The sequence below is a fragment of the Achromobacter sp. LC458 genome, assembly GCF_001005835.2.
Taxonomy (GTDB): Bacteria; Pseudomonadota; Gammaproteobacteria; order Burkholderiales; family Burkholderiaceae_B; genus Achromobacter; species Achromobacter spanius_B.
On record NZ_LBHW02000005.1, the window covers coordinates 168,415 to 225,065 of the forward strand.

Sequence of the window (56,651 nt, forward strand, 5' to 3'; positions counted from 1 at the left end):
GGCCGCGTCTGCCGAAGCGAGCCTGGCGGAGTGCGCCGGCGAATCTGGCGGCCATGCCGCCTTCTGGCAGGCTGTCGAGTGGGTCTATGCCCACACGCGCAGCGACGGCCAGGGCTTGCCCGAGGACCTGCGGTACCCCGACCTTACGCCAGCCATCGAGCAGTGTCTGGCGAGCGAACGGCCCGAGGCGCCGATCCGCACCCAGACGGCGGAAGCCACGAGCAGCGGCGTGACCGCCACGCCGTCGCTGCGGCTGCACGATCGCGAAACCGGCAAGGCGATCCTACTGCAGGGTCCGATCGAGGGCGATGCCTTGCTGTCGGCCATGGACATGCTCGCGGCCGGCGATCCCGCCGCCACACCTACTACATCGGAAATGCCTGCCGACGTCGTCGGCGACATGCCCAGGTAGCCCCGGTCTTCAAGGCTACGGCGCAGTCCACTGCGCTGACCGAAACCCGTTCGCCTCGCATCCTGGCCGCGAACGATCACCGCTGCCGCGGTGATGGATGCACCTTGTTCGTTCCCCAGGAGGGCTTGCCCTCCCAGGGCGCGCGCCCTCCGATCTCACCGTCTGGAGGTTCGCCATGTCTTTCGTCGTCAATGACTCCTGCCTGGAGTCGCTTTCCGCCATCGCTGCCCAACACGAGGACTGGATCATCCAGCAAGCCATTGCACTGCTGGAGAAGCGGGTTTTCAAAGCGGGTGCGAAACTCCTCGACCCCACGGCCGTGCGCGACTACCTGCGCGTGAAGCTGGTCGCCGAGCCCAATGAGATATTCGCCGCGGTGTTCCTGGACAGCATGCACCAGGTGCTGGCCTACGAGCCGTTGTTCAGGGGCACGATCAACTCGACTTCGGTCTATCCGCGTGTCGTCGTGCAGCGTGTGCTGGAGTTGAAGGCCGCCGCGGTGGTCTTCGCGCACCAGCACCCCTCGGGCATTTCCGAGCCGTCGAGCGCGGATCGCATGCTGACCCAGCAACTGCAGGCCGCGCTGGCGCTCATCGATGTGCGGGTACTGGACCACATCATCGTCGGCCAGGGTGCCCCGTTCTCCTTTGCGGAGTCCGGCCTGCTGTAAGGGTTGCACTGCTTCGTTGATCAGCGCGGAGGCTTCGGCCTCCGCTTTTTTCTTTGCGGCGACGCAAGCAGGTATGCGGGGTGGCCGCGATGCGCATTGTTTGTTGGGGCCGCCTGGGGTTCGGCGTTTGACTATGGCCCTGATCAACTTCCGGGGCACATGACATGCCAGCAGCTTTTACCCGGTTCGCACCAGGCTGGCGAACCCTTGGCCTGGCCGTGGCGCTGCCGACGTCTCTGGCGGTGTTCAGCCCGGCCACCTTCGCCGCCGACGTGGTGGTCGTCACCGACAGCCGCCACCCGGTCAAGACCATGGGCGGCGAGCGACTGATCGAGTTGGGCGAAACGCCCCGGATCGAGGCCGAGCTTTCCGCGAATCTTCCAGCCGACCCTGAGCGGGCAGCAGCCATCGTCCGGCAACGCCTGAAGCAAGGCGGCACCGATCTTCAGCGCCGCATCGGCACCGCCTACCAGGGCGTCACCGACGCATGGAGTTTGGGTGTCACGACCATCCCGGCCGTCGTGGTGGATCAACGCTTTGTGGTCTATGGCGAGCCGGACGTGGCCCGGGCCGTCGCGCGCATCGAGCAACACCGGAGGACGCAGCCGTGACCCATCGCCCATTCGACCTGCTGCGCCGCCTGCGCGTCGCCGTGGCCTCGCTGCTGCTGATCAGCGCCACGGGCAGCTACGCCTTGAACACCGCCACCATCGTGTCCTCCGTCATGTCGCCGGACTGCCTGGAGTACCGGGTGGTGGGCATCTGCTACTGGCTCTACTGCACCTGGACGGGCTGCACGGTGCGCACATCCACCAAGGTCCGGCACTACGTGCCCGATGCGGTCGTCTCCAGCTACAGCAACACCGGAGAGAACCCCTGGGTCGAGGTGCAGGCGATGAGCACGCCCAACCCATCCGCACAGGCAGGTGGGGATGGGACCACGAACGAAGACCACGAAAACAACCTCGCCAAATTCAAGAACAGCGATGTTATCGGCCATCCCGGCGGCGAGGTGTTCAACCAGTTCGCCTCGTCCTCCGGCTACTTCTGCCAAGGCGCGGGCACGGCCTTCATGCCGTATCTGCTCAGCACCCTGGACACGCTGGCCTGGCGCTACAACGTGCCCGAGATGGCCTACCCGGAGGCGTTGATTCCGGGCATGCGTGAGGTCGGTGCGCGCACCACGATGAACCTCTGGGGCAATGTCTATCCACGCGGTGGCTTCCTGCACCAGACCGACGACCACAAATCCGGGGCGGTGGTGGCCCAGCGCGCGGGCGATGTCGTCACGCGCCGCGGGCAGTTGCACGTGTACCAGCCACTGCTCGCCAACGCCCGTGACGGCTACTGGCCGGCCGGGGCGCTGGTCGAAGGCGATACCTCCACCGGGAAGTGGCAGGAGCTGACCCCTCGTCTGTCGAACACCTGCGTGGTCTTCCCCCACAGCGGCACGCTGACCCAGGCCCAGCAAGGCGACTACGCCTGGGCGCTGTGGCGGCCGTATGCCTGCTGCGAACGCCGCGGGCAGGTGTTCCTGGGCAGCGTCGATTTCCTCTGAGGTGCCACGATGAAGCGTCCTGAACCGATGAACCTTTCCGCCAAGGCGTGCTACTTGCTGCGCCCGACGGCGCTGGCCGGCACGCTCGCTCTGGTCTGCGGCCTGGCGTGGGCGCAGGTCGGATACCAGAACAGCGGCCCCGTCATTGGCGATGACGTCATGTACTCGATCGGAGGCGGCAGCGCGGTGTCCATGGGCCGCGCGGCTGGCATGCGCTCCATCGGGGTCGGCTTGGGGTGGAACAGCAACCTGATCTGCGGCGACATGAGCATCCAGACCACGCTGCGCAACCAGCTCAACGGCATCACGAACGGCTTCCAGCAGATCATGAGCAACGTGATCCAGAGCGCCACCAGCGCGGTGGCGTCCCTGCCGGCGCTGATCATTCAGCGCGCCGATCCCGGCCTGTACAACCTGCTGACCAACGGCGTGCTGCAGGCGCGGCTGGACTTCGACCGCTCCAAGCTGACGTGCCGCGCGATGGCCGAGAAGATGGCCGAGACGGCGGGCGGCCAGCTTGGCTGGAGCCAGATGGCCGAAGGCATGGCCCTGCGTGACGCGGTTGGCAGCAACGATGCCGTTTCGGCCGTCGAGCAGGCTGAGACGCGCCGCGGCAACGACGGCGTTCCCTGGGTGGGCGGCAGCAATGCCGGTGGCGCAGGCCAGTCCGCCATTCGGGTGGTCGGCGACGTCACCCGCGCGGGCTACAACCTGGTCAACGGGCGCGGCGTGACGGACACATCCTCCATCGCGCCCGCCAGTTGCGCGAGCCTGTCCTGCCAGACCTGGACGTCGCCGCAGCAGGCGACCGAATGGGCCACCCGGGTCCTCGGGGAACAGGTGCAGCGCACGTGCGATTCCTGCACCAAGACCGAGACGGTGCCCGGCGTGGGGCTGACGCCGCTGATCCAGGAGGAGTACGAAGCCAAACTGGAAGTCTTGCAGGAACTGGTTTCCGGCGTGCGCAACACCACCTTCGAGAACTTGCGCGAGGCCGGCAGCACGTCGCTGCCGATCACGCGCGGCGTCATCGAGGCGCTGCGCGACGAGCCGGACCAGGACCTGCTGGCGCGGCGCCTTGCGTCCGAGGTGGCGCTGTCGTCGGTGCTGGAGAAGGCCTTGTTGCTCCAGCGCACGCTGCTCACGGGAAAGAAGGAGCCCAACGTGGCGGCCAACGAGTTGGCGGTCGAGGCTGTGAACCACGAGAGCGACACGCTCGACCGGGAGATCCGCAACCTGAAAACGGAGCTGGAGCTGCGCCGCGAGCTGGCGAACAACTCGCCGATGGCGATCATCCAGCGCCATGGTACGCGCGCGGCCGGCTCGCGCGGCATCTACGAGGGCGATCCGGTGCCCGACCGCCTCGACCAGTTGCAGAAGGGCAATCCGGGAGTCCGGCCATGAGCGCAATGCGCATGACCTGGCGCCCCTTGCGCTGGCTGTTCAGCCGGCGCGCGGCGAAAGCACTGCTGTGGGCGGTGGTGATCGTCGCCGCTGCGGTGGGGGCCAACGTCGCCGGCATCTACCTGGTCGGGAGCGTGGCCGGCTGGGAGCGGTGGCTCGCGGCCGCATCGGGCTACTTCTTCGTGTGGCGGTTGTGCCTGTACGGGGCGACGGCCTATGGCTGGGTCTGGATGCGGCGCCGGCTGCTGGTACGTGAGGACGACGCCCAGGCGCGGCGCCGCCTGGTGCGCACCGAGGTCGCGGGCGTCGTCGCCATCGTGGCGCTGGAAGCCAGCCTGCTGATGCAGGCCGGTTGAGGGGAGATGGCGCGATGACGCTTTTCACGACCGACTACCTGGAGTACTACCTGACGCTGGTGTCCTGGATCGTCAACAACGGCATCTGGGCGGTGCTGGTATCCAGCGGGGTATTCGCGCTGCCTTTCGTCGCCATCATCGTGCAGGAGTGGTTGAAGGCCCGTGCGGAAGGTGCCGACGAGGGCAATAAAGGCGTGCTGAGCGCCGCCCGCATCGAGAACCGGGTCTTCGTCGCCATCGTGGTGGTGATGTTCGCCGGCATTCCGTTCATCGACGTGGACCTGAACACCATCCAGTACGACAGCTCGCGCTCGGCCCAGTGCCAGGTCAGCGTGCCGCAGCCCACGGATACCGGCTGGTCGCAGTCCTTCAGCACCATCAACAACCAGTCGGCGAAGGTGCCCGTCTGGTGGGCGTTCATGCATGCACTCTCGCGCGCCGTCACGAGCGCCTCGGTGGCGGCGATCCCGTGTGGCACGGACCTGCGGCAGATGCGCATGGAGATCGACGCCACGCGCATCGATGACCCGGTGCTGGCTCAGGAAGTAGCGGATTTCTCGCGGGATTGCTATGGGCCTGCACGGGCCAAATTGTTCATGCAGCGCCCTCAGCTCGATGAGCAGCAGATGCACGACGTGACCTGGATCGGATCGCGGTTCTTCACCGACACGAACGGCTACTACGACACGTACCGTTCCAGCACGCCGCGCGATGACTGGCCCTATGACAGCAACCGCGACGCCGGGCTGGCTCAGGTATCCAGTGGCGGTGGCTACCCGACCTGCAGGCAATGGTGGGCCGATGGCGGTAATGGCCTGCGGGCACGCTTGCTGGGACAGGTGGACCCGAGCCTGCTCAATCGCCTGGCGGGCTGGGCCGGGTTCCTGAGCCGAGCCGAGGTGGACGACTCGGTAATCCGCACGATCGCGTCACCGCGGCAGCAGAAATTGAACCAGGGCAGCGTCTATACCGACTACGGCGGCCAGATCGACAAGACCCTGCCGAACATTGTGACGCGGGCCACGGGCGATGTTGGGATGGCAGTCGGCGCGATTGCCGCGTTTCCAGCCATGGACGTCGCGAGGCAGGCCCTGCCCATGGTGCTTGCATTGCTCAAGATGGCACTGGTTATCTGCATCCCGCTCGTGCTGGTCGTGGGCACCTATGACCTGAAGACGGTGGTCACGGTCAGCGTCGTGCAGTTCGCGCTGTTCTTCACGGACTTCTGGTTTCAGCTTGCACGCTGGATTGACAGCACCATCCTCGACGCGCTCTATGGCTGGGGGTTCGGCTGGAACCGGCCGCACACCAATTTCGACCCGTTGGTAGGACTGAACAACGCCTTCGGTGACATGCTCCTAATGTTCGTCACGGGCACGATGTTTCTGGTCCTGCCGACGTTTTGGGTCGCTGCCTTGGGGTGGGTCGGAGTTAAGGCTGGGGTGATTGCTCAGAACCTTGCTGTCGGCTCCAAGGAAGCGCGTGATAGCGCCGGGTCAGGTGTAAACAAGGTAGCCGGCAAGGTTCTGTGACGGACAGTCCAAACCTCAGTCATCGAACGGATCGTTCGGGTCGTGAGGGTCGAGCCGCTGGCCATTGGAAGAATACAGGCCAAAGCCCGCCTCGCCATTGCGCAGTTCATCCTGTTGCGCCCAGCGGTCATCATCCCTAGCCGAATTGCCAGCCAACCATGCCGCCGCAACGCCCAGCAGTAGCAACACCGCCAGCCAGAAGGTGGTGTACAGCAGCACCCCGAGCGCAACCAGCTTGACCACCCACACGAACGCGGTGGCACCGGCCGCCGGCATCCCCTTGGACACCAACCAACTCGATGCCCGGCGTTCGCCGCGCACGTAGGCACGCCATCCGCGACCCAAGGTGCGGCCGAGGCGTTCTGCGGTGCTGATGCGTGTCGTGGTGTTCATGGTCGTCTCCTGCTACTGAGGGATGCCTATTCCAGTTTGCTCCAATCCTGCTTGCTTGCCTGTATCAGCGCGTGCCAGTCGTCTGGTGGGTTCCCGCGTCCGAGCATCTTCTCGAACACGACATACGGGTCCGATTTGCTACCCGAAGACCGCAGGGTCTGTTCATCGTTGACCCAGGCGTACACAATGACCTTCGCCTTCGAGTCGTACCGGAAGAACAGCCGGAACCGCCGTCCGATCTTGGCCCTTCGCCAGTGGCGGTGGGCAGGTCCCAAGGTGTTGCCCTGGCGGTACTCGTCGCGTGCCGGATCGCCTGGCACCACATCCAACATCAACTGGCTCAGGGCCCGGAAGAGCTTGACGTTGGCATTGGACTCGAAGCCCGCCGGGTCATTCTCCTGCGCGCGCCTCGCGGCCGCATGCAGTTTCTGCAACTGCTCGATCACGCAGTCGTGGAAGAGCAGCGTCCAGCCATGCCGTTGCATCAGAGTTCCACTTTCCCGTCGATCTCCTCGTCCAGGTTCACACCGTGGCCAGCATGCTCCAGCATGGCGCGCGCCAGATCCTCGGGCAGGCCCCGGACGTTCCGGCCAGCTTCGATGTCGCGGGCCAGCAGGCTCAGAAACGCGCCAATGGCGGGGTCCTCGTGCTCGGCATCAACACGGGTGACGACGACTTCGCTGCCCCGCAGATCGAACGCGAGCTTGCCGCCGGCATCGACGCCGAGCGCCTGCCGGATGGGCTTGGGCAGCGTGATCTGGCCTTTAGAGGTCAGCGTGGCGACTTCGTGGATGGCAGGCATGGCGACTCTCCTGATTGCGATACCTGCATGGTAAGGAAATTTCCTTACTTTGTCAATCTGAGGCCTCACAGCGTTCTCCCGAGTCCAAGAATCGGCCCATCGTAGGGCGTGAACAGCCAGCCTTCCTGTATCAATACGGCCCTTCCGCAACCCGCATTGGCGGTGGACGGTCAGCACCCGTCGCCCTATACCCAAAGGCTGTAAAGGGTCGAAATGGCGAGGGAATGGGTTGCAAGGGGAATGGCCCTACCTCGAAAAGGCAAAAAGGCACCCCGCTCGGCCCGCGACAGGACATCCGCATGCTCTCTCTGTTCCAGCGAAAACGGCCCGCGGTCGCTACCGCTCCGACGCCACCTCCCGCATCCGACCTCCCGAAAGGGTTGATGCGGCCCGAGTCGGCCGCATCGCTGCTGGCCACCCCGCGCCGGCAGAAACTGCTGGAGCACATCTGGCAGCGCACGTCGCTCTCACGTAAGCAGTTCGCCACCTTGTACCGGGCGCCACTGGAACGCTACGCCGAGCTGGTCCAGGCTTTCCCGGCTTCCGAGGCGCATCACCACGCTTACCCCGGCGGCATGCTGGATCACGGGTTGGAGATCGTCGCCTATGCGCTCAAGCTGCGGCAGTCCCATCTGCTGCCCATTGGCGCCAGTCCCGAAGACCAGGCGGCGCAGTCTGAAGCCTGGACTGCCGCAGTCGCTTATGCCGCGCTGCTGCACGACATCGGCAAGATCGCCGTCGATCTGCACGTCGAACTGTCCGACGGCTCGCTGTGGCACCCCTGGCACGGCCCGCTGCACCAGCCATACCGCTTCCGCTACCGCGACGATCGAGAATATCGGCTCCACAGCGCTGCGACAGGTTTGCTCTACCGCCAACTCCTCGACCGTGATGCCCTGGACTGGCTCAGTGGCTATCCCGACCTGTGGGGACCGCTGCTCTACGTCCTGGCCGGCCAGTACGAGCACGCCGGCGTGCTGGGCGAACTTGTCGTACAGGCCGACCGCGCTTCCGTGGCCCAAGAGTTGGGAGGCGATCCCGCGCGCGCTATGGCCGCCCCCAAGCACGCGCTGCAACGCAAGCTGCTGGACGGGTTGCGCTACCTGCTCAAGGAAGAGTTGAAGCTGAACCAGCCCGAAGCCTCCGATGGCTGGCTCACCGAGGACGCCTTGTGGCTGGTGAGCAAGACGGTTTCGGACAAGCTACGTGCGCACCTGCTGTCAGAGGGCATCGATGGCATCCCTACGAACAACACTGCGGTGTTCAACGTGCTTCAGGACCACGGCATATTGCAGCCGACGTCGGACGGGAAGGCGGTCTGGCGCGCGACCGTGACCAGTGCGACCGGCTGGTCCCACTCATTTACCCTGCTGCGTCTCGCTCCCGCGCTGATTTGGGAGTCTGGAGAGCGGCCAGCGCCCTTCGCAGGGGCAGTGGCAATCGACGGGACACCGGCAGACAACAATGCCGATGCCTTGGTGCCCTCGCCGGCAATGACGGCAAAGCCAGCCACCGACGATCAAAAGTCTCTTCCATGGGAGGGCGTCGACGCCGCAACTCCGGTTCACCCGCCTGCCGCACACGCCGCACCCGATGTCATGGAGGACCTGCTGGCGATGGTAGGAATCGGCGATTTGCTTGTTCCCCAACAGGACGCGGAAGCCGTCTCGGGCGACGCACCCGCCGCTGGCTTTCAAACGCCACCGTCAACCTCGATGGCGCCCGTGCCGTCATCAGCGCCGGTGCCCACGTCCTCGCCGGCGCAGCCATCGGGCGAGCACTTCATGGCGTGGCTGAAACAGGGTATCGCTACCCGCCGGCTGGTCATCAACGACGCGAAGGCGCTCGTGCATACGGTGGGCGACACGGCCTACCTGGTCAGCCCCGGGGTATTCCAACGCTACGCACAAGAACACCCCCAGGTCGGGACTCTGGCCAAGCAGGAGAACCAGCAGGATTGGCAATGGGTACAAAAGCGCTTCGAGCGCCTGCAACTGCATCGCAAAAAGCCCAGGGGCCTGAACATCTGGACGTGCGATGTCACAGGCCCCAGGAAGTCCCGCCGCCTGTATGGCTATCTATTGCACGATGTTCGGCTCCTGTTCGCAGAGCCACCACCGAACAATCCTTACTTGTCACTTCTCGCGTAACCGGCGGCTCAAGAGCCGTCCAAAAATGCGACGCGGCGGACCAATCCGCAACGGCGCGAATCAGAACGTCGATATCGCTTGACCTCAAGTTTTGAGGCTTTGTAATGCCGCCGAGGTCGGTTTGCGCGCGCGTTCTGCGACGAGACGAGAAGCCGACAACCAACGGGATTCGATCTCTGCCGCATCTGTCGTTCATGGTCTTGCGCTGCCAAGAAAGCAGCGTCAGGGGACAGCGTGCAGCGCGATCGCGCTCGCTTTATTCGCTTTACGACCTGACCACGGAACCTGCTCAGATGACGACTTCCAGCTCCGATCCTCGCGGCGTGCGCCTGCTTTGGATACTGATCTCCCTCAGCGCGATGGCGCTCGCAGGTTGTAAAGAGAACGCCGGAGCTGGCGCCGGAGGCCATCCACCGCCGCCGCAAGTCAGCGTCGCGCAGGTCGAGATCAAGCCCATCACGTAATGGGACGAATACAACGGACGCATCGAAGCCATCGAGAGCGTCGAGCTGCGCCCACGGGTGTCTGGCTACGTCGAGCGGGTCGCCTATCGCGAAGGAGACGAGGTCAAGAAGGGCGATGTGCTCTTCATGATCGATGCCCGAAGCTACCGCGCGGAACTGGCCCGGGCCCAGGCGCAATTGACCCGGGCGCGCAGCGAAGCCGGCCGCAGCAGAAGCGAGGCGCAACGTGCCAAGGTGCTGGTCGAGCAGCAGGCTGTCTCCACCGAGGCCTGGGAGCAGCGCCGCGCCGCTGACGAGTCCGCGCAGGCTGAGGTGCAGGCCGCGCAGGCTGCGGTGGAGACGGCGCAGTTGAACCTGGAGAGGACCCAAGTGCGCTCGCCCATCAACGGGCGCGCCAGCCGTGCCCGCTTTACCGCAGGCAACCTGGTGGCCGCCAGCGATGCAGCCAGTGTGCTAACCACCATCGTGTTCCAGGACAGGGTCTATACCTACTTTGAGGCCGATGAGAAGGCGTTCCTGCGCTACTCGCGCATGGCGCGCAAGGGAGAGCGCCCCAGCGAGCGAGGCGGCCAGCTGCCGGTCCAGATCGCCCTGGCGGACAAGGCGGACTTCTCTCACACCGGCACGGTGGACTTCCTCGACAACCAGGTGGACCGGGGCAGCGGCACGATCGCCGTGCGCGCGGTGCTGGACAACAAGGATCGCGTTTTCACGCCGGGCCTCTATACCCGCGTGCGACTGGTCGGCAGCGGCGAATTCTCGGCCGTGTTGATCGACGACAAGGCGGTGCTGACCGACCACGACCGTAACTACGTCTACATCGTAGACAAGGATGGACTGGCGCAGCGACGTGATGTGAAACTGGGTGGCAGTTCCCATTGGCTGCGCATCGTGCGAGGGGGGCTGGCGGCGGGCGACCGCGTGATCGTCAACGGCGCGCAGAAGGTGTTCTTGCCGGGCATGCCTGTGCAGGCCACGGCGGTGCCCATGGTGGCTGCTGCGGCGCCCGCGTCCGCCACCAAATGAAGCACCACGCCGGAGCGCGCCACCGATCGGACGTATCACACAACGAGCGGCGCGGCGCGCTTCCCCCTGGACTCCTTTCAAGGTATTAGCCCATGGACCTCTCCAAGTTCTTCATGGACAGGCCGATCTTCGCGGCTGTGCTGTCGATCGTCATCTTCGTCTCGGGCCTGCTCGCGATCCCGGCGCTGCCGATCAGCGAATATCCCAAGGTCGTGGTGCGCGCCGTGTATCCGGGCGCCAACCCCAAGGTGATTGCCGAGACCGTGGCGACACCCCTGGAGGAGCAGATCAACGGCGTCGAAGGCATGATGTACATCAAGTCTGTCGCCGGCTCCGACGGCGTGCTGGTGACCACGGTCACCTTCCGTTCTGGCATCAACGCCGATGACGCGACGGTGCGGGTACAAAACCGCGTCGCCCAGGCTCAGGCCCGGCTGCCCGCGATGTGGTGCGCCAGGGCATCACCGTCCAAAAGCAGTCCCCCGCCTTCCTGATGGTGGTGCACCTGACATCGCCCGATAAGCAGTACGACACGCTGTACCTTCGCAACTACGCCCGGCTGCACGTCAAGGACAGTTGCACATCGAGCCGCGCAAGACCGACAACGAGTAGTCCTGTCCCAAGCAGTCGGGCGTCCCGGCGTGCCGCCGTCGCGCTGTCGTGCTGCGCATTGAGCCTCGCTGCGCGAGTCTCGCCCCTGTCGGGCTTCCATCGCTGGCGCCTCCGGCCCGGCTCGCTGATCCGTGCCTGCGCGCTCCGCTTGCCGAAAACCGGCGTGCGTGGGTGGCGTGAGGGGGCGGTCTTGCTGTGTCCCTTCGCCGACGACCACGCCGCGCAGGAAGCCACGTTCTATGGTGCGCCGGAATGGCAGCGCAGCCCGTCCAAGCTGCGCGAGCGCCTGACCGAGCGCGAAATCGACGCCACGCACGCACTGGTGCGCTTCGTCGGGCTGGACACCTACCGGCAGGCAGGCGGCGGCATCCGGCGTGACCTGTTCGCGGAAGACGATGCCGGAACCTACCTCACCGATACCGCAGTGCTGGAAACGCTCGTGCGCGACAAGCTGCAACGCTGGCCTAGGACGTGCGCGCCGAGGGCTGGGCATGGGTGGAGGCCGTGCCGCATCTGGCCTACGAGGAACGGCAGGCGTTCCAGAACGCCCCGCACCACCGCCGCGAGCCGACCAGCCGCGAGGCCCGCCGCATCGCCTCCCTGGAAACCGCCTCGAAAAGATCGACGCCGAACTGGAAGAAGCCTGCGACGCCGAGGACGAGGCCAAGGCCGAGAAGCTGGAACAGCGGCGCGATCAGGTGGTCGGAGAACTGCAAGACGCGGAGAATGCCTTGCAAGGCTACGCCCCCGAAGTGCGCGAGGTGGCCGGTGCCATCGTCACCATCGACCGCAACGGCGAGGCTGTTATTCATCGCGGCCTGCTGCGCGAAGCCGAGGCCAAGGCGCTGCGCACGCTGGAAAAGCTGCGGCGCGGCTTCGGCAGCACCGAAGGCGAAGCCGCCAACGAGGAGCACGAGGACGCCGACGACCCGCCCAAGGCCGCGAGCCTGTCCGACCAGCTGGCGCAGCGGTTGAGCGCCCACCGCACGGCGGCGCTGCAAATCGAAGTGGCCCGGCATCCGCACGTCGCGCTGGCCGCGCTGGTGCATGGCATGGTGCAGAAGGTTTTGCAGGACAGCTACCACGGCCACGACCTGCCGCTGGGCGTGAGCCTGAAAGTGCAAGACCGGCTGGAAGGCATGGCCCCGGACTGGCCGGAGTCGCCCGCCGCTGTGGCGCTGCGCGAACTGCAACAGGTAGCCGGGGAAGCCTTGCCGGAGGACAGCGCCGAACTGTTCGCCGCGCTGCTGGCGAAGTCGCAAGACGAACTGGTGCGGCTGCTGGCCGTGTGCGTGGCTTCCACGGTGGACGTGGTGACGCCCCGTGCCACGCCGCACCAGCCCGGCGCAGAACTGGCGCAGGCCGTGGGCCTCGACATGGCCGCATGGTGGAAGCCGACCGCAGAAGGCTACTTCAAGCACGTTTCCAAGGCCGTGATTCTGGATGCCGTGGGCGCGTTTGCACCGGAATTCGTCACCCGGCTGGCGAAGCTCAAGAAGGCCGACATTGCCAGCGAGGCCGAGCGGCTGGCCGATGGCACCGGCTGGATGCCCGCCATCTTCAAGGCCGAAGGCCCGCAGGAGGCCGCGCAGGAAGAAGGCCCGGAGCAGGACGCCCCGGAGGATACCGAGGCAATGGCGGATGAACCCGCCGAGGCACTGGCCGCTTGACTCGCGCCGAAGGCAAGCGCCCCGGCCTCGACCGGGGCGCTTCGCTTTGTGTGGTGGCGCATCGAGACGAAGGAATAACCGCGATCAGCACCGCGCCCAGGCCGTTCCGCCCTGGGCGCGGTGGACGCGAAATCCGGGTGCGACAGTGGCCGCGCCCGGTGTTCAAGGCCAATAGCCGAATTAAAACGCCGCCGCCTTCGCGCTGGCTCAGGCGGCGGCGTTGAAGGCATCGCTGTAGTGCGCGATGCCTTCCGGCACTGTCCCATGCAGGGCCAGCGCCATGAAATAGCCGGGCGGCACGCCCGGCAGTTGCAAGCCCGCATGGGCCTGGAAGCCAAAGCGCGTGTAGTACGTTGGATCTCCCAGCAGCACGCAGCCTGCGGCCTGCATAGCCCGCAGTTCAGACAGCGCCTGTTCCATCAGGCGCGAACCGATGCCTCGCCCCTGCCTTGGCGGCAGGACGGAGATCGGCCCCAACCCATACCAGCCCTCGGTCTTTCGCCTGTGCTCATGGGTGATCGTTACTGGCGACAGCGCGACGTGACCGACGACGCGCCCATGTTCTTCGGCCACGATGGAAAGCGTCAGTTCGTTGGCGGCACGCAAGGCGCGCACGATGAATTGCTCGGTGTGGCTGGTGTGTGGTGCATCAGCGAAGGCGGCGGTCGTGACCGCTTCGATGGCGGCAATGTCGTCGGCGGTTTCGTGTCGGAGCTGGATGGTCAGGGTGTGCCACATGAGATTCAGACGCCCATCGCCATGACCCAGCCCACCAGCCCGGCTAACAGCACCACGAGCGCCGGCGGCACGCGCCCCACCGTCAGCAGTCCGAACGAGAGCAGCGCCAGCCCAAAATCCGCCTTGCTGTGGATGGCACTCGTCCATACCGGGTCATAGAGGGCGGACACCAGAATACCGACCACGCCGGCGTTGATGCCGGCCATGGCCGTCTGGATGCCCGCGCGGTGGCGCAGCCCTTCCCAGAACGGCAGTGCACCGACCAGCATGAAAAAAGCGGGGAGGAAGATCGTGCCCAGGAGTGCCAGCCCGCCGATCCAGCCATGCAGCGGTCCGTGGGCGACCGCGCCGAGGTAGGCCGAGAAAGTGAACAGCGGCCCCGGCACGGCCTGCGCCGCACCGTAGCCGGCCAGGAAGTCGGCATTGCTCACGACGCCGCTGGGCACCACCGAGGCCTGCAGCAGCGGCAGCACAACGTGTCCACCGCCGAAGACCAGTGCACCGGAGCGGTACACCCCTTCCAGCAGGGCTATCGTGGACGAGTCCGTGGCTGCCGCCCACAGGGGCAGCCCGACGAGCGGTGCGGCAAACAGCAGCAGCGCCACGATGCCCAGCTTGCGCGAGACGGGGTAGCTGTGGGCGTGGCCGCCGCCGGGTTGCGCGATCTTCAATGTCCACCAGCCCAGCAGCCCTGCCACCGCGATGGCGGCAAGCTGTCCCGCGGCCGAGGGCAGGACCATGGTCAGCAGCGCCGCCAGAATGGCCAGCGCGGCGCGCGGCCGGTCCGGGCACAACGACTTGGCCATCCCCCAGACCGCTTGCGCCACGATGGCCACGGCGACGACCTTGAGCCCGTGCACCCAGCCGGACTGGGCCAGCCCCTGGTACTCGGCGATGCCAAAGGCGAACAGGATCAGCGCAATCGCCGATGGCAAGGTGAATCCGGCCCAGGCCGCCAGCAGCCCCAGCCAGCCCGCGCGGCCCAACCCCAGCGCCATACCGACCTGGCTGCTGGCCGGCCCCGGCAGGAACTGGCACAGGGCGACCAGATCGGAGTAGCTGCGGTCATCCAGCCAGCGGCGACGCTCGACGAACTCCGAGCGGAAATAGCCCAGATGCGCGATCGGCCCGCCGAAGGAGGTCAGCCCCAGCTTGAGGAAGGCGCCGAAGACTTCGACGGGTGAGCCGCGCGCGGCAGCGGCCTCATGCTGCAAGGTGTTGGTGGAATCTGTCATTTGTGCATCGCCTCCCCGGTGAACTCCCGGATGCGGTCCTTGGCCAGCGCCAAGCCTTCCTTGCCCTTGGGCGTGATCGTGTAGAGCTTGCGCACGGTGCGCCCTTCACGCTCCTGGCGGGAGACGAGGTAGCCGTCGCGCTCCATCTTGTGCAGCATCGGGTACAGCGTTCCGGGGGAGAGGCGGTAGCCGTGGTGGGCCAGCTCGTCGATCATCCATTGCCCGTAGATCTCCTGCTCGGCTGCGTGGTGCAGCACATGCAGGCGGATCAGCCCCGACAGCAGGTCGTGGTGCTCCATGGCACGTGGAGTAGGTTTCTCTTTCATATCGAATATCGATAACGAAATTCGATAATACCAGCCTCACTTCAGATTGCCTGCCGCTTGTGCGGGAGGTCTCAGACCCTGCGACCCTCCGCATCCACCACGGCTTCGCCGTCTTCCTTGCGGAACGCGCCGCGCTGCGGCTGCGGCAGGATGTCCAGCACGGCCTCTGAGGGCCGGCACAGGCGCGTGCCCAGCGGGGTCACCACGATGGGCCGGTTGATGAGGATGGGGTGCTGGAGCATGAAGCCAATCAACTGCTCGTCACCCCACTTCGGGTCATCGAGGCCCAATTCCGCATAGGGCGTACCCTTCTCACGCAGCACGGCGCGCATTGGCGCGCCCATGTCCGTGATCAGGCGTTGCAGCGTTTCGCGGTCAGGCGGTGTCTTCAGGTATTCGATAACGTTCGGCTCTTCGCCGCTGTTGCGGATCAGAGCCAGCACGTTGCGCGACGTGCCGCAGGTGGGGTTGTGGTAAATGGTGATGTTGCTCATGAGTCGTGTCTTGGTTATCCGCGGGCAGGGTTCGGGCCGCACTCATACCAGCCCTTGCTTTGGTTGACGATCCGAACGACCAGTAGCATGACTGGCACCTCGATCAGCACGCCGACCACGGTGGCCAGCGCGGCGCCGGACTGGAAGCCGAACAGGCTGATGGCGGCGGCTACGGCAAGCTCGAAGAAGTTGCTGGCGCCGATCAGCGCCGAAGGACAAGCGATGCTGTGCTGCTCGCCCGCCTTGCGGTTGAGCCAGTAGGCCAGGCCGGAGTTGAAGAACACCTGGATCAGGATCGGAACGGCCAGCATGGCGATGACCAGTGGCTGGCGGATGATGGCCTCGCCCTGGAAGGCGAACAGCAGCACCAGCGTGAGCAGCAGCGCCGCGATGGACAGCGGCCCGATGCGCTCCAGCGCCCGGTCGAAGGCGGCTTGGCCCTTGCTCAGCAGGGCGCGGCGCCAGAACTGGGCCAGGATGACGGGAATCACGATGTACAGGCCGACCGATACCAGCAGCGTGGCCCACGGCACCGTGATGGACGATAGGCCCAGCAGCAGGCCGACGATGGGCGCGAAGGCGAACACCATGATGGTGTCGTTCAGCGCGACCTGCGACAGCGTGAACACAGGATCGCCCCCGGTCAGCCGGCTCCAGACGAACACCATGGCTGTGCAAGGTGCGGCGGCCAGCAAGATCAGGCCCGCGACATAGCTGTCGAGCTGGTCGGCGGGGAGCCACTGCGCGAAGACCTGGCGGATGAAGATCCACGCCAGCAACGCCATCGAGAATGGTTTGACGGCCCAGTTGATGAACAGCGTCACGCCGATGCCGCGCCAGTGCTGCTTGACCTGGCCGAGAGCGCCGAAGTCCACCTTGAGCAGCATGGGAATGATCATCACCCAGATCAGCAGGCCCACGGGCAGGTTGACCTGAGCCACTTCCGTGCGGCCGATGGCCTGGAACACGCCCGGCGCGAACTGGCCGAGCGCGATACCGGCGACGATGCACAGCAGCACCCACACGCTCAGGTAGCGCTCGAAGACGCTCATGGTGGGGGCGGCCGGCACGCGGCCGGCCGTTTGGGTTCCAACACTCATCGCGCCAACCTCACTTCGTACCAATGCTGCGCAGCTCGTGCTGCAGCGACATGGCATCCAGGCGCTGAATCGGCAGCGACAGGAACAATTCGATGCGTCGGCGCAGCGTCAGCGCCGCATCCGTGAACGCCTTGCGCTTCTGCTCGTCGGTGCCTTCAACGGCTGCAGGATCAGGCACACCCCAATGCGCCGACATCGGGCGCCCCGGCCACACGGGGCAGACCTCGCCGGCGGCGTTGTCGCAGACCGTGAAGATGAAATCCAGCTCCGGCGCACCGGGCGCCGCGAACTCGTCCCAGTTCTTGCTGCGGTAGCCGGCGGTCGGCATGTGCAGCCGCTCCAGCGTGGCGAGCGCCAGTGGGTGGACTTCGCCCTTGGGGTGGCTGCCCGCCGAGTAGGCGCGAAAGCGCCCCTGGCCCAATTCATTGAGGATGCCTTCGGCCAGGATGGAGCGGGCCGAGTTACCCGTGCAGATGAACAGGGCGTTGTAGGTCTTGTCGGTGGTCATGGGTATCTCACATCAGCAGCAGGAGGAAGCCGGCTTCACCGCAACGCCCACCGGCTTGCCGCGCACCGGGGTACAGCACGCTGCGGCGGAAGTCGCTGCAGGCGCCGCTTCGTTAAAGACCGGAATGTTGCCCAGCGTGTGGAAGTGCTCCCAGGCCACGCCCTGCGGATCGGTGATCCAGTGCTTCTCGCTGCGCGCGTAGCAGCAGGTCGTGGTGCCCTCGTCCAGCAGCGTCATGTCGGCCGCCTCGGCGCGGGCCTTCAGCACCGCCAATTCCTCGGCATCGTCGGTCTGGATACCCAGGTGGTCGATGCCCGGCTTGTTGCCACGTGTGGAGATGGCGAAGTTGACCGGCGGGTCTTCGAGCATCCATTTGGCGTAGTCGCCTTCGACGCGCGCGGGCTGCGCGGCGAACAGTTGGGAATAGAAGCCGATGCTGCGGTTCAGGTCATCGACGTGCAGGTGGACGTGAAAGCGCTTCATGGGGGTGATCCTTTCAGCAGGAAGTACAGGCAGAGGAGGATTCGGTGACCTCGCACGCGCCGCCCTGGCAGCAGTGCTCGGTCAGATAGCCGAGCAGCCCATTCATCTGGGTGAAGTCGGCGCGGTAGATCAGGTTGCGGCCCTGCTGCTCGATGGTGACCAGGCCGGCATGGGCCAGTTCTTTCAGGTGGAAGGACAGGGAGTTGCGGGCCACGTCGAGCTGGTCGGCGAGGACGCTGGGTGTCAGCCCTTCGGGGCCGGCGACCACCAGGGCGCGGAACACGCGCAGCCGCTGGGTATGGGCCAGGGCGCCGAGGGCGGAAATGGCTTGGGTCTCGTTCATGATTCGATAATACAACATTTATTGAATCATTGGCAAAACGCTTCAATTGAATGGAGCCTGCGCGCTTGCGAGGCTTGACTTTCAAGACAGTTGCTCACGCCTTCGCGCCTGCGGCGCTGCGCGCTTCGCTTGCCTCCAGGGGAAAGCCCTGCGGGCTATCCCCGCCGCGCGATGCTTGGCGCCCCTCGATGCCGCCGAACCGGCTGCGCCGGATCGGCCCGGCCAGCGCCCCGCCGCGATGGACGGGACGCTGGCGAACACGCTGGCGCTTGCTGCGGCAGGTTGTGCAGGTGCGTGCCGTCCTCAACGCGGTTCAGGGACAACCCGCCCGGCATCGCTATGGAGCTTCCACGCCACGCCTCAAGACCGGCGCTGCAAGGCATGGCGGGGCGTTCTCGCCTGTCGTTGTGGGGTTGACCTGGCCCGCGTCAGCGGGCGAGTCGGAGAAGCCTTCGGGCGGGGTGCAGTGGTCAAGTTTTAGTGGACACCTGCATAGGTAGTTTTGGCGGTTGGCTGCGTTCATATGCAGCCGGCGCCTGATAGCAGTACCTTGATCTTGATCAATAAGACTCTCTGTACCCAGCTACGGGTACATATACCCGCGCAACGAACCAGCAGACCAACTTCCAACTCACCTCAGGGGCTCAGCGCACACAGCCAGGTCTGCGCGCGATCGAGGCGCCGAGCAGGCAGACGTTCGGCACTGACCGCTGAGGCTATCGACGATCGGTGACCGGATCACGACCGAGCAAAGGCCCCCGCGCGCGGTGTGGACGTAGCGATGGGATACACAAGCGCATGATGTCGGCGCCTGCCGCTAGGACTGGGCACGTGGCAGTCACGGAGAAAAAATGTCCCGCTCGCGTAGCAACGTGGCCGGCCGGGTAGATCCCAGAATCAGGCAAAGAGATACGCCAGTTGGCTGGACGGACCGCAGCGCCCTCGGACTACTGCCGCAGATGGGGCAATACCAAGTCAAACCTGGTGACAAGCTCACTGGAGGTCACGGCAACGGAGCCACCATGTGCCTCCGCAATCGATTTCACGATGGCAAGGCCAAGACCGGCGCCCGCCGTATTTCGTTGCCGTGCCGGATCAACTCGGTAGAAGCGGTTGAAGAGCTTTGGTAGATCGCGCTCAGGAATTCTCTCACCGGGATTGACCACACTGATCGTTGTCCACTGCTCGTCCTGCGAAAGCAAGACCGTGATGCTCTTGCCGCGAGGCGTGTGTCGAATTGCATTCGAGAGAAGATTGTTCAGCGCCCGGGTGAGCATTTCCCGATCCGCCGCTATGCTGCCGATCGCCCCTTTAACGCCAAGCGTAATGCCGCTATCTTCTGCCAGCGCCTCGAAATAGTCGAACAGACTCCGCACCAATTCGGACAGATCAATTGTAGACAAGCGCAAGTTGCGGGGATCATTTTCCGTTTGGGCAAGAAACAGCATGTCTCCAATCATGCGTCCCATCCGATCAAACTCTTCCAAATTTGAATAGAGGATTTCTCTGTATTCCTCGTTGCTGCGCGGCTGGCCAAGCGCTACGTGAGTCTGCGTGACCAGGTTGGTGACGGGCGTGCGCAACTCGTGCGCTATGTCTGCGGAAAAGTGTGATAGCCGGGTGAAGCCTTCCTCGATTCTCGCCAACATATCGTTGAAGGCAAATACCAGTTCCGCCAGTTCGATCGGCACATCCCGAGGATCCAACCTCACATCCAGCTTTGAAGAGCGAATCGCCCGAATCTCTTCATTGACCTTGCGAATCGGCAGATGGCCCCACTGCACCGCCAGCCAAGCCACACCGAGCGCCAGACACATGACCAAGCCGGTTGCCCACCAAAGCATGCGCTTGAACTCCGCCAGGAAGTCGAGATGAAAGCCGATGTCCATGGCAGCGACGATGCGGTAGCCAGGTGCCGCCGAATCGTCGGCAGGCAGTTGTAGCGCCACACCTCGATAAGACCTCTGATTCTCTTGCCACACCGTCAAATCGTCGGCGGTGATGCGGTTGACCAACTTTTTGCTGCTGGCAAGTTTCGACAGGTCAGGACCGGGCGTGGCATAGATGCTATTGCCAGACCCATCGTAGACGCCGTACGTCATCCCATGATGTCCTGCGACTGCGTTGGCCAAGTGTTGCTTCAGTTCGTCGCTTGCGATGTCACTTGCAAGCTGGTGCAAGGGCTGAGCCAAAGCGGCTGTCACTGCCTCCAGTTCGTGGGCATCCTGTTGAGCAAAGTGGTGCTCCAACGACCGGAGAATGACCCAGTTGAACACAAGAAACACCAAGGTCGTGGCGATACCAACCAGGGCCGTGACCCTCAATGCAAGCGACGCTGGACGGCTTTGCCGCGGCTTATGGCGCAGGGGCATCATCGGGCGCATCGAGCGTGTATCCCATTCCACGCACGGTGTGGATGAGCTTCGGATTGAACGCATCGTCTATCTTCGCGCGTAGGCGGCGGATGGCTACATCGATGACGTTGCTGTCGCTGTCGAAATTCATGTCCCATACCTGCGACGCGATCAGAGAACGTGGAAGGACTTCCCCCTGGCGACGGGCCAGGAGCTCAAGCAACGCGAACTCCTTGCTGGTGAGATTGATGCGTTGGCCAGCGCGCGTTGCACGTCGGCGCGCCAAGTCCAGTACCAAATCGGCAACCTGGATGCGATCAGGCTGGCTCGGAGCGCTTCCGCGTCGCAGCAGCGTCCGCACCCGCGCCAGCAACTCAGAGAAGGCGAATGGCTTGACGAGGTAGTCGTCCGCTCCCAGTTCCAATCCCTTGACACGGTCGTCCACACCGCCACGCGCCGTCAGAAAGAGTACAGGGACCTGTTTACCGGCATCTCGAAGGGCACGCACGATGCGCCAGCCATCGACATCCGGCAGCATGACATCCAAGACCACCAGATCGTATGTCTCGCCCATGGCCAGGTGGTGTCCGTCCAATCCGTTGCGCGCCAGATCCACTACGAATCCCGCCTCCATGAGACCTTGGCGGACGTAATCCGCCGTCTTGTTCTCGTCTTCAACGACCAGCAGTTTCATCGCATGTCCCATGAAATCGCTGCGGCGCAGAAAAATAGCCGCTCACGATGTACGCATTCATCCACTTCAATCAGCAATTTACTGGTTGCCAGCTTCCACGAACATGACACGAACATTACATGAATGTAATTCAAGGGTCATTCGGTGGAAAGTGCCCAACCCATAGCATGACCTGCATTGCGTCGAACTGTGCCGCTCAGGATGGGGTGGCGTTTAGAACGACTTCCGAGTCATCTATGGAGGATTTCAGGCCATGCCGCCTCGTTCACCCTTTTTTATCGTGCCCCCACAGGGCCTTTCTCGTCGGCGTTTCGTCCAAGGGTTAGCCGCCGGCGGCGTTCTCGCTGGGCTGTCCACGCCGGCGTTCAAGGCATTTGCCCAGCAAGGCTCCGCGACGCGCGGTGCCGCCCCTGTGCTAAAAGGCACCGAGTTCGACTTGGTGATCGCCGAATCGCCCGTGAACTTCACGGGCAAGCCAGGCGTGGCTACGACCATCAACGGCTCGCTGCCGGCACCGACATTGCGTTGGCGCGAGGGTGACACCGTCACAATCCGTGTGACCAACAAGCTGCGTGAAGCCACATCCATCCACTGGCACGGGATCATCCTGCCGTATCAGATGGATGGCGTGCCGGGCATTAGCTTCAAAGGCATCGCTCCCGGCGAGACCTTCACGTACCGCTTCAAGGTTCAGCAAAGCGGCTCCTACTGGTACCACTCGCACTCCGGCTTCCAGGAACTCACGGGCATGTACGGGGCGATCATCATCGACCCCGCTGGCGCCGAGACCATCCGCGCCGACCGTGACCACGTGCTGCTGTTCTCGGATTGGACCGACGAAGACCCGATGCGGGTGTTCACCAAGCTCAAGTCCCAAAGCGACTACTACAACTACAACCAACCTACCGTCTTCGACTTCTTCCGGGACGCCTCGCGCGACGGCATGGCCGCTGCGATCGACAAGCGCAAGATGTGGAACGAGATGCGGATGAATCCGACGGATCTCGCCGATCTGTCCGCCGCCACGCTGACCTATCTGGCCAACGGCGTCACCCCCGCCGGCAATTGGACGGCGTTGTTCCGACCGGGGGAGCGCGTGCGGCTGCGCATGGTCAACGGTGCGGGCAACACCTTCTACGACGTACGCATTCCCGGACTGAAACTCACGGTGGTGCACGTCGATGGTGTTGACGTGGAGCCGGTGACGGTCGATGAGTTCCGATTCGGTCCGGGCGAAACCGTCGATGTGATCGTCCAGCCACGGGATGACGCTTACACGATCTTCGCCCAGGCGATGGACCGGACAGGCTACGCGCGTGCCACGCTGGCCGTGCGTGAAGGTCTTCAAGCTCCCGTGCCTGCCCTCGATCCGGTCGAATGGCTGACCATGAACGACATGATGGGCGGCATGATGGGGGGCATGGACCATGGCGGGTCCGGCCAGGCCATGGAGATGACCGGGATGACGGGCATGACGGGCATGACCGGGATGACCGGGATGACCGGGATGGGCTCGGGTTCGATGTCCGGGATGGATCATGGGGCGATGGCTGGCATGAACCACGGTGGCATGGCGATGGATCACAGCCAACACGCCGCGGCTGCGGGGGGACTGGCCGTGCCCAGCACTACTGCCCGCCACGCTCGCACCGAGTATGGTGCCAGCACGGACATGCGCGTTGACATGGCGCGCACCAACCTCGATGACCCCGGCATTGGACTGCGCAACAACGGTCGGCGCGTGTTGACCCTCGCGGATCTGCATACCCCGTCGGGGCCGCTGGACAAGAGAGGCCCTGGCCGGGAGGTCGAATTGCACCTCACGGGCAACATGGAACGCTACGCATGGTCCCTGGACGGGCTGGAGTTCGGAAAGTCCACGCCGGTGCACTTCAAACACGGCGAGCGGCTGCGGGTCATTCTGCACAACGACACCATGATGACCCATCCCATGCACCTGCACGGCATGTGGAGCGAGCTGGAAAGCCCCGACGGTCGCTTCCTTGCGCGCCGCCACACCCTGCCGGTGCAGCCGGCACAACGCATCAGCTTCCTGGTGACAGCCGACGCGCTCGGCCGCTGGGCGTGGCACTGCCACCTGATGTTCCACATGGATGCCGGCATGTTCCGCGAAGTCGTGGTGTCTTGAACCCAGCGCACAAGGAAGACCAAGAATGTCCAAAGCACTCCCCACTCGCGCACTGGCCACGACGCTACTGGCCCTGGTAAGCGTCGCCGCACAGGCACAAGCACAGAACGACCATGCTGCGCACGGCCAGGCCGACTCTCAAACGGCCGCGCCATCCACTCAGACCGTGGCTCCTGCCGCCGACCCGCACGCGGGTCACGCGGCGTCGGCGAGCGGCTCGACCGCGGCCCCGGCCATGGATCACGGCAACATGCAGATGCAGGGCGGGTCGGCGCCTCCTGACGCCCGCGATCCGCATGGCTACTCCAATGGCCTGACATTGGGATCGGGCGACTACGCCGTACCCGGTGTGCCGCGGCTGATGCTGGCCGACGAACACAGGTTCTTCTCGTTGCGCGGCGAAACCCTGGAACGCCGCTTCACGCGCAAAGGGGACGATTCCACGGCCTACGACCTCCAGGCTTGGTATGGGACGACCTACAACAAGGCCGTCGTGAAGGCCGAAGGCGATATCGCCAAAGGAAAGCTCGAAGAATCGCGTACCGAGCTTCTCTGGGGGCACGCCGTCGCACCGTACTGGGACACCCAGCTCGGCATTCGGGTGGATAACGGCGAAGGCCCGAGCCGTCAATGGTTGGCTTTCGGCATCCAGGGCCTCGCCCCCTACTGGTTCGAGCTGGAGGCGACGGGCTACGTGGGAAGTGGCGGACGTACGGCGCTGCGTGTCGAAGGCAGCTACGAGCTGCTGCTGACCCAGCGACTGATTCTGGAGCCTCGCGCCGAGTTGCAGTTCTATGGCAAGGACGACCCGGAACGCGGTATCGGCAAGGGCTTGGCCGAAGCGTCTGCTGGCTTGCGCCTGCGCTATGAATTCAGTCGCCAGTTCGCCCCCTATATCGGCGTGGAACGGGCGGGCAGCTTCGGACGCACCGCGGACTATGTGCGTGCCGAAGGCGGCCGCGCGCAGCAGACGCGCTGGGTGGCTGGCGTGCGATTCTGGTTCTAGAACCTAGCGGGTTTGATCATCTGATGAGAGGCAATCTATGAACATGCACTACGACAGAAGCCAGGGCAAAGTGCCGAGACGCCAGGCATTGATCGCTGGCTTGTTGGTGATGGCACTCGCAGGACCGAGCCTGGCGCAGAGCCGACCGATTGCCAAGGTCTGGAAGGACCCGAGCTGCGGATGCTGCAAGGACTGGGTCTCACACCTGCAAGGCGCAGGCTTCGATGTGCAGGTTCTCGACACCGGGAACACGGCAGCGCGCACGCGGCTGGGCATCCCGCAGAAGTACGGTTCGTGCCACACGGCGCAGATCGGCAGCTATGCCATCGAGGGTCATGTGCCTGCCTCGGACATTCAACGCTTGCTGCGCGAAGCCCCGCAGGCCATCGGCCTTGCGGCGCCCGGCATGCCGGTCGGTTCGCCCGGCATGGATGGTCCGGCCTATGGTGGACGCAAGGACGCCTACGACGTGCTGCTGATCGGGAAAAACGGTAGTAGCACGGTCTATCAGTCGCATCTCTGACCATCCATCAACTCTTTTCCGTGGAGATATGCCATGCAGCATCAGCACACACAGACCCCCAGCGATCGTCCCCGGTTCTGGCGATCGCGCTACGGCGTGGCGTTCCTCATCATCGCCGCTGTCGCCGCGTATTTCCTGCTCAAGGAGCACACGGCACATGTTGCCGGCTATCTCCCCTTCCTGCTGCTGGCGGCTTGTCCGCTGATGCACCTGTTCATGCACCGTGGTCACGGCCACGGCGGACACGATCATGCCGCGCGTCAGGGTGAGGAAGGTGCCGCACCCGCCAAGGAGCAGAAGCAATGAGTCGCGTGCTCGCACAGTGCGAGCACGCGACGCCGCGCTTGTCTCCTTGCGCGCCTGCGGCCTGCTGCGATCACCAGACACCAACGGTTAACGGCGGAGGGCACTTGTCACTATGAATTCACCCAGCAAGTCTTCAGGACATGAGCACGCAGGCATGGCGGCGGGTGCCACAACGTCCGGCCCGCATAAGCACCACCATCACGCCAGCCATGCCGGCAGTGACGACGCGGGCGGGTCCTCAAGCCACTCGCAGCCCGATGCCGCGACGCGCGATCCGGTGTGTGGCATGGCGGTCACGGCGGCGTCGGAGCACCGCTCCACGCACTTGGGGAACACGTACTTGTTTTGCAGCACCGGATGCAAGGCCAAATTCGACACCGATCCGGCGCGATATGCCAGCGGTGGCGCGGGCATAGGCACAGGCAGCGGCCATGCGCCGCATCACCATGCCAGCACCGCAGTTTCACCGGCCCCGGCGGCATCGCCAACCGCACCCGGAACGATCTACACCTGCCCGATGCACCCGGAGATCCGCCAGGATCATCCGGGAACCTGCCCCAAGTGCGGGATGACGCTGGAGCCCCTGCTGCCCGACCTCGACGACGACAACCCGGAGTTGCGTGACTTCTCGCGTCGCTTCTGGTGGACCTTGCCGTTGACGCTCGTGGTCCTGGCGCTGGCGATGCTGGGCGAGCGGCTGCACCTGATGGACATGGCTACGCAGAGCTGGGTCGAGTTGGTGCTGTCGTTGCCGATCGTGCTGTGGGCCGGCTGGCCCTTCTTCTCCCGCGGCTGGCTGTCCGTGGTCAACCGCAGCCCGAACATGTGGACACTGATCGGCCTGGGAACGGGTGCGGCATTCATCTACAGCGTCGTGGCAACCGTTGCGCCGGAAGTGTTTCCAGCCTCCTTCATGTCCATGGGACGGGTCGGCGTGTATTTCGAGGCCGCCGCCGTCATCATCTCGCTGACACTGCTCGGCCAGGTGCTGGAACTCAAGGCCCGCTCCCAGACTTCGGCGGCTATCAAGTCGCTGCTGGGGCTGGCGCCCAAGACCGCGCGGCGCATCAATGCGGACGGCAGCGAGGAAGACGTGCCGCTCAGCCATGTGCACGTCGGCGATCTGCTGCGCATCCGACCCGGCGAGAAGGTGCCGGTGGATGGCATCGTGCACGAGGGCAGCAGCTCGATTGACGAATCCATGCTGACCGGCGAACCGCTGCCCGTAAGCAAGCGCGCGGGCGACAAGGTCATCGGGGCCACACTCAACACCAGCGGCGCGCTGGTCATGCGTTCGGAGCGGATCGGCTCGGACACCGTTCTGTCGCAGATCGTCCAGATGGTCGCCCAGGCGCAGCGTTCCAAGGCGCCGATGCAACGCATGGCCGATGTCGTTGCCGGCTACTTCGTGATGGCCGTCGTTGCCATTGCGGTCACGACGCTCTTTGTATGGGGATTCTTCGGGCCGCAGCCCACCTGGGTCTATGGACTCATCAATGCGGTGGCCGTCCTGATCATCGCCTGCCCGTGCGCGCTGGGTCTGGCCACGCCGATGTCGATCATGGTCGCAACGGGCCGTGGCGCCACGCAGGGCGTGCTATTCCGCGATGCCGCGGCGATCGAGAATCTTCGCAAGGTCGATACCCTCGTCATCGACAAGACAGGAACCCTGACCGAAGGCCGACCTGCTTTCGATCAGGTCGTCGCAGCACCCGGCTTTACGAACGATGAGGTGCTGCGTCTTGCGGCCAGCCTGGACCAGGGCAGTGAACACCCCCTGGCCGACGCCATCGTGCAGGCCGCGCGTGCCCAGGGCCTCCAACTCGTGAAGCCTCAGAGCTTTGAATCGGGAACCGGCATCGGCGTGCGCGGAAAGGTTGAGCACCGGCAACTCGCGTTGGGCAACACAGTGCTGATGGAACAGTCTGGCGTATCGGTGGAACCGCTCGTACCCCAGGCCGAAGCTCTGCGCGGCGAAGGGGCAAGCGTCATGTACCTGGCGGTGGACGGGCAGCTCGCGGGCTTGCTCGCCGTGTCCGATCCGGTCAAGGGCAGCACCCCCGAGGCCCTGGCCGCGTTGAAGGCTGCGGGCCTGCGGGTCATCATGGCCACCGGGGACGGGCAGACCACCGCCAAAGCCGTCGGTGCACGCCTAGGCATCGACGAGGTGCATGGTGAGGTCAAGCCGGCGGACAAGCTCATGTTGATCGAGCGACTGCAGAAAGAAGGACGCATCGTCGCCATGGCCGGAGACGGCATCAACGACGCGCCGGCCTTGGCGAAGGCAGACGTGGGCATCGCCATGGGAACGGGAACCGACGTGGCGATGAACAGCGCCCAGGTCACGCTGGTCAAGGGTGACCTGCGTGGCATCGCTGTCGCTCGCACGCTCTCGGTGAGTACCGTGCGCAACATGAAGCAGAACCTCATGTTCGCCTTCCTCTACAACGCGCTGGGCATCCCCATCGCCGCCGGGGTTCTCTATCCCCTCACGGGCTGGCTGCTGTCGCCGCTGATCGCAGCATTGGCGATGAGCCTGAGTTCGGCGTCGGTCGTTGGCAACGCCTTGCGCCTGAGAGCGAGCCGACTGTGACCGGATTTTCTTTCTGAAACTACAGGAGCCTGCTATCGCCCAGCAAACCGTTTCTTTCGTTCCACGCCGTTGCAAAGGTGCAAGCCTTATCTCGGCATTTCGTTCTTAAACCACACCTCACACATCCAGGTAGAAACTTCTATGACCCGTTCACATTTCATCGCCAAGCTCGTCGCGCCGATCGCTGCTGGTCTGTTCGCCACCGCCGCATTCGCGCATCCTTCGCTGGTGTCTTCAACGCCGGCCGACAAGTCGCAGGTTTCTGCGCCAGCCACCATCGAACTGAAGTTCTCCGAGACGCTGGTGCCGCAGTTCTCCGCCGCGAGCCTTGTCATGACTGGCATGCCGGGAATGGCGAGCCATGGCCCGATGAAGATCAACGCCAGCGTCGCGGGTGCCGGCGACGGCAAGACCATGGTCATCACGCCAGCACAGGCGCTCCAGCCCGGCGACTATCGCGTCGAATGGCGTGCCGTCTCCTCGGACACGCATCCGATCACGGGTAACGTCACCTTCAAGGTGAAGTAAGCCCATGGCCGGGGATTGGTTGACCATCGTCCTGCGCCTGGCGCTTTATCTGGACCTGGCGGCGGCGTTTGGCGTCGCCATGTTCGGACTCTATGCTTTGGGCAACGACGAGCGATCCTCGACGATCTCGCGCCGCTATCGCGTCCTCATTGGCGCATCCGCTGCCATCGGCATTGCCCTGTCGATGTGGGGCATGACGGTCATGGCCAAGGCCATGTCCGGCGCCCAAAGCTACGCGGAGCTGTCAACGCACGTTTTCGACATGCTCATTACGGGCACGCACATGGGCATCGCCTGGTGCATTCGCATCCTCGCGCTGTTGGTGTGTGTGCTCGTCGCAATGTTGAAATTGAACGCTACCTTGCGATTTGCAGTGATGGCGCTCTCCACCGGCGTGGCGCTGGCGACCCTTGCGTGGGCAGGCCACGGCGCCATGGACGACGGCGTTCGCGGCTACATCCATCTTGCGTCGGATATCACCCACCTCTGGGCAGCGGGCGCTTGGGTGGGCGCATTGTTGGCGTTCTTGATGCTGGCATCCCACAAGCGGGATGTCGCGCAAGACCCGGTAGCGGTCCTCAGTCGGACGTCGAATGGCTTTGCTCGCATAGGTACAGCGATCGTGGCTGCACTCGTCGTGAGTGGAACTCTCAATTACCTGTTGATCGCCGGACCATCGTTTGATCCGCTCATCTCGACGCTGTATGGCCGGCTGCTGATGGTAAAGCTCCTGCTTTTCGCAGGCATGCTGGCGTTGGCTGCTGCCAATCGGTATCGGTTGAGCCCGAGCCTGGAGGCAGCTTTGAAGGCAGGCAATCGCGCACAGGCAGTCATCAAGCTTAGGCAGAGTCTGTTCACGGAGGCAACCTTGGCCGTTTTGGTTCTGGCGAGCGTTGCATGGCTTGGCATCTTGTCTCCCACTGGAACCTAATCCTTCATGGGCGGCAGATGACAGCGCATGAATTGAATGTAATGCACGGGTAAGCCCTCTGTAGACCGCCTGCTTCTACATTTAACGACGCGGCGCAAGTTGTCGTCGTTTTTACAAAGGAGTCGATCATGAAATCGCAAATTGTCATTGCCGCCCTGTTGAGCGCTCTCTCCGTGCCAGCCTTCGCCGGTCATGCAGCAGCCCAAGCAGCCAAGGAGATGGTTCCCTTGGCTGACGGGGGAACGCTGTACATCTTCAAGGACGGAAAGATGGCACAGGAAAGCCGCTTCGGGCGCGCCGTCTATCTCAATGTCGGGGCTTCGGTGTCGACGAAGGATGGGCGCAACATCGCGATCACCAGCAATGAAGTCGCTCGCCTCGGCTCGCTGCTACAAAAAGAGCACGGCGGATGACGCCGCGGGTGTGCGGTGCTTTTCAAAGCTTCTGCACAGTGTGACAGAGACGCGCGCCCCGATTGGGCGCGCGCGATTGGGACGCGTCACGAGCAACCACGAGCGCTCAAGATGCCAGTTTTTGCGATGTCAAGCGCATCAACTTCCCTGGAATGGATCCAGCCTCCACATCCACCGTGATTCGTCCACGGGACATCTTGCGCGAATGAGAACCTGCGAGGAGCCCGATTTATGGAGTTGCGTCATCTACGATGCTTTGTCGTCTTGGCAGAGGAGTTGCATTTCACGCGGGCGGCCGAGAGGCTGCATATAGAGCAACCCCCCTTGTCTCGCGCGATCAAGGAATTGGAAGATGAGCTTGGGGTCACGCTGTTTGACCGCGACCGCAGGGGTACACGGCTGACCGTGGCGGGGGCGGCATTCTTGCAGGACACCCGCCGACTCTTCACTGTCCTGGAGCAAGCGCGTGAGAATGCCAGAGCCATTGCCGCGGGCCTGAGGGGCAGCCTGCGCATTGCAATTTCCGATGGTGCGATGGACCCACGACTATCGGCGTTCCTAGCTCGTTGCCGCGCGGAAGAGCCCGAGGTCGAGATACGTCTCTCCGAGGTACCGCTGACCGAGCAGATACGGGGCCTACGGTCTGGCGACTTCACGATCGGATTTGCACACGCGGCGGATGTTGGCGAAGGCATCGTGGCTGAACCGATCTGGCGAGACCCGATTGTGATCGCCGTGCCAGCGCGGCACTCGCTTCTTGCGCACAAGCAAGTTCCGCTCAACGAACTTCAGGGTCACCCACTGGTTCTGTGCGACAAACTGGCCTGCGAAGGCTACTGCCGAGAACTAAATCGGCTGCTACAGGTTCTGGAACACAGGCTCAACGTTGTCGAAGAAGTGTCGTCGCTGGACATGATGCTAACGCTGGTCGGCGCAGGCTATGGGATTGGTTTCATGACAGCGACCAAGATTCCCATCAGCCAGAGGCCGGACGTGGTGATTCGCCCTCTGGCGCAGGACACGGCGGTAATCACAACCTATCTGCTTCGGCCAGAAAGCAGCAACTCATCGGTTTCGCTGGATCGCTTCATGGAACGTCTGCGAGGACCTCCGGATGACTAAAGCGTCAATGCCCATCTGAATCGTGCGCCGCAGCACGAAGATTGCGTTCGGCTGCGCTGACGAGTTCCGCAGCACTAAGCTTGAGTCCGGCGGCGATTCTTAAGATCAGAGCGAGAGTGGGCATGTGCTCCCCACGCTCTATTTTGCCCATGTGCGATCGCTCGATCCCTGCTTTCGCAGCCAGTTCTTCCTGAGCAATACCTTGCGTCAGGCGGGCGACACGAACGGCCGCTCCGAATGCCAACGCTGGCTCGGCGTCGAAAGTGGTAGTGCCTGGGGGACGGCCTCGTCGGACAGTTCGCTTCTCCATCCTTGGAAGCGTCGAACAGTCCCGACAATTTAACCACGTTAAGTTTAACTCAAACTAGCTATCATGAAGACTTTCCATCCTTGTCTTATCGCTTCTTGGGGCCTCTCATGCACGACGCCACCAGCCCACGCCCACAGCTCAGGCTCGCCATAGCGCCTGGTGTGGCCTCTTCGAACCTAGCTGCATTGCTTGCCCTGCAGCGCGCGGAGGAGCCCGAAGTTTTTATGGAATTTAATGAGGTTACGACGAGCGATCTCATTACAGGCCTCTACAAACGGCGCTTCGACGTCGGCCTTTCTCTGAAGCAGGTGAGCGATTCTTCGCTGAAGAGTCTTTCTCTTTGGTTTGAGGCGACAGCTCTTGCCACGCCGCTGGGATACCCACTGCTCCGGCAGCAGTCAATCAGAATAGACGAACTTAAGGAGCACTCCGTGTTTCGATGGAAGGCCGAATATTCTCCTTCGCTGGACCAGTACCTGTCCTCCATGTCATCAACGGAAAGGCCGAATGTCCAGCATGTCAGTTCTTTTGAGATGTTGTTGCTCTGGGTCGCAGCTGGATATGGCGTAGGGATTTCTTCGCGATCACGCATCGAAACCGCTAGCCAGTGCGGAATCTGCACGCGTCCAATAGCCGATGGCCCCTACGAGGTCATTACGCACCTGCAGCGACTCTCGGGACAGACGAATCTTGTAGCTGATCGATTTGAGCTTAGAGCCTTGCGAGTTGCCGAGGCGCGTAAAGCATGACAGCCACGTGCGGTGCCCGCCCTTGCCGGTGGATTTGCAGTGGATGCCGGTTCGGGCCAAGGCGCCGTCCAGACGCATCAATTCATCCTGGAAACTGACCTTGATCAATTCAACTCCCCACAACTTCCAATAGTATGTCCACATGATCGGCTTAAGGCGCCTTGAACCGCCCCGGGTTTCCCGGAGACTCCTTGGGTTGAGTCACGCCGACATGACGGACTCGTTGGGTTGCGAATAGTAGTTGGCTTCGGCTTCGGCCGGCGGGATATTACCGATCGGTTCAAGCAATCGGCGGTTGTTGAACCAGTCGACCCAATGGAGCGTGGCCCACTCGACTTCGTCGCGCGTGCGCCAGGATGACTTCCGATGGATCACCTCGGCCTTGTAGAGGCCGTTGATGGTCTCGGCCAGTGCGTTGTCGAACGAGTCGCCCACGCTGCCCACAGAGGGCTCCAGGCCCGCCTCGGCCAGCCGCTCGGTGTATCGGATCGACACGTACTGGACGCCTCGGTCGCTGTGGTGGATCAGGCGATCCGGGCCGACCGGCTTCCTCGCGTACAACGCCTGCTCGAGCGCGTCGAGCACGAAGTCCGTCTGCATCGAGCAGGAGGCCTTCCAGCCCACGATGCGACGGGCGAACACGTCGATGACGAAAGCGACGTAGACCCATCCTTGCCAAGTCGAGACGTACGTGAAGTCGCTGACCCACAGCGCGTTCGGCCGATCGGCCTTGAATTGCCGCTTCACGTGATCGAGCGGGCACGGCGCCTTCGGATCGCTCACCGTCGTGCGCACGGCCTTGCCTCGAACAACGCCCCTCAGCCCAAGCCGCTTCATCAGCCGCTGCACGGTACAGCGCGCAACGTCGACTCGCTCGCGCCGCAGCTGCCGCCAGACCTTGCGTACCCCGTAGACCTGGTAGTTGTCGTCCCACACGCGCTGCACCTCGGGTATCAGTATCTCGTCGGTCTTCACCCGCTGCGATCGCAGCTCCGGATCGGCCTGCCTGGCCGCATGCGCGTAGTACGTCGACGGGGCGATCTGCAGCACCTTGCAGATCGGCTCGACCCCGTGAACGTCTCGCTGCTCATCGACGAATCGCTTCATCGTTTGAAGGGGCGGTCGAGCTCCGCCTGGGCAAAATACGCCGACGCCTTGCGTAGGATCTCGTTGGCCTGGCGCAGCTCGCGCACCTCGCGTTCGAGCGCCCTGATGCGCTCCTTCTCGGCCGTCGTTACGCCGTCACGCTTGCCCGTGTCGCGCTCGTGCTGGCGAAGCCAGCCTCGCAGCGTCTCGGCCGTGCAGCCAACCTTGGCCGCCACCGACACGATCGCCGCCCACTGCGACTCGTACTCGTCTTGGTGCTCCAGCACCATCTTCACCGACCGTTCCCGGACTTCCGGGGAGAACTTGCTTGCTCTGCTCATAGCTCCATCTTCTCAAGGAATGGAGCCTCCAGATTTTCCGGGGCGGTTCAGTGGTGATGATCGAGAACGCCCACAAGAAGCTGGAGGCTTGGCAGCACGCGCACCCGGATCAACGACTGCAGGGCAAGGAACGGTGGGACGTGATCACACAGGCCGCAGAGGAAGTCGGTCCTGCGCTCTTCTTCTCGCTGCTCATCATCACGCTCTCGTTCATCCCGGTCTTCACCCTAGAAGCGCAGGAAGGCCGGCTGTTCGGCCCGCTGGCGTTCACCAAGACCTACGCGATGGCCGCGGCCGCAGGGCTGTCAGTGACGCTGATTCCCGTACTCATGGGCTACTGGATTCGCGGGCGTATCCCGGATGAGCAGAAGAACCCCATCACCCGCATCCTGATTGCAGCCTACCGGCCAGCACTGGAGTGGGTACTGCGCCGGCCTAAGGCGACGCTGCTGATCGCCGTGCTGGCCTTGGCGACCACGGCCTGGCCCTTGGCGCGGCTCGGCGGTGAGTTTCTGCCGAGGTTGGACGAAGGGGACCTGCTCTACATGCCCTCGGCCCTGCCGGGACTCTCGGCGCAGCGCGCCACGGAGTTGCTGCAGCTGAGCAACCGCATGATCAAGACCGTACCTGAAGTGGACAAGGTGTTCGGCAAGGCAGGACGGGCCGAAACTGCGACCGATCCGGCGCCCCTTGAGATGTTCGAGACCACGGTGAAGCTCAAGCCCAGGGAACAATGGCGTCCAGGCATGACGCCCGAGAAGCTCGTGGAAGAGCTGGATCGTGCCGTGAAGATCCCGGGCCTGTCCAATATCTGGATTCCCCCTATCCGCAATCGCATCGACATGCTGGCTACCGGCATCAAGAGCCCGATCGGGGTGAAGGTGACCGGCAACGACCTGGGCGTGATCGATCGCATCGCTGCAGAGGTCGAGCAGGTCGCCAAGGGCATTCCCGGCGTGACGTCATCCCTCGCGGAGCGCTTGACGGGCGGGCGCTACGTGGATGTTCAGATCGACCGCGTAGCCGCCGGTCGCTACGGCCTGAACATCGCCGATGTCCAGGCCGTCATCGCCGGCGCGGTGGGTGGCGAAAACGTCTCGGAAACGGTCGAGGGGCTTGCCCGCTTTCCGATCAATCTGCGCTACGCGCGAGAATGGCGTGATTCACCACAACGGCTGGCAGAACTACCCATCTTCACGCCGATGGGTCAGCAGATCACGTTGGGGACCGTGGCACGCATCGCGATCACCGATGGGCCGCCCATGCTCAAGAGCGAGAACGCACGGCCCTCCGGTTGGGTCTATGTCGATGTGCGCGGCCGTGATCTAGCCTCGGTGGCCAACGAACTGCGCGATGCCATCGGGCAGCAGGTCAAGCTGGAGCCGGGTGTGAGCATCACCTACTCCGGGCAGTTCGAATACATGGAGCGGGCCAATGCACGCCTGAAGGTTGTGGTGCCTGCCACCCTGTTGATCATCTTCGTTCTGTTGTACCTGACCTTCGCGCGTGTGGACGAAGCGGGCTTGATCATGGCGACCTTGCCCTTCGCGCTCACGGGGGGCATCTGGTTCCTGTACCTGCTGAACTACAACCTGTCCATCGCCACCGGCGTGGGATTCATCGCGCTGGCAGGTGTGGCGGCGGAGTTCGGCGTGGTGATGCTCATCTATCTGAAGCAGGCCTTGGCGGAACGTTGCCCCGATGGACGCGACCCGACGCGAGAAGAACTGCTCGATGCGATCCGGGAGGGTGCCGTGCTGCGCGTGCGGCCCAAGGCGATGACCGTCGCCGTCATCCTGGCGGGCCTGGTACCCATTGTCTGGAGCAGCGGTACGGGCTCGGAGGTCATGAGCCGCATCGCAGCCCCGATGCTTGGAGGGATGGTGACCGCTCCGTTGCTGTCGCTCTTCGTGATTCCGGCTGCCTACATGCTGATGCGTAAGCCGCGCTAACGTTGCAACGCGGCAGGGTCTCATAACCAAGGCCCTGCCGTTTCCGGTGCGGCCTATCGGCACCCGAGCGAATAGCCATTCGACACATGCGCTTTAGCCGGCGTAAGAACTGGCCGAAGGCGCGGAGGCACGACTAACCGCTTGGCAGTGACGAGCCATATCAGGGAACAAAACCTGACCCCGGCCGTTCAGACAGAATCGTCAGCATTTCTATGACAGCCCGAACCTTGGGCTGCAGGTAACGCGATTGCGGCCACACTGCATGGATAGGCATCTCACCACCTGCCCAGTCCGGCAGCAAGGGGATCAAGCGCCCCTGCCGTATATCTTCGGCCACCAGCCATGTCGGCATCTGCATGATGCCGCAGCCGGCCAGACCCGCCGCCAACATTGCTTCACCATCACTGAATTCATGGCGCGGATAGATTTCCTGCCGACGTACGCGCTGGTCCGATACGCGGAGCAACCAAGTGGGTCTCTGCCGTCCCCGAGGACCAGTGATGCAGTCCCGATGCCTTACCCCATTACTTCTCGGTAATTACTGCGGCGCGCTCACTAATACGACCACTACATTCTGGGACGACGTAGGGGCTGACTCAGTCCGGTTGTAGGCGCTCAGAAGGCTATGGCCTTCAGGATGGCCGCACGCCTCATCGCGCCGCGCCGTATGCGCTGCGGACTGCAAAGGCCCGCATCCTGTAGCTCACTTCCGACGGCCAAAGCATCCATCTTTGGCCGTCGGCCAGCGTCAGGCACTTTCGAGCATTGCCGCATCATTTAGCAACCGTTGAATGCGCTGGCGAATCTCCTCTGGAATACCTTGCGCAGACGAATCAGGTCCGGGCCTGTTTGGCTGCTGCTGGGTGCCCGCGATGACCCGCACGACCATGCCCAAATTTCCGGGTGTCACGATGTCGATGGCCGCGCGATCACCCAGATCCGGGTGTACGCGGGTCAGCATCCGGTACAAGTCCCACGAATCCGCGTGCGGACACTGGTTCATGAGCACCTGGGCCAGTTTGTGCTTGAGCGGCACCAGTTGCCAGTCGGGCACACGTTGCCCGCGATTGCCCAAGCTGATGGACAGCAGTTTGCCCGCCTTCAGCTCGCGGTTTATCTGGTCCTTGGACTTTCCGGCCAGCTTGCCGAACAGCGGAACCGGCAAACTGCTCGGCGATTCGTAGATGGCGAGCATTTCCTCGCGCTCGCGCTGGATGGCGGATACTTCCGGCGCCGGCGCCGGCGCACGCGTCGGGGGCGGTGGCACCTGCGACAGCCGCTGGAAGGTGATTCCCGCGTCGTTTGGCGTCACGACAATGGGGGTGACCACCACGGGCGGAGCCGAAGCCGCAGAAGTGCCTGCAACGATGGCGTCGGGGTTGTCCTCCCCTGCGATGGCTGGCACGCCCTCGATATGGATGGTGAGGTGGGCGCTGGCCGCTTCGACCTGGCCCTGTTCGAGTAAGTCGAGGCGATCCGCCCAGTCCTGCATCATCCGACGGCGCGGCTCAACATACTTGGCGTGGTTGTAGGCCGAACTCACCTTGTTCGGGTCCGAGTGCGAAAGCTGCGCGTCCACCCAAATCTTGGGATAGCCGATCTCGTTGAGCGCCGTCGAGATGGTTCCGCGGATGCCGTGCCCGGTCAGTTGATCCTCGTAGCCCATTCGTTTCAAGGCCGCGTTGAGGGTGTTCTCGCTGATGCGCTTCTTGAGTTCGCTGCGGTGCGTGAGCAGATGGACCTGGGCCGGCTTCATCACACCCAACAGGTAGCGCACGATCTCGATGGCCTGCACGGACAACGGCACGATGTAGGGCGGAACGTCCTGCGGGCGCTTGCCGGCCTTGCGCATCTCGTCCTGGAGTTGTTTGACAATCTGCGGCGGGATGATCCACAGGCCACGGTCGAGATCGAACTGGTCCGGGGTCGCCAGCCGCAGCTCGCCGGTACGCACGCCGGTCAGGAACAGCAGCCGGATGCCGAGTTGGGTCTGCCAACCACGAGGGTTGTAGAGCCTGAGCTTGTGCAGGAACTCGGGAAGCTCCCGAAGATGCAGGTAGGGGTTGTGGTTCACCGGGGGCTTGGGCTCGGCCACCACGTCCAGGTCGGAGGCCGGATTGGCTTCCAGCCCCTCCACGATGACGAGGGCATAGCGGAACAACTGCCCCAGCCAGGTGCGGACCTTCTCGGCAGTGGTGAACGCCTTGCGCTCCTCGATCCTCGCCAGGACGCCCAGGAGTTGGGGCCGGCGAATGTCGTAGATCGACATCTGCTTGAGGCTGGGCAGCACGTCCTTGTTGAAGATCCGCAGGATCTGCGACAGCGTGCTGTTCCTGCCCTCCTTGATTTCCTTGCGGCGATGCTCGACCCACGCATCGAAGACGGCCTTGAAGGTGTAGTCGGCCGCAAGCTTGACCGCGTGTCGCTTCTGTTTCCGATCGGTATGGGGGTTGATGCCCTTTGCCAGAAGCGCCCGGGCTTCGTCGCGCAAGGTGCGCGCTTCGCGCAAACCGATCTCGGGGTAGTTCCCCAGGGAGATGCGCTTTTGCTTGCCGAGCCAGTAATAGCGCAAATGCCACGACTTGCCGCCGGTGGGGGCGACCACCAGGCCGAGGCCATCGGTGTCGGGGATGCTGTACGTTTTCTCGGCGGCCTTGGCTTGCCGCACGGTCAGATCAGAGAGTGTCATCATCAAGCTCCTAAGTCTTGGACTTAGGCCCGATGCTGCTTGTCATCCCGATCCAACCCCAGCAACAACCCGGAACCGGCACCACCCGCATTCTTTGGCCTTGTTTTTGGCCTCAAAAACGCTGGCTGTCAGTGGATTTCCGTGGCTTTCGCTGGAATGAAAAAAGGAGCCGAAGCTCCTCTTTTCAACGACTTACAGACGTCAGTGGAAGTCCGTAGATCATAACTTGGAGCGGGAAACGAGTCTCGAACTCGCGACCTCAACCTTGGCAAGGTTGCGCTCTACCAACTGAGCTACTCCCGCAATGTACTGCTACGGCTTTACTGCTGCGATTTACCGCTATCGCCATGCATTGCCATCCGCGTCTTGATGTCGTTTTCTGGCAAGCGAGGCGGAAGTATACCTAATTTTTTGAAAAATGCACGCTGGCCGTGGATCCTGATGCCGCGGTGCGCACTCGCGCCGGTTTAAAGGACGCCGGCGCGGCCTGCTTGCGCGGCGCGCGGCGCCAGGCCATGCGCGACAAGGTGTCGTCGCGGGCGATGAAGTGGTGGGCAAGCGCCGCCACAATGTGCAGCCCCAGCAGGCCGTACAGCCCCCACGTCAGCATGTCGTGCATCCACACCGTGGTAACCACCAGCGCCGGATCGGCGGCGACCAAGCGCGGAAACTCCAGGTTGGTAAAGGGCACCGGCACGGCCAGGCCCTTGGCGTTGACCACGACCCAGCCCACCATGCACGACGCAAAAATGAACGCATAGATGAACAGGTGCACCGCGTGGGCGCAGGCATCCTGCATGCTGAAGTCAGCGCCGGCGGCGCGGCGGCGCGAGATACGCACGACCGTGCGCACCATCGTGACGGCAAGCAGCGCCATGCCACAGCCGATGTGCACGATCATTACCGAGCGCATCGACACGCCCGTCTGCGCGGTCAGCACGTGGCGTAATTCGCCGGCAAGAATCAGGATGCCCATCAGGCTGACACTCAGCCAATGCAAGGCGATTTGCGAGGTGGAGTAGGCCTGTGTGGCCAGGGCGGCGGGGGGGGAATGCATGGTCTTCCTTCTAGCGGTGTCGGCCGGCTCCGCGTGCGGCGGGGCTTGGCCAAGAGGCGAGATTGAAGCGCCGCCACCCCCTGCCGCGCCATCTTCCTCAACACTTCCTGAAGGCCAAAAGCCCCTCCGCCCGGCCCCTTTAGGCTCTCTTTAGAAACGTTGTTGGCCCATCGCCCGCATGGAAATATGCCGGCCTGCGTAGAGATTTTTCCGCCTTTGATGCGCCCGGCCACACCGGCGCTCGGATCGGCATCGTTGCTCACGATGCCCGCCTCTGCCCCCCCTCGCACTTCACTCCAGATTGCCGCCGCGCGGTAATCGCTCATTCAGAAAAAGTGGACTCATGAAGACTCTTACCTTCCGACGCCGTCTTGGCCTGCAACAAGGTTTCACCTTGCTGGAATTGCTGGTCGTGCTGCTGATCATTGCGTTGCTGGCCGGATACGTCGGCCCCAAGTTGTTCTCCCAGGTCGACCGCGCCAAGGTGCGCGCCACGCAGGCGCAGATGAAGACGCTGGGCGATGCCTTGACCCAATACCGCCTGGACGTGGGCAGCTATCCCACTACCGAGCAAGGCCTGGAATCGCTGGTCAAGGCCCCGCAGGGCGCACCCAACTGGCACGGCCCGTACCTGGCCAAGGATGTGCCGGCCGATGCGTGGGGCCGTCCCTACGTGCTGAACGTGCCCGGGCGCAGCTCGGACGCAGAAGTGGTTTCTTTCGGCGAGGAAGGCCGGGCGGGAGGCAGCGGTGAACTGGTCTACGGCCTCTAAGTGGGTGGCGGCCGGGCTCGTCGGGATGACGTTCTCGGCGGCCGCCGCCGCCAGCTGCTGGCAGGAATCGGGCGACCGCCACGGCGTGGACCCCTTGCTGCTGTTTGCGATTGCGAAGGTGGAGTCGTCACTGAACCCTCGCGCCATCAACAACAACACCAACGGTACCCAGGACGTCGGCCTGATGCAGATCAACAGCATCCATCTGCCGGCCCTGGCCAAGCGGGGCATCACGCGCCAGCGTTTGCTGGACGAGCCCTGTCTGTCAATTGATGCCGGCGCCGAAATCCTGGCCGGCTTCATCAAGCGCTATGGCTACACCTGGCGCGCGGTCGGTGCCTACAACGCCGGCGGCGCCGCCAACCGCGAAGCGGCGCGCAAGCGCTACGTGAATCGCGTGTGGCAACACTATCTGCAACTGACCCAGGCGCGCGACGCCCGTTATCGCCAGTCCCAACACGCGGAGCGTTGATATGAATGAGTTCAGGATCCGCTTGCTCAAGCAGGGCACGTTGCGCGTGCACACCGTGCGCGCCTCCAGCGAAGGCGAGGCCCGCGCGCAGTTGAGCGATGCCGACGGCATGGTTCTGGACATTCAACGTTCGGCCGTGCGTCGCGGCATCAAGGCGCGCGGCAAGAAGACATTTTCGCTGGGCCTGTTGCTGCAAGAGCTGTCCACGTTGCTGGACGCCGGGCTGGCGTTGATCGAAGCGCTGGAGGCGTTAAGCGACAAGGCAGGCAAGGGCAATAAGGCGCTGCAATCGTCGCTGAGCCAGTTGTTGCGCTTGTTGTACCAGGGCCAGCCGCTATCGAAGGCGATGCAGGCGCAACCCCTGGTGTATCCGGCGCTGCTGGTGGCCACGGTGGCATCCGCCGAAGGCAGTGGCCAATTGCCGGTGGTGCTGCGGCGCTACCAGTACTACGAAACGCGGATCGAGAACATCCGCAAGAAGGTGGTGGGCGCGCTGGTGTATCCGCTGGTCGTGATCGCAGTGGGCTTTGGCATCTTGCTGTTCATGCTGTTTTTCGTGGTGCCGCGCTTTGCCATCGTGTTTGAAAGCATGCGGACCTTGCCGGCAACGGCCGAGGCCATGTTGTGGTGGGCGCGCCTGGTCAAGTCCGACGGCCAATGGCTGGGCGCGGGCATAGGCGGCAGCCTGCTCTTTGCTGCCTTGGCGCTGCGCACGCAGCGGGTCAAGGCGGCGTTGATGAACCTGTTCTGGCGCCTGCCCAAGCTGCGCGATGTGGGCAACCTGTTCGTGCTGGCGCGCTTTTATCGCACCGTTGGCCTGTTGATCGAAGGCGGCACGCCCGCATTGCAGGCATTCGAGCTGGCTGAACGCATCCTGCCGCCCGCCTACGGCGAACGGCTGGACCTGGCGTTGCAGGAGCTGCGCGCCGGCCGCAGCGTGTCGGAGACGCTGGCGCGCCACGGCTTGACCACGGCAGTGGCCGAACGGCTGCTGCGCGTAGGCGAACAAAGCGGCGATCTGGGCGGCATGTGCGAACGCATCGCCCAATTTCATGACGGCACGCTGGACCACGCCATCGAAGTCTTTGGAAAGGTGTTCGAGCCGCTGCTGATGCTGGTGGTCGGAGGGCTGGTCGGCACCATCGTCATCTTGCTGTACATGCCCATCTTCGAGATGGCCGGGAGTTTGGGATGAACGCAATGAACCAAGTTGAAATCAGTCAGGAGAAGGTCGCAATGGAAACCAAACCCGTCGCCGACGAGGCATGGTGGTTGTGGCGCGAGCGCGCCGCGGAACTGAGCCTGTCCCTGGCCGATTACCTGGACGAGGAACTGGCGCGGCGCCCGCAGCTGCTGCCCGTGCTGGCGCAAGCGCTGGGCATGGAGCCGCTAAGCGCGCAGCAATGCCGCCAGGCCACTCCGCGCTTTGACGTGCTGCCGCTGGCCGACGCCATGGCCTGCCGCGTGGCGCCTTTGCAGGTTGATGGCGAATTGCTGCTGGCGATGGCCGCGCCTTTCTCTCGCGATGCGCGCCTGAAGTTGCAGGCGATGCTGTCCGACCGCGCATTGCGCTTTGCCGTGTGCCCCACCGGCGCGGTGGACGCGTGGCTCAAGCAGGCCGAAGCCACGGAACGCGTGCTGGACGGCGTTGCCGTCGACATGGCGGACGACTCGTTGGCCAAGGCGGTCGAATCGATTTCGCTGGCCTCGCTGGCCAAGGACGAAAGCCCGGTAATCCGCCTGGTCAACATGACGCTGTATGACGGCTTGCAAAGCCGTGCCAGCGACATCCATCTGGAGTCGGACGAGGACGGGCTGTTGATCCGCTATCGCATCGACGGCGTGATGCTGCGCATCCGCCAGGTGCCGGGGCAGGTGACCGCCAACCAGGTGATGTCGCGCCTGAAGGTGCTGTCCAGCCTGGACATCGCGGAAAAGCGCGTGCCGCAGGATGGCCGCTTCAAAGTGGTGCTGCAAGGGCGCGAGGTGGATTTCCGCGTGTCGATCATGCCGGGCAATCACGGCGAGAACGCCGTGCTGCGTCTATTGGACCGATCGCAGCGGGGCGACAAGCTGAGCCTGGACACCTTGGGCTTTCCGGCCGAAACGGCCCGCCGCATTCGTGTGCTGGCGCAGCTGCCCTATGGGCTGACGCTGATTACCGGCCCCACGGGTAGCGGCAAGTCCACCACCTTGTATGGCGCACTGTCCGAGCTGAACAGCGGCGACGAAAAGCTGATCACCATCGAAGATCCGGTGGAATACGAAATGGCCGGCATCTTGCAGATTCCGGTGAACGAGAAAAAGGGCCTGACCTTCGCGCGCGGCCTGCGGTCCATCCTGCGCCACGATCCGGACACGATCCTGGTCGGTGAAATCCGCGACGCTGAGACCGCCGCCATCGCCGTGCAGTCCGCGCTGACCGGCCACCGCGTGTTGTCGTCCGTGCACGCCAACGACGCGTTCAGCGTGATCGACCGCTTTTTGTACATGGACGTCGAACCCGCCACGTTCCTCGAATCGCTGAACGGCGTGGTCTCGCAGCGTCTGGTGCGGCGCCTGTGTCCGCATTGCGCGCCCGCGGGCGAAGCGCGCGCGGGCCCTGGCTGTGAGGCCTGCCGTCACACGGGTTTTCTGGGCCGCATCGCGTTGGCTGAAGTCCTGCGCCTGGATAGCCGCATGAAGACCGCGCTGCTGGACCGCTCGCCCGAGCGCCGCCAGGAAGCCCTGGCGCAATGCCCCGACTATCAATCGATGCGCGACGCCGCCCATGAAGCGGTGGCCCATGGTCTGACCACGTATCAGGAGGTTTGCCGTGCCGTCGCTATGGAATGATCACGCCGTTCTGATCGATGCCGAACACGTCAGCCTGTTGTCCACGACAACGGCCGTGCACGAGCGGCTGAAGATCGTCCATGACGGCCAGCCCGCCGAAGCCGTGTCCGCCTTGCTGGCAAGCCGCCCCTCAGTGCGCCCGCGCTGGCGCAACCGCGTGCGCATCTGGCTGGGTTATCCCTGGGTGCACACGGTGTTGCTGCCCTGGCAACCGGGCTTGCCCGGTGGCGATACGCACTGGTGCGGCTATGCCCAGGCGCTGCTGCGCGAGCGCGGCATCGCGATACCGACCCGCGTGCGCCTGGGGCCGGCCAGCCATGGGCAGGCTCGCCTGGCCGTCGCGGCCGACGCCGTGATGCTGGACGCCCTGGAAGCCCAGCTGCGCGAACAGAAGTGGACGGTGGCGGCCTGCCACGATCTGCTGTCGTCGGCCCTGCATCGCTTTCAACGCGCCGTGCGGACGGACGGCGCCTGCCTGGTCCTGGCGGAAGCCGGCGCGGTGACGTGCCTGTGGCCGTCGGCGCAGGGGTGGGAAGACATGATCACCTTGCAGTTGTCGCCGGGTCAATCCCACGCGTCCGCCGTTGCCTCGGCGCAGGCGCTGTGCGACCGGCCGGTCATGCCGCAATGCGCGTGGACGTCCACCTTGGTATCCCCGGACGTCGCGCTGCCCGAAGACGCGCGCTGGCTGGGCTTTCCCCATGCCATGTTGGGAGGACGGACATGCCCGGGTTGAAGATGAACAAGCTCAATTTCACCAAGCGCGGGGCGACGCAACCGTTTGCCGCCATCGTGGTGCTGCTGTTGCTGTGCGTCGGCCTCTTGAGCGCCTGGCGTCAATGGGACCTGTGGGCGCTGCGGGTCGAGGTCACGCGCTTTGAAAGCCAGCTGGTCGAACGCCGCATGCAACAGGAACGCGAGCAGCGACGGGCGCTTGCGCAGTCGCCGGAAGAAAAGAAGGTGGACGCGCTGGTGTCCGCGCAAAGTGCCGAGGACCGGTTGCGGCCCGTGCTGCTGCGCGCCATCGAACAGGCCTGGAGCCCCCGCGTGGCCGTCATGAACCTGAAGATCGAAGGCGCCGGCAAGACCGTGCAACTGGAACTGATGGCCGTGGACCTGACCGAGGTGTTCGCCTTCGCCGGGCGCGTGAACGCCGGGGAAGGCATCCGGGCAACCGTGATGCGCCACGGCATCAAGTCGGGTGACCCCAACCTGGCCACGATGGCCACCGTGCGGGTGGAGCTGCGATGAAGTCCTTTGCTGAAATTCGTCGCCGCCTGGCCGCGCTGCGCCAGGGCAACGGCGGTTCCCCGCTGCGTTGGCATGCTCAATGTTGGGCCGAACGCTTCGGGCGCGGCGGGCTGTTGGCCCTGGCCGCCTTGCTGGTCTTGATCGTGCATTGCGTCGTGGTGCTGTGGCCGGAAAAGGGCACGCTGCAAATGCGGGCGCTGGAACTGAACGCCGAGCTGCATGCCTGCCAACCCCACGTTGCGCCACCCGGCAATGACATGGACGAACTGCGCGTGCAACTGCGCCTGGACCCCGACCAGCGCAAGCTGGCCGTGATGGAACAGTTGGTGCGTTCGGGCCTGCTGCTGGTCGACATCCAGTATCAGGGCGAAGACACCATCCAGGGCCGCTTGCGCCGCACGTCGGTGGATGTGACGGCGGTGGGTTCGTACCAGGACCTGAGCGCGGGTCTGCGCAAGTTGACCGAAGAGCCGCTGTTGCGCCTGGAGTCCTTGTCCTTGGACAGGCAGAAACCGGAAAACATGCTGGTGAACGTAAAGATGCGCTTGAGCATGCTGGGGGTGGTGTGATGAAGCGATGGATGACCGCGGTAATCACCGCCCTGGTGCCGGCCGCCACGTGGGCCGAGACCACGCAAGAGGTGGATCTGTTCCCCTCGCAAAGCTGGACGTCGCTGCTGGATCGCGGCAGCGAACCTGCCCAGGACGCCGCCGCCCAGGCCAACGCCGCGCCGACCGACACGCCGGCCCTGGACGACACCATGCCCACCGCGCCCGAAGGCGTTGGCGCGACCGCGGCACCGGCCTTTACGGCCATCGGTGAATGGTCCGACACCGGGCGCCGCATCGTGGTGCTGGCGCATCAAGGGGAAACCTATCTGATCTGCCAGCGCTGCGATATGGACGGCGCGGTGCGGCCGGGCGGCAACCTGACGCCGCAGTACCGCTTGAAGGCGTTGGAAGCGAAACGCGCCGTGCTGTTGGACCCGCAGGGCAAGGAACTGCATGTGGACCTGGCGCCGCTGGCGCAATGAGCATGGCGCTCATCGAAACGAAAAAATTCTTTTGGGAATGGCAAGACATCATGATTGCAAAACCTGTCGTAATGGCCGCATTCTTCACCCTGTTGCTGGGCGGATGCGCGGCCCCGGAATCACTGAAACGCGCACTGGGCGGCGACGCGCCGACCACTGCTGAACGCCTGGCCGCCGGGCGCGCGAAGCTGGACAAGAACCCCAACGATATCGAAGCGGGCAAGGACGTGGCGCGCGATGGCGTGACGTTGACCCGCGAGATCCTGCAACGTGTGCGCGTCAAGATGGACGCGGGTGATGACGAGGCCGCGCTGCAGGACGTGCTGGAGCTGCTGACGATCAACCCTGGCAATATGCGCGCCCAGCAGCTCAAGACGCAGCTGGAACAACGTGTGCACCTGAACGCCGAGCTGGCCGAAGCGGTGAGGCTGCAATTCGACCACCCGCGCGAGGCCCTGTACAAGGTCAATCGCATCTTGCAGGAGCAGCCTGGCTTTCCGTCAGCCGAAGCGCTGCGCGCCCAGCTGCAACGCCGCGACGTCGGCCGCCAATCGGTCAAGCCCCGGCTGGCCGACGCGCTGCGCAAGCCCGTGACGCTGAACTTCAAGGCGCAACCCATCGTGCAGATCCTGGACACGATTTCGTTGGCGGCCGGCGTGGACTTCGTGCTGGACCCGGACGTGCAGACGACCATGCCGGCCAGCATCATGGCCCGGCAGACCACCGCCGAAGACGCGATCAACCTGTTGCTGCGCACCAATCAGTTGGAAAAGAAGGTGCTGGATGCGCACACCCTGCTGATCTATCCGTCGCGCCCGGACAAGGACAAGGAGTATCGCGAGCTAATGGTGCGCGTGTTCTACCTGAACCATGCCGATGCCACGCACGTGCTGGCGGCGTTGCGGCAGATCAGCGCGCCCAAGAACGTGCACCTGGACGAACGCGCAAATGCCGTGCTGGTGCGCGACACGCCTGAAGTGATGGCGGTGGTGGAACGCGTGGTGGCGGCGCTGGACATCGCGCAGTCGGAAGTGACGATGGATGTGCAGGTGCTGGAGGTGAACGCCAGCGACGAACTTGAAGTGGGCGTGGACTACCCCAGCGACCTGCGGTTTTCCGTGCTGCCCCAAGGCGAAAACGGCCGCATCACGGTGGGCGACCTGCTGGGCCTGAACCAGGGCAAGATCGGGGTGACCAGCCGCAATGATCTGTCGGCGGCGCTGAACCTGCTGCAAAAGCGCGGCAAGACCAAGGTGCTGGCGAATCCCAAGATCCGTGTTCGCAACATGGAAAAGGCCAGCATCAAGATCGGTGAAAAGGTGCCGGTCGTGACCACCACCAACGCCAATGGCGTGGTGACGGAATCCGTCAACTATCAGGACGTGGGCCTGATCCTGCAAGTGGAACCCCGTATCAGCCTGAGCAATGAAGTCAGCGTGCGCGTCAGCATGGAAGTCAGCAACCTGAAGGGCGAGGTCAAGACGGCTGGCGGCGGCGTCGTCTACCCGATGAGCACGCGCAATGCGGAAACCGTGATGACGGCGCGTGATGGCGAAACGCAGGTGCTGGCCGGCCTGGTCAACCAACAGCAGACGCGCAGCAGCAGCGGTGTGCCCGGACTGAGCGTGATGGGTTGGCTGGGCAGCTTGTTCGGCGGTCAGAAGAAGACGGACCAGAACACGGAAATCGTGTTGCTGTTGACGCCGCATATCGAACGTTCGATGGCCTTGCCGTCGGCTGCCGACAGCTACTTCCCGTCGGGCACCGAGTCGCGCGTCACCGTCATGCCGATGACGACCCAGGCGCCCGCCGCCCCGGAAGCCGCGGCGACGGGCGGCGACGCCCCGGCGCTGGACGCGGTGCTGGCCAAGCCGCCGTTCTAAGGACGCGACATGCGCAAGCAATCGGGTTTCACGCTGATCGAAATGATGGCGGCCATGACCTTGCTGGCCCTGCTGCTGAGCGTTGCGCTGCCGTTCTCGGCGCTGGTCAAGCAACGCGCACAGGAGCGCGAGCTACGGCAAAGCCTGCACACGCTGCGCAACGCCATCGACGCGTATTACCAGGCCAGCCGCGAGGGCAAGGTGGACAAGCCGCTGGACCGCAGCGGTTATCCGCCGGACCTGGAAGCCCTGGTCAAGGGCGTGCAGAACAAGACGGACCCCAACGGCGGCATGTTGTATTTCCTGCGCCGCCTGCCCAAGGACCCGATGTGTGAAAACTGTGAGAACCGCTCGGCGGCCGACACCTGGGATACCCGAAGCTATGACAGTTCGGTCGATGCGTTTTCATCGGGACGTGACGTGTTCGATGTGCGTTCAAAAAGTCAAAGAAGGGGCCTCAATGGCGTTCCGTACAAAGAATGGTAGGCGCGGCTGTGCCGGCTTTACGCTGATTGAGCTGATGGCGGTCATGGCTATCATCGGCGCGTTGATGTCGCTGGTGGCGCCGTCGTTTTTCAAAAGCAACGACCGTGCGCGCGAAACGGTGTTGCGTCACAACCTGCAATCGATCCGTCACGCTATCGACGATTACCGCGCCGACCATGGCAACAATCCCGATTCGCTGGATGTGCTTGTGGCCGACAAATACCTGCGCGAGCTTCCCATGGACCCGGTGACGGGTAAACGCGACAGCTGGTTGCCGCAGAACGGGGATGCGCCTGGCGTGAACGATGTAATCAGCGGCGCGACCGGCAGGGGGCTGGATGGGTTGGACTATGCGCGGTGGTGATCGCGGTGCGTTGTCGCGCCGTCAGGCGGGCTTCGGCTATCTGACGGTGCTGATGCTGGTTATGGCGGTGGCCACGGGGCTGACGGCGGTGGTGCAGCCATGGTCGATGCAAAAGCTGCGCGACCAGGAGGCCGAACTGCTTTTCGTCGGCCAGCAATATCAACGAGCGCTGGCCTCGTATTACCTGTCCGGCACCGCGCCGGCCTATCCCAAAACCATGGAGGCCTTGCTCAAGGACGACCGCGTGTCGTTTACGCGCAGGCACCTGCGCCGGCTGTACGCTGACCCGATAACAGGCAGCACGGAATGGGGCATCGTCAAATCTCCCGACGGCGGCATCATGGGGGTATATAGCCTGTCGGAAAAAAAGCCCATCAAGCAGGATGGTTTTGATGCCGAGGTGGGCGATATGTCAGGAAAATCCAGTTATCAGGATTGGAAGTTTGTATTTATGGGCGTTAATCAACACATCACGCATTAAAAAGATAAATACGTCCAGGAATTTTCTTGGTAATCCGCGGTCTTTCCGGTGGAGAGCCCGAGAAAATATCCGCATATTCGGCCCTGGTTGTCATATCTTGACATTTGGCTTTCCCACTTTGGCTTTGAGAAATTTCTTATTGTTGTGACTATCCCTGCATGAAATCATTCTGTCGGGGTATCAATTGTGATTGCCGTAATAATAAAAATCTTCGGGAATTGCGCTTACATAAGAGTTGACTCAATGATCGTCGCCATTCTTGAAGATTCGCCCACTCAGGTCGAGTGGGTCACCAAACTGCTGCAAAGCCACGGCCACCAGGCCTTCTCGCGCCGCGATGGCGACGGCTTCATCGCGCTACTGCAACAACAACGCGTGGATGTCGTTCTGCTTGACTGGGAAGTGCCCGGCGCATCGGGTCTTGCGGTACTGAAGTGGGCGCGATGCAACCTGGCGCCCAACATGCCCATCCTGATGCTGACGCAGCGCGATGACGAGGAAAGCATCGTGCAGGCGCTGAACATGGGCGCCGACGACTACCTGCAAAAGCCGGTGCGCGAACGTGAGTTGCTGGCCCGCATGGGCGCACAGCTGCGCAAATCCCAGCGCGGCGAAGCCACCGCGTCGCAGTTCCAGGTGGGCCATTTTGCGTTCAACCTGGAAGCCAAGACGTTGACCGTGGACGGGCGCCCCGTCAGTTTGCCCACGCGGGAATTCGATCTGGCCACGATGCTGTTCCGCAGCCCCGGCCGCATCATCACCAAAGACGCGTTGTGTCAGCACATCTGGGGCACCGTCGACCGCAAGTACGACGCCAGCCTGGCGACCTATGTCAGCAACCTGCGTTCGTCATTGGGCCTGCGCTCGCGCAACGGCTATGTGATCGCTACCGTGTACAACTACGGCTACCGCCTCGAACGCATGTATTGAGCCGGCAGGCATTCGCCCCGGCCAGTGCGCCGCGCTGCTTCGGCAGTACACGCAACTTCCCCCCTTCCAATCGCAGTCCGCGCCTGACGTGCGCTGCCGGTCCGACCGCGTGCCTGACGCATCGCGACCCACCTTTCGAGCGTGACGATGAAATTCCTGATTTGGCCTTATACGCGCCTGGGCGCCAGAAAAAACGATGCGCTGCTGTTCTGCAACCTGGGCATCATCCTGCTCTGCTTTGCCATGCCCAGCGATGGGCAGCCCCTGACGGCGGCCGCGCCCGGCGTGCTCGCGGACTTCGGCATTCTGGCGGGCCTGGCGTTGTTCAGCGTGATCGCGGGCCAATCGAAAATGCGCTTGCGGGCATTGGGTTGGCTGATCGGGTTTTGGCTGCTGGCCGCTTTTGTCGTGATCACGGCACGCCGCTGGACGCCGATGGTGGCGCCCGTGGTGGGCGTGGCGCTGGCGTACATCAGCGTAGTCCGCTGGCGCATGGCCACGCGGGGCGCGCGCCGTGAACGTGTCTTGGCCCGCACGGCCGCGCCGGTGGATGCGCCTGCCGTAACCCACGCCAAGCCGAACTGCGCTCGCGACAACGAAGTGATGCTGCAAATGATGCATGACCTGCGCAGCCCGCTGTCGACGATCCTGGTGATGGTGGAAAAGCAAAGCGCCGAAAGCGATTGCCCCAAGCAGGAAGCCTTTGCGCAGTCCGTGCGTGACCTGGCGCAGTACAGCCTGACCGTGGCGCAGGACTTCATGCATCTTTCCCGCGCGGAGCGCCTGGATAAGGCGAATTTCCTGCCCGTTTCGATGCTCGACGTGGGCCAGGAAGCCGCCGACCAAACCCTGTTGCTGGCCGAGCGCAAGGGCATCGACGTGCATATCCGCGAATGCGGGGAAAAGCTGTGGGTGTCGGGCGACTACTGCATGCTGCAACGCGCCGTCATCAACCTGCTGGACAACGCGATCAAGTATTCCAACCCGTCCACACGCATCACGTTGTGCCTGAAGCGCCAGGGCGATATGGCCCGCATCAGTGTGATCGACGAGGGTATCGGCATTGCGGATTCGGTCATGCCGCAGCTGTGCGAGGCGTTTTTTCAGGTGCAGCCCGGCAGCCGTGACGGCGTGGGAATGGGCTTGGCGCTGGTGGCCACGGTGGTGGATGCGCACGGCGGAAAATTGTCGGTCAGTTCGCGTCCTGGGAAGGGAAGCGAGTTTTCGCTCACATTTCCATTGATGCCGATGCCGTGCGCGGAAGGTAATCGCCAGGAAGCGCGGTCCGGTTATCGAACGGGCCTTAATCCCGCCTCATGAACAAGCGCCCTCGTGGCGCTTTTTTTCGGCCATCTGGACGTTCTGTATTGCGTGATTTATCGCGTTTTACCGCGTCATCAATGCGATGCGGCAAGGATGCAACACCTGCTTTTAATAGTGTATTGAGAAAGGTTTTGCCGTTTTCCAGCGCCGGGAATAATGGCTTCGCTTTCACGAGATCCGTGTGATTTCCGGTTCATGAGAATGCGAAAAACAATCCACTAAACATAGGATATTTGATGACTAAAACCACATTGCGCGGTGCAGCCGCCAAGCTTGGCTTGCCGGTCGCGGCGCTGACGCAGGCTGTGCTCATGGCCATGGCGCCGACGACCGCTTCGGCTCACGGTTCCATGATCGATCCCCCGAGCCGGGAATATGCTTGCCACAAGTTTGATACTCCTTGGAATAATCCCAAGTTCTCCGGTTGCGGCAAAGCGAACGACCTTATTGGAAACTGGCAGTCCAACTTGATCGGCGGCGTGTTCAACAACCACAAGGATCTTATCCCTGACGGCCTGCTGTGCGCGGGCGGAAAGGACAGTTGGAAGGCGCTGGATGGCGATCACCAGTGGCCCACCACGGTAGTTACGCCTGACGCCAACGGCAATGCGCAATTCAAGTACCTGCAAACGGCACCGCACATCACCACGTACTTCAAGACCTACATCAGCAAAGACAGCTACGACCCCAAGCGCGGCCTGCGCTGGGAAGATCTGGAACTGATCGGCGATACCGGCTTTCTGCCGCGCCCGGAAGTCGTGAACGCCGTTACGCCCCTGGATGTCAAGATTCCCGCCCACTTTACCGGCAAGCGCGTGATTTACAGCGTGTGGCAACGTGACCCGAGCGACGCCAAGGAAGGTTTCTACTCTTGCTCGAACGTGGAAGTGATGCCTGCCAACGTGCAATGGCAAGCCAGCGGTGCGCTGCAAGGCGGCCAAGTCAACGTCGGCTCGAAGATGACCCTGCGCGTGTTCGATCTGAGCCGTGCCGGCGATCTGGAAAGCCATTCGATCATCGTCAAGGCCGGTGAAGAAAAGGCCGCCCAGTGGATGTACGCCCTGGCCAAGGAAGTCAACAACAAGTCGTCCGTCATCAAGGTCGGCAAGATGCAGTCCAATGGCCAAGTCTTGCCGCAGCAAAGCGACACCGAAAACCAGGTCTATGGCCTGAACAAGAAGGTTGGCTTCGCGATTGACCAGAAGGCTGCCGAGCCGGTGGATCCGCCGCCCGTCGTCATCAATGCGCCTACGGCTCAACTGACTGGCCCGGCAACGGCCAATGCTGGCGAGCGCGTTTCGCTGTCGGCCAAGGGTTCGAACAACGGTGGCGGTACGCTGAAGTTCCAGTGGACGGCTCCGGCTGGCATCACCGCTTCGGCGCTGAACCAGGCTGACCTGAGCTTCACGGCTCCGACGCTGACGCAAGACAAGTCCTACTCGTTCACCGTCAAGGTCACGAACGAAAAGGGTTCGTCGAGCAAGACGCATTCGGTCCTGGTCAAGAAGCAAGCCCAAACCGGCGGCGGCACTGACGGTGGCAACACCGGCGGTAACGAAGGCGGCAACACCGGCGGCAACGACGGTCAGACCGGCCAGTACCCGGCCTACAAGGAAGGCACCACGTACGCAGCTGGCGACAAGGTCACCAACGGCGGCAACGTCTACGAGTGCAAGATCTGGCCCGTGACCGCATGGTGCAGCGCTTCGCCGTTGCACTACGCTCCCGGCAAGGGCCTGGCTTGGCAGCAAGCTTGGGACCTGGTGAAGTAATTCCCTTCACTGTTCTCAGTCTGAGCTGAAACTGCTTGAAAATCCGCAGTGAATAACGCGGAAAAATGAAGTTCCTGGTCCCTCGTGCGAAAGCGCGGGGGATTTTTTTTGCCGCAGGTTATTTTTTTAATGAGTGTGGGGAAATTGCTTTAAGGAATCGTTTATCAACTTTGATTATCAAAGGGCTTCCGGCCGAGAATGAATTCACCTTGTCCTGCGTGCTGCATGGAAGGTGATTTATTCAACCTCACTCTGAAGTGTTTATAAAAAAATGGCGAAATTCAAATTAACTCTGGTGGGCGGCCTGGTACTGGCGGCCGTATCCGGTTCGGTTTTGGCTCACGGCACCATGTCGCATCCGAAGGCGCGCATCCTGCATTGCCACGCGGGCAGTCAGAGCGAAGGTTGCGCCGCATTCAAGGCGCAGGGCGGCAGCGTGTACGACTGGCGTGAAGTCTGGCAGAAGCCGGGCGGCGAAAAAACCGTTGCCACCACGCCGGGCGACCGCCTGTGCGACGGTGGCACCAAGCCGTCCCATCGCGGCCTGAACGCGCTGGCCCAATGGCCCATCACCACGCTCAAGCCGGACGCCAATGGCAACGTCACGCTGAAGTGGAACCACACCGTGGCCCACCGCACCAAGTCGCTGCAATTCTTCATCACGAAGATGCCGTATGACTCGACCAAGCCGCTGCAATTCTCCGACTTTGAAAAGTTCTGCGAACAGCGCGACTTCACGCCGGCCGCGGCGGGCGAAGGTCGTGAGCAGGAATACAGCTGCACGCTGCCCGCCGGCAAGACCGGCCGCCATCTGATCATGAGCGTCTGGAACACCAACCACGTGGGCGACGGCGTGACCTCGGGCGAGTCCTATCGCGCTTGCGGCGACGTGAACATCGAGGGCGTGTCCAACGTCATCAAGCCGTCGGATATCGGCGCGCTGTACTCCATCGGTGAAACCAAGGTGGGCGATTCGCTGGTGTGGCGTTTGGCTGACCCCAAGCGCAACGGCGAATACCTGGAACAGCTGCGCGTGCCGCTGGACGAGAACGCCGTGCAGGGCGAGCGTTGGACGCAAGTGCTGGGCAATGCCGTCAACGGCACGTCCAAGCGCGTGCGCATCGGCCAGTTGGGCGCTGACGGCAAGACCGTGACGCCGATCGTGGGAGTGGACAAGTCGCACGTCTATTCGATGGACGGCAGCAAGTACCACTTTGTGGTGACCAAGGAAGCGGCCGAGATCAAGCCGGACCCCGTGGTGATCCCGCCGCTGTCCAGCATCACCGGCCCGGTGAATGTGCAAGCGGGTCAGAAGGTGCAGCTGTCGGGCTCGGCCTCGACCGGTACCGACCTGAAGTTCTCGTGGACCGTGCCGGCCGGCATCACCGTCGCGGTGAAGGACCAGCCCACGCTGAGCTTCGTGGCGCCGACGCAAACGAAGGACCAGCAGTACTCGTTCACGCTGAACACGCGTAACGACAAGGGCGCATCGGATGCGACCCACGTTGTGACGGTCAAGGGCAAGCCGGAAGTCATCGTTGACGAAGGCGGTAATGGTGGTAATGGCGGTAATGGCGGCACCGGCGGTAACGGTGGCAATGGTGGCACCGGCGATACGCCGCCCGCCTACAAGGCCGGCACTGCCTACAAGGCGCTTGAGCGCGTGACGAACCTGGGCAAGGTCTACGAGTGCAAGCCGTGGCCCTACACGAACTGGTGCGGCCAGTCGCCGTTCCATTACGAGCCCGGTAAGGGCGGCTACTGGACCCAGGCCTGGGATCTGGTGAAGTAAGCCGTCGTTGTCAAGGCGGGCCGAGGTCAACACGCCTTGGCCCGCGTTGGACGCCAGCCCCCTCTCAGCGATGGGAGGTGGGCTTTCTTTTTGCGTTGTTGGATTCGCCGTCAAGGCGAATCACTGAATAGCCATGAAAAACAAAATACCGTTTTCGATGCTCGTGCTGGCACTAGGCACGGCGTTTTCCGCTCCGGGGCATGCGGCGTCAGCCGACGAACCCCGGCCTATTTACGTTCGGCTGAAGGCCGAAGCTCCCAACCCGGCCCAGCGCACGGCGCCCACGCCCGAAGTGGCCGGCGCCATGGATGCGCTGACGCGCCTGACGCCCGGCATGGAGCCGTTGATCCCGATGTCGCCGATGATGCGCAACTACGAGGATATCGCGGCACTGGAACGCCATAACCTTACGCGCTACTACAAGATTTCGGCCGAGATGATGCGCGGCCGCGACGCGGAATTGCTGGTCAAGCAGCTGCTTGAAAACCCGTTGGTGGAAAGCGCGCAGATCGAGCCCGTGCCGATGTCGATTGGTGACGGCCTGCAAGCCGATCCCGCCATGGCGATCACGCGCGCGGCGCCCGGCACGCCGGACTACACCAAGTGCGACGGCGCAATGGCGCCGACGTGCCAGAACTATATGCAGTCGCCCAAGCCCGGCTATTGGCCGTTGGGCGGCGTCAACGCCTTCGAGGCGCAGCGCTTGACCGGGCACTATGGCGCGAATGTGCGTCTGATTTCGAACGAGATCAACCATTGGGATTTCGACCACGTTGATCTGCCCAAGCCTTTCCTGCATCACGGGCAGTATGTGGAAAAGCCCGATTCGCACGACACGATGTCGGCCGGCATCATGTTCGGGCAGGACAACGGCTATGGCGTGACGGGCATCGTGCCGCAAGCGCAGGCCGGCTATACCAAGTACAGCCCCAGCGGCATGGTCGATCTGCGCAACGTGCTGCAGGCCGGCGACGTGGTGCAGATCGGCGTGCACTACAAGTTCAGCAACGGCTGCGGCCCGACCACGGCATGCTGGTTGCCCGTGGAACACGTGGATGTGGTCTATGACGCCATTTCGTATCTGACCAAGGAAAAGGGCGTGCATGTGGTGCTGGCGGCGGCCAACGGCGCGGCCAACCTGGACGACCCGTGGTTCCGTGGACGCTATGACCGTACCAAGCGCGATTCGGGCGCCATCTACGTCGGCGCGGCCGACCCGGTGCAGGGCCAGGTCGCGTGGTTCTCGGAAACGGGCAGCCGCGTCGATATGTTCTCTTGGGGTGGGCGCGTCACCACCACCGACTGGAAGGAAGGTCAGCACAACCTGTACACCACGGCGTACAGCGGCACGTCGTCCGCCAACCCCATCATTGCGGGTAGCGTGGCGTGGCTGCAAAGCCTGGCGCGCGAGCGCGGCCTGGGCAATATCCCGCCCAAGGTCATGCGGCAGATCCTGGTGGACAGCGGCAACCCCGTGCCCATCGTCAATCCGGCTCGTCCTATCGGCGTGCAGCCCGATCTGGTGCGTGCGGCGGAGCTGCTGGGCGGCGACAGCGTCGGCGGGCAGGCGCCTCAAGCGCATGTCGTCGGCTCGTCGCAAGCGAATGCGGGCGACAAGGTGGTGTTGTCGGCCGCGGATTCGACTGGCAAGGGTTTGAACTATGCGTGGAGCAGCCAGCCCGCGCTGACGTTCATTGAGCAGGGCGTCAAGGGCAGCTTTGTTGCACCGGAAAGCGCAAAGGACGTCGCCTACCGCATCACGCTGAAAGTGACCGACTCGCAAGGGCGCAGCGCGTCCACGCACCATGGTGTGCTGGTCAAGGCGAAGGCGGCGGGCGTGTGCGCCAACGCGCCCGCGTGGGATGCCCGCAAGGTGTACAACGTGCCGAACGAAGCGGTGTCGTACAACGGCAAGGTCTACCACCAGAACTACTGGAACGTGGACGCCGCGCCGGACAAGAACTCGGCGCAGTACGGCAAGCCGTGGAAGATGCCCGAGTCCTGCGACCTGGAGCCCACGCCGATTCCGCTGCCCGTTGCTCGCATCAGCGGTCCCGCTGAAGTCGCGGCGTTGCAGCCGGCCACCTTGTCGGCCAGCGGTTCCACGGGCCAAGGCCTGAAGTACGTGTGGACGAGCCTGGACGAGATCGGACTACAGGCCAACGGCGCGACCGTTAC

At 63.5% G+C, this 56,651-nt stretch carries 53 protein-coding genes, 1 tRNA gene, 5 pseudogenes and 1 other annotated feature (2 of these 60 only partly in view); of the genes and pseudogenes, 39 read left to right on the forward strand and 20 right to left on the reverse strand.

Going from position 1 to position 56,651, the window contains the following annotated elements:
- The 7 genes from YH64_RS06525 to YH64_RS06555 all read left to right on the forward strand — a co-directional run.
- A protein-coding gene (locus tag YH64_RS06525) for a thioredoxin domain-containing protein (protein WP_003090202.1) crosses the window boundary here: on the forward strand, positions 1–412 show its 3' portion. Its footprint begins 356 nt before the window's first position; only the last 412 of its 768 coding nucleotides appear in the window; its start codon lies beyond the left edge, outside the window; it ends in the stop codon at positions 410–412.
- 175 nt (positions 413–587) lie between these two features.
- Positions 588–1,082 (forward strand): JAB domain-containing protein, encoded by a 495-nt coding sequence (locus tag YH64_RS06530; RefSeq protein ID WP_003090203.1) that lies wholly within the window; start codon positions 588–590, stop codon positions 1,080–1,082.
- Positions 1,083–1,246: 164 nt separating this feature from the next.
- On the forward strand, positions 1,247–1,693 hold the full coding sequence (locus tag YH64_RS06535) for a TIGR03757 family integrating conjugative element protein (protein ID WP_003109772.1): 447 nt from the start codon (positions 1,247–1,249) through the stop codon (positions 1,691–1,693).
- Positions 1,690–2,640, forward strand: a complete 951-nt coding sequence (locus YH64_RS06540; protein ID WP_033894873.1) for a TIGR03756 family integrating conjugative element protein — start codon at positions 1,690–1,692, stop codon at positions 2,638–2,640. The genes YH64_RS06535 and YH64_RS06540 overlap by 4 nt, the downstream gene beginning before the upstream one ends.
- Positions 2,641–2,649: 9 nt before the next feature.
- Positions 2,650–4,044, forward strand: a complete 1,395-nt coding sequence (locus tag YH64_RS06545) for an integrating conjugative element protein (RefSeq protein WP_009518521.1) — start codon at positions 2,650–2,652, stop codon at positions 4,042–4,044.
- Entirely contained in the window at positions 4,041–4,400 is a 360-nt protein-coding gene (locus tag YH64_RS06550) for a hypothetical protein (protein ID WP_009518522.1), read from the forward strand. Before YH64_RS06545 ends, YH64_RS06550 begins: the two co-directional genes overlap by 4 nt.
- 14 nt (positions 4,401–4,414) lie before the next feature.
- Complete coding sequence (locus YH64_RS06555; protein WP_009518523.1) at positions 4,415–5,932, forward strand: conjugal transfer protein TraG N-terminal domain-containing protein; 1,518 nt, start codon at positions 4,415–4,417, stop codon at positions 5,930–5,932.
- 15 nt (positions 5,933–5,947) lie between these two features.
- Here YH64_RS06555 and YH64_RS06560 read toward each other — a convergent pair whose 3' ends face one another.
- From YH64_RS06560 to YH64_RS06570, 3 genes are read right to left on the reverse strand one after another with little or no spacing between them, the layout of a single operon-like run.
- Positions 5,948–6,325 carry a DUF3742 family protein gene (locus YH64_RS06560; protein ID WP_009518524.1) on the reverse strand — a complete coding sequence of 126 codons (378 nt, stop codon included), beginning with the start codon at positions 6,323–6,325 and terminating at the stop codon, positions 5,948–5,950.
- Between the two features lie 26 nt (positions 6,326–6,351).
- Positions 6,352–6,810 carry a type II toxin-antitoxin system YhaV family toxin gene (locus YH64_RS06565; protein WP_009518525.1) on the reverse strand — a complete coding sequence of 153 codons (459 nt, stop codon included), beginning with the start codon at positions 6,808–6,810 and terminating at the stop codon, positions 6,352–6,354.
- The gene (locus YH64_RS06570) at positions 6,810–7,127 is read right to left on the reverse strand and encodes a type II toxin-antitoxin system PrlF family antitoxin (RefSeq protein ID WP_023098543.1); all 318 of its coding nucleotides are present in this window, start codon (positions 7,125–7,127) and stop codon (positions 6,810–6,812) included. The genes YH64_RS06565 and YH64_RS06570 overlap by 1 nt, the downstream gene beginning before the upstream one ends.
- Before the next feature lie 299 nt (positions 7,128–7,426).
- On the opposite strand from YH64_RS06570, the gene mobH reads away from it, so the two are divergent.
- From mobH to YH64_RS06590, 4 genes and pseudogenes are all read left to right on the forward strand, one after another.
- Complete coding sequence (mobH, locus tag YH64_RS06575; RefSeq protein WP_023657325.1) at positions 7,427–9,277, forward strand: MobH family relaxase; 1,851 nt, start codon at positions 7,427–7,429, stop codon at positions 9,275–9,277.
- 293 nt (positions 9,278–9,570) lie between these two features.
- Positions 9,571–10,767, forward strand: a pseudogene (locus YH64_RS06580) (efflux RND transporter periplasmic adaptor subunit).
- A 92-nt stretch (positions 10,768–10,859) separates the two neighbouring features.
- A pseudogene (locus YH64_RS06585) lies at positions 10,860–11,341 on the forward strand (efflux RND transporter permease subunit); the annotation flags it as partial.
- 243 nt (positions 11,342–11,584) lie between these two features.
- Positions 11,585–13,049: pseudogene (locus tag YH64_RS06590) on the forward strand (chromosome partitioning protein ParB); the annotation flags it as partial.
- A gap of 207 nt (positions 13,050–13,256) precedes the next feature.
- Here YH64_RS06590 and YH64_RS06595 read toward each other — a convergent pair.
- From YH64_RS06595 to YH64_RS06645, 10 genes are all read right to left on the reverse strand, one after another.
- Positions 13,257–13,787, reverse strand: a complete 531-nt coding sequence (locus YH64_RS06595; protein ID WP_003107230.1) for a GNAT family N-acetyltransferase — start codon at positions 13,785–13,787, stop codon at positions 13,257–13,259.
- Positions 13,788–13,792: 5 nt separating this feature from the next.
- The gene (chrA, locus tag YH64_RS06600) at positions 13,793–15,022 is read right to left on the reverse strand and encodes a chromate efflux transporter (protein ID WP_003107233.1); all 1,230 of its coding nucleotides are present in this window, start codon (positions 15,020–15,022) and stop codon (positions 13,793–13,795) included.
- Entirely contained in the window at positions 15,019–15,321 is a 303-nt protein-coding gene (locus YH64_RS06605; RefSeq protein WP_003107234.1) for a PadR family transcriptional regulator, read from the reverse strand. The genes chrA and YH64_RS06605 overlap by 4 nt, the downstream gene beginning before the upstream one ends.
- Positions 15,322–15,419: 98 nt before the next feature.
- Complete coding sequence (gene arsC, locus YH64_RS06610; protein WP_003107236.1) at positions 15,420–15,842, reverse strand: arsenate reductase (glutaredoxin); 423 nt, start codon at positions 15,840–15,842, stop codon at positions 15,420–15,422.
- 14 nt (positions 15,843–15,856) lie between these two features.
- Positions 15,857–16,942 carry an ACR3 family arsenite efflux transporter gene (gene arsB / locus YH64_RS06615; RefSeq protein WP_003109696.1) on the reverse strand — a complete coding sequence of 362 codons (1,086 nt, stop codon included), beginning with the start codon at positions 16,940–16,942 and terminating at the stop codon, positions 15,857–15,859.
- 10 nt (positions 16,943–16,952) lie between these two features.
- Entirely contained in the window at positions 16,953–17,450 is a 498-nt protein-coding gene (locus YH64_RS06620) for an arsenate reductase ArsC (RefSeq protein WP_003107241.1), read from the reverse strand.
- Positions 17,451–17,462: 12 nt separating this feature from the next.
- Entirely contained in the window at positions 17,463–17,933 is a 471-nt protein-coding gene (locus YH64_RS06625) for an ArsI/CadI family heavy metal resistance metalloenzyme (protein ID WP_003107243.1), read from the reverse strand.
- 13 nt (positions 17,934–17,946) lie between these two features.
- Positions 17,947–18,276, reverse strand: a complete 330-nt coding sequence (locus YH64_RS06630; protein WP_003116799.1) for a helix-turn-helix transcriptional regulator — start codon at positions 18,274–18,276, stop codon at positions 17,947–17,949.
- Between the two features lie 947 nt (positions 18,277–19,223).
- On the reverse strand, positions 19,224–20,660 hold the full coding sequence (locus tag YH64_RS06640; RefSeq protein ID WP_046803440.1) for a heavy metal sensor histidine kinase: 1,437 nt from the start codon (positions 20,658–20,660) through the stop codon (positions 19,224–19,226).
- The gene (locus YH64_RS06645) at positions 20,632–21,324 is read right to left on the reverse strand and encodes a heavy metal response regulator transcription factor (protein WP_003097513.1); all 693 of its coding nucleotides are present in this window, start codon (positions 21,322–21,324) and stop codon (positions 20,632–20,634) included. The genes YH64_RS06640 and YH64_RS06645 overlap by 29 nt, the downstream gene beginning before the upstream one ends.
- Positions 21,325–21,577: 253 nt before the next feature.
- On the opposite strand from YH64_RS06645, the gene YH64_RS06650 reads away from it, so the two are divergent.
- From YH64_RS06650 to YH64_RS06690, 9 genes are all read left to right on the forward strand, one after another.
- On the forward strand, positions 21,578–23,473 hold the full coding sequence (locus YH64_RS06650; RefSeq protein WP_058179842.1) for a copper resistance system multicopper oxidase: 1,896 nt from the start codon (positions 21,578–21,580) through the stop codon (positions 23,471–23,473).
- Positions 23,474–23,498: 25 nt separating this feature from the next.
- Entirely contained in the window at positions 23,499–24,479 is a 981-nt protein-coding gene (locus YH64_RS06655) for a copper resistance protein B (RefSeq protein WP_013391821.1), read from the forward strand.
- A gap of 37 nt (positions 24,480–24,516) precedes the next feature.
- Positions 24,517–25,002, forward strand: coding sequence for a DUF411 domain-containing protein (locus tag YH64_RS06660; RefSeq protein ID WP_046803438.1), 486 nt, complete (start codon positions 24,517–24,519; stop codon positions 25,000–25,002).
- A gap of 33 nt (positions 25,003–25,035) precedes the next feature.
- A complete protein-coding gene (locus YH64_RS06665; RefSeq protein ID WP_008063316.1) occupies positions 25,036–25,308 on the forward strand; it encodes a DUF2933 domain-containing protein in 273 nt (90 codons plus the stop codon).
- Positions 25,309–25,594: 286 nt separating this feature from the next.
- Positions 25,595–27,901 carry a heavy metal translocating P-type ATPase gene (locus YH64_RS06670; RefSeq protein ID WP_235611773.1) on the forward strand — a complete coding sequence of 769 codons (2,307 nt, stop codon included), beginning with the start codon at positions 25,595–25,597 and terminating at the stop codon, positions 27,899–27,901.
- 141 nt (positions 27,902–28,042) lie between these two features.
- Entirely contained in the window at positions 28,043–28,429 is a 387-nt protein-coding gene (copC, locus tag YH64_RS06675) for a copper homeostasis periplasmic binding protein CopC (RefSeq protein ID WP_008063308.1), read from the forward strand.
- Between the two features lie 4 nt (positions 28,430–28,433).
- Entirely contained in the window at positions 28,434–29,360 is a 927-nt protein-coding gene (gene copD / locus YH64_RS06680) for a copper homeostasis membrane protein CopD (protein WP_016445094.1), read from the forward strand.
- A 128-nt stretch (positions 29,361–29,488) separates the two neighbouring features.
- Complete coding sequence (locus tag YH64_RS06685; protein WP_003090336.1) at positions 29,489–29,773, forward strand: CopK family periplasmic copper-binding protein; 285 nt, start codon at positions 29,489–29,491, stop codon at positions 29,771–29,773.
- A 231-nt stretch (positions 29,774–30,004) separates the two neighbouring features.
- Positions 30,005–30,895, forward strand: coding sequence for a LysR family transcriptional regulator (locus YH64_RS06690; protein ID WP_013391826.1), 891 nt, complete (start codon positions 30,005–30,007; stop codon positions 30,893–30,895).
- Positions 30,896–30,899: 4 nt separating this feature from the next.
- Here YH64_RS06690 and YH64_RS06695 read toward each other — a convergent pair whose 3' ends face one another.
- The gene (locus YH64_RS06695; RefSeq protein WP_013391827.1) at positions 30,900–31,205 is read right to left on the reverse strand and encodes a helix-turn-helix domain-containing protein; all 306 of its coding nucleotides are present in this window, start codon (positions 31,203–31,205) and stop codon (positions 30,900–30,902) included.
- Positions 31,206–31,312: 107 nt separating this feature from the next.
- Between YH64_RS06695 and YH64_RS06700 the strand changes: the two genes are divergently transcribed.
- Positions 31,313–31,954, forward strand: a complete 642-nt coding sequence (locus YH64_RS06700) for a LysR substrate-binding domain-containing protein (protein ID WP_013391828.1) — start codon at positions 31,313–31,315, stop codon at positions 31,952–31,954.
- A 201-nt stretch (positions 31,955–32,155) separates the two neighbouring features.
- On the opposite strand, the gene YH64_RS06705 is transcribed toward YH64_RS06700, so the two are convergent.
- Positions 32,156–33,381, reverse strand: a protein-coding gene (locus YH64_RS06705; RefSeq protein WP_109842673.1) for an IS3 family transposase whose coding sequence is annotated in 2 segments (ribosomal slippage) — positions 32,156–33,096 and positions 33,096–33,381 — 1,227 coding nt in all. Because the reading frame shifts where the segments join, the coding sequence is not laid out codon by codon here.
- Positions 32,987–33,103: a sequence feature (AL1L pseudoknot), on the reverse strand. Its footprint overlaps the gene before it by 117 nt.
- A 47-nt stretch (positions 33,382–33,428) precedes the next feature.
- Between YH64_RS06705 and YH64_RS06710 the strand changes: the two are divergent.
- Positions 33,429–35,333 (forward strand): annotated as a pseudogene (locus tag YH64_RS06710) (efflux RND transporter permease subunit); the annotation flags it as partial.
- A gap of 160 nt (positions 35,334–35,493) precedes the next feature.
- Here YH64_RS06710 and YH64_RS06715 read toward each other — a convergent pair.
- From YH64_RS06715 to YH64_RS06730, 4 genes and pseudogenes are all read right to left on the reverse strand, one after another.
- Positions 35,494–35,838, reverse strand: a pseudogene (locus YH64_RS06715) (LysR substrate-binding domain-containing protein); the annotation flags it as partial.
- A 243-nt stretch (positions 35,839–36,081) separates the two neighbouring features.
- Positions 36,082–38,022 (reverse strand): integrase arm-type DNA-binding domain-containing protein, encoded by a 1,941-nt coding sequence (locus tag YH64_RS06720; protein WP_016445090.1) that lies wholly within the window; start codon positions 38,020–38,022, stop codon positions 36,082–36,084.
- Between the two features lie 227 nt (positions 38,023–38,249).
- Positions 38,250–38,325 (reverse strand) — tRNA-Gly (locus YH64_RS06725).
- Between the two features lie 100 nt (positions 38,326–38,425).
- Entirely contained in the window at positions 38,426–39,079 is a 654-nt protein-coding gene (locus tag YH64_RS06730) for a cytochrome b (protein ID WP_052945941.1), read from the reverse strand.
- Between the two features lie 343 nt (positions 39,080–39,422).
- Between YH64_RS06730 and gspG the strand changes: the two genes are divergently transcribed.
- From gspG to YH64_RS06795, 14 genes are all read left to right on the forward strand, one after another.
- Entirely contained in the window at positions 39,423–39,851 is a 429-nt protein-coding gene (gene gspG, locus YH64_RS06735) for a type II secretion system major pseudopilin GspG (protein WP_046803437.1), read from the forward strand.
- A 25-nt stretch (positions 39,852–39,876) separates the two neighbouring features.
- Complete coding sequence (locus tag YH64_RS06740) at positions 39,877–40,323, forward strand: lytic transglycosylase domain-containing protein (RefSeq protein WP_046803436.1); 447 nt, start codon at positions 39,877–39,879, stop codon at positions 40,321–40,323.
- A 1-nt stretch (position 40,324) separates the two neighbouring features.
- Entirely contained in the window at positions 40,325–41,518 is a 1,194-nt protein-coding gene (locus YH64_RS06745; RefSeq protein ID WP_046803435.1) for a type II secretion system F family protein, read from the forward strand.
- 41 nt (positions 41,519–41,559) lie between these two features.
- Positions 41,560–43,158, forward strand: a complete 1,599-nt coding sequence (locus YH64_RS06750) for a GspE/PulE family protein (RefSeq protein ID WP_046803540.1) — start codon at positions 41,560–41,562, stop codon at positions 43,156–43,158.
- On the forward strand, positions 43,139–43,894 hold the full coding sequence (locus YH64_RS06755) for a hypothetical protein (protein WP_046803434.1): 756 nt from the start codon (positions 43,139–43,141) through the stop codon (positions 43,892–43,894). The genes YH64_RS06750 and YH64_RS06755 overlap by 20 nt, the downstream gene beginning before the upstream one ends.
- Positions 43,882–44,409 (forward strand): hypothetical protein, encoded by a 528-nt coding sequence (locus YH64_RS06760; RefSeq protein ID WP_143215270.1) that lies wholly within the window; start codon positions 43,882–43,884, stop codon positions 44,407–44,409. Before YH64_RS06755 ends, YH64_RS06760 begins: the two co-directional genes overlap by 13 nt.
- Complete coding sequence (locus tag YH64_RS06765) at positions 44,406–44,978, forward strand: hypothetical protein (RefSeq protein ID WP_046803432.1); 573 nt, start codon at positions 44,406–44,408, stop codon at positions 44,976–44,978. Before YH64_RS06760 ends, YH64_RS06765 begins: the two co-directional genes overlap by 4 nt.
- 11 nt (positions 44,979–44,989) lie before the next feature.
- Positions 44,990–45,442: a hypothetical protein gene (locus YH64_RS30090; RefSeq protein ID WP_046803431.1), complete on the forward strand. Its 453-nt coding sequence runs from the start codon at positions 44,990–44,992 to the stop codon at positions 45,440–45,442.
- A 50-nt stretch (positions 45,443–45,492) separates the two neighbouring features.
- Entirely contained in the window at positions 45,493–47,325 is a 1,833-nt protein-coding gene (locus tag YH64_RS06770) for a type II secretion system protein GspD (protein ID WP_162941160.1), read from the forward strand.
- 9 nt (positions 47,326–47,334) lie between these two features.
- Positions 47,335–47,811: a type II secretion system protein gene (locus YH64_RS06775; protein ID WP_046803430.1), complete on the forward strand. Its 477-nt coding sequence runs from the start codon at positions 47,335–47,337 to the stop codon at positions 47,809–47,811.
- Positions 47,786–48,175, forward strand: coding sequence for a type II secretion system protein (locus tag YH64_RS06780; protein WP_046803429.1), 390 nt, complete (start codon positions 47,786–47,788; stop codon positions 48,173–48,175). Before YH64_RS06775 ends, YH64_RS06780 begins: the two co-directional genes overlap by 26 nt.
- A gap of 10 nt (positions 48,176–48,185) precedes the next feature.
- Positions 48,186–48,656, forward strand: coding sequence for a type II secretion system protein (locus YH64_RS06785; protein WP_255444172.1), 471 nt, complete (start codon positions 48,186–48,188; stop codon positions 48,654–48,656).
- 243 nt (positions 48,657–48,899) lie between these two features.
- On the forward strand, positions 48,900–49,586 hold the full coding sequence (locus YH64_RS06790; protein ID WP_046803427.1) for a response regulator transcription factor: 687 nt from the start codon (positions 48,900–48,902) through the stop codon (positions 49,584–49,586).
- 147 nt (positions 49,587–49,733) lie between these two features.
- Positions 49,734–50,906 (forward strand): sensor histidine kinase KdpD, encoded by a 1,173-nt coding sequence (locus YH64_RS06795; protein WP_046803426.1) that lies wholly within the window; start codon positions 49,734–49,736, stop codon positions 50,904–50,906.
- Here YH64_RS06795 and YH64_RS06800 read toward each other — a convergent pair.
- Positions 50,890–51,081 carry a hypothetical protein gene (locus tag YH64_RS06800; protein WP_143215271.1) on the reverse strand — a complete coding sequence of 64 codons (192 nt, stop codon included), beginning with the start codon at positions 51,079–51,081 and terminating at the stop codon, positions 50,890–50,892. The two genes, YH64_RS06795 and YH64_RS06800, sit on opposite strands and share 17 nt — an antisense overlap.
- A gap of 64 nt (positions 51,082–51,145) precedes the next feature.
- Here YH64_RS06800 and YH64_RS06805 point away from each other — a divergent pair, with 64 nt between their 5' ends.
- The 3 genes from YH64_RS06805 to YH64_RS06815 form a co-directional block, all read left to right on the forward strand.
- The gene (locus tag YH64_RS06805; RefSeq protein ID WP_046803425.1) at positions 51,146–52,681 is read left to right on the forward strand and encodes a lytic polysaccharide monooxygenase; all 1,536 of its coding nucleotides are present in this window, start codon (positions 51,146–51,148) and stop codon (positions 52,679–52,681) included.
- Positions 52,682–52,952: 271 nt separating this feature from the next.
- Positions 52,953–54,473, forward strand: a complete 1,521-nt coding sequence (locus YH64_RS06810) for a lytic polysaccharide monooxygenase (RefSeq protein ID WP_046803424.1) — start codon at positions 52,953–52,955, stop codon at positions 54,471–54,473.
- A gap of 133 nt (positions 54,474–54,606) precedes the next feature.
- A protein-coding gene (locus tag YH64_RS06815) for a S8 family serine peptidase (protein ID WP_052945939.1) crosses the window boundary here: on the forward strand, positions 54,607–56,651 show its 5' portion. It continues 580 nt past the right edge of the window; 2,045 of the gene's 2,625 nt are visible here — the first part of the coding sequence; the start codon lies at positions 54,607–54,609; its stop codon lies beyond the right edge, outside the window.

Excerpts from the sequence above, each read along its gene's own strand:
- YH64_RS06660 (WP_046803438.1), top strand. The coding sequence starts at position 24,517 with ATGAACATGCACTACGACAGAAGCCAGGGCAAAGTGCCGAGACGCCAG.
- YH64_RS06560 (WP_009518524.1), bottom strand. The coding sequence starts at position 6,325 with ATGAACACCACGACACGCATCAGCACCGCAGAACGCCTCGGCCGCACC.
- YH64_RS06700 (WP_013391828.1), top strand. The coding sequence starts at position 31,313 with ATGCACGACGCCACCAGCCCACGCCCACAGCTCAGGCTCGCCATAGCG.
- YH64_RS06805 (WP_046803425.1), top strand. The coding sequence starts at position 51,146 with ATGACTAAAACCACATTGCGCGGTGCAGCCGCCAAGCTTGGCTTGCCG.
- YH64_RS06780 (WP_046803429.1), top strand. The coding sequence starts at position 47,786 with ATGGCGTTCCGTACAAAGAATGGTAGGCGCGGCTGTGCCGGCTTTACG.
- YH64_RS06790 (WP_046803427.1), top strand. The coding sequence starts at position 48,900 with ATGATCGTCGCCATTCTTGAAGATTCGCCCACTCAGGTCGAGTGGGTC.
- mobH (WP_023657325.1), top strand. The coding sequence starts at position 7,427 with ATGCTCTCTCTGTTCCAGCGAAAACGGCCCGCGGTCGCTACCGCTCCG.
- arsC (WP_003107236.1), bottom strand. The coding sequence starts at position 15,842 with ATGAGCAACATCACCATTTACCACAACCCCACCTGCGGCACGTCGCGC.
- YH64_RS06545 (WP_009518521.1), top strand. The coding sequence starts at position 2,650 with ATGAAGCGTCCTGAACCGATGAACCTTTCCGCCAAGGCGTGCTACTTG.
- YH64_RS06730 (WP_052945941.1), bottom strand. The coding sequence starts at position 39,079 with ATGCATTCCCCCCCCGCCGCCCTGGCCACACAGGCCTACTCCACCTCG.
- YH64_RS06810 (WP_046803424.1), top strand. The coding sequence starts at position 52,953 with ATGGCGAAATTCAAATTAACTCTGGTGGGCGGCCTGGTACTGGCGGCC.
- copD (WP_016445094.1), top strand. The coding sequence starts at position 28,434 with ATGGCCGGGGATTGGTTGACCATCGTCCTGCGCCTGGCGCTTTATCTG.
- YH64_RS30090 (WP_046803431.1), top strand. The coding sequence starts at position 44,990 with ATGACCGCGGTAATCACCGCCCTGGTGCCGGCCGCCACGTGGGCCGAG.
- YH64_RS06645 (WP_003097513.1), bottom strand. The coding sequence starts at position 21,324 with ATGAAACTGCTGGTCGTTGAAGACGAGAACAAGACGGCGGATTACGTC.
- YH64_RS06720 (WP_016445090.1), bottom strand. The coding sequence starts at position 38,022 with ATGACACTCTCTGATCTGACCGTGCGGCAAGCCAAGGCCGCCGAGAAA.
- YH64_RS06530 (WP_003090203.1), top strand. The coding sequence starts at position 588 with ATGTCTTTCGTCGTCAATGACTCCTGCCTGGAGTCGCTTTCCGCCATC.
- YH64_RS06670 (WP_235611773.1), top strand. The coding sequence starts at position 25,595 with ATGGCGGTCACGGCGGCGTCGGAGCACCGCTCCACGCACTTGGGGAAC.
- YH64_RS06760 (WP_143215270.1), top strand. The coding sequence starts at position 43,882 with ATGCCCGGGTTGAAGATGAACAAGCTCAATTTCACCAAGCGCGGGGCG.
- YH64_RS06550 (WP_009518522.1), top strand. The coding sequence starts at position 4,041 with ATGAGCGCAATGCGCATGACCTGGCGCCCCTTGCGCTGGCTGTTCAGC.
- YH64_RS06665 (WP_008063316.1), top strand. The coding sequence starts at position 25,036 with ATGCAGCATCAGCACACACAGACCCCCAGCGATCGTCCCCGGTTCTGG.
- YH64_RS06685 (WP_003090336.1), top strand. The coding sequence starts at position 29,489 with ATGAAATCGCAAATTGTCATTGCCGCCCTGTTGAGCGCTCTCTCCGTG.
- YH64_RS06775 (WP_046803430.1), top strand. The coding sequence starts at position 47,335 with ATGCGCAAGCAATCGGGTTTCACGCTGATCGAAATGATGGCGGCCATG.
- YH64_RS06565 (WP_009518525.1), bottom strand. The coding sequence starts at position 6,810 with ATGCAACGGCATGGCTGGACGCTGCTCTTCCACGACTGCGTGATCGAG.
- chrA (WP_003107233.1), bottom strand. The coding sequence starts at position 15,022 with ATGACAGATTCCACCAACACCTTGCAGCATGAGGCCGCTGCCGCGCGC.
- YH64_RS06770 (WP_162941160.1), top strand. The coding sequence starts at position 45,493 with ATGATTGCAAAACCTGTCGTAATGGCCGCATTCTTCACCCTGTTGCTG.
- YH64_RS06745 (WP_046803435.1), top strand. The coding sequence starts at position 40,325 with ATGAATGAGTTCAGGATCCGCTTGCTCAAGCAGGGCACGTTGCGCGTG.
- YH64_RS06750 (WP_046803540.1), top strand. The coding sequence starts at position 41,560 with ATGGAAACCAAACCCGTCGCCGACGAGGCATGGTGGTTGTGGCGCGAG.
- YH64_RS06630 (WP_003116799.1), bottom strand. The coding sequence starts at position 18,276 with ATGAACGAGACCCAAGCCATTTCCGCCCTCGGCGCCCTGGCCCATACC.
- YH64_RS06640 (WP_046803440.1), bottom strand. The coding sequence starts at position 20,660 with ATGCGCCCGATGATGCCCCTGCGCCATAAGCCGCGGCAAAGCCGTCCA.
- YH64_RS06740 (WP_046803436.1), top strand. The coding sequence starts at position 39,877 with ATGACGTTCTCGGCGGCCGCCGCCGCCAGCTGCTGGCAGGAATCGGGC.
- YH64_RS06690 (WP_013391826.1), top strand. The coding sequence starts at position 30,005 with ATGGAGTTGCGTCATCTACGATGCTTTGTCGTCTTGGCAGAGGAGTTG.
- YH64_RS06555 (WP_009518523.1), top strand. The coding sequence starts at position 4,415 with ATGACGCTTTTCACGACCGACTACCTGGAGTACTACCTGACGCTGGTG.
- YH64_RS06765 (WP_046803432.1), top strand. The coding sequence starts at position 44,406 with ATGAAGTCCTTTGCTGAAATTCGTCGCCGCCTGGCCGCGCTGCGCCAG.
- YH64_RS06695 (WP_013391827.1), bottom strand. The coding sequence starts at position 31,205 with ATGGAGAAGCGAACTGTCCGACGAGGCCGTCCCCCAGGCACTACCACT.
- YH64_RS06650 (WP_058179842.1), top strand. The coding sequence starts at position 21,578 with ATGCCGCCTCGTTCACCCTTTTTTATCGTGCCCCCACAGGGCCTTTCT.
- YH64_RS06535 (WP_003109772.1), top strand. The coding sequence starts at position 1,247 with ATGCCAGCAGCTTTTACCCGGTTCGCACCAGGCTGGCGAACCCTTGGC.
- YH64_RS06570 (WP_023098543.1), bottom strand. The coding sequence starts at position 7,127 with ATGCCTGCCATCCACGAAGTCGCCACGCTGACCTCTAAAGGCCAGATC.
- YH64_RS06595 (WP_003107230.1), bottom strand. The coding sequence starts at position 13,787 with ATGTGGCACACCCTGACCATCCAGCTCCGACACGAAACCGCCGACGAC.
- YH64_RS06605 (WP_003107234.1), bottom strand. The coding sequence starts at position 15,321 with ATGGAGCACCACGACCTGCTGTCGGGGCTGATCCGCCTGCATGTGCTG.
- YH64_RS06625 (WP_003107243.1), bottom strand. The coding sequence starts at position 17,933 with ATGAAGCGCTTTCACGTCCACCTGCACGTCGATGACCTGAACCGCAGC.
- arsB (WP_003109696.1), bottom strand. The coding sequence starts at position 16,942 with ATGAGTGTTGGAACCCAAACGGCCGGCCGCGTGCCGGCCGCCCCCACC.
- YH64_RS06620 (WP_003107241.1), bottom strand. The coding sequence starts at position 17,450 with ATGACCACCGACAAGACCTACAACGCCCTGTTCATCTGCACGGGTAAC.
- YH64_RS06795 (WP_046803426.1), top strand. The coding sequence starts at position 49,734 with ATGAAATTCCTGATTTGGCCTTATACGCGCCTGGGCGCCAGAAAAAAC.
- copC (WP_008063308.1), top strand. The coding sequence starts at position 28,043 with ATGACCCGTTCACATTTCATCGCCAAGCTCGTCGCGCCGATCGCTGCT.
- gspG (WP_046803437.1), top strand. The coding sequence starts at position 39,423 with ATGAAGACTCTTACCTTCCGACGCCGTCTTGGCCTGCAACAAGGTTTC.
- YH64_RS06655 (WP_013391821.1), top strand. The coding sequence starts at position 23,499 with ATGTCCAAAGCACTCCCCACTCGCGCACTGGCCACGACGCTACTGGCC.